The 57,671-nt window shown below is 45.6% G+C and carries 56 protein-coding genes (2 of these 56 running past the window's edge); 34 read left to right on the top strand and 22 right to left on the bottom strand.

The genetic code is table 11. The features are described 5' to 3' along the window. From AC1RJL_RS18820 to AC1RJL_RS18730, 19 genes are all read left to right on the top strand, one after another. A protein-coding gene (locus AC1RJL_RS18820) for a protein-disulfide reductase DsbD family protein (protein WP_492916894.1) crosses the window boundary here: on the top strand, positions 1 to 1,723 show its 3' portion. It extends 479 nt beyond the left edge of the window; only the last 1,723 of its 2,202 coding nucleotides appear in the window; its start codon lies beyond the left edge, outside the window; its stop codon occupies positions 1,721 to 1,723. An 88-nt stretch (positions 1,724 to 1,811) separates the two neighbouring features. Next, positions 1,812 to 2,426 carry a redoxin domain-containing protein gene (locus tag AC1RJL_RS18815; RefSeq protein WP_492916892.1) on the top strand — a complete coding sequence of 205 codons (615 nt, stop codon included), beginning with the start codon at positions 1,812 to 1,814 and terminating at the stop codon, positions 2,424 to 2,426. 432 nt (positions 2,427 to 2,858) lie between these two features. Then, positions 2,859 to 3,167: a hypothetical protein gene (locus AC1RJL_RS18810; RefSeq protein ID WP_492916890.1), complete on the top strand. Its 309-nt coding sequence runs from the start codon at positions 2,859 to 2,861 to the stop codon at positions 3,165 to 3,167. 248 nt (positions 3,168 to 3,415) lie between these two features. Next, entirely contained in the window at positions 3,416 to 4,024 is a 609-nt protein-coding gene (locus AC1RJL_RS18805) for a hypothetical protein (RefSeq protein WP_492916888.1), read from the top strand. A gap of 163 nt (positions 4,025 to 4,187) precedes the next feature. Beyond that, a complete protein-coding gene (locus tag AC1RJL_RS18800; protein ID WP_492916886.1) occupies positions 4,188 to 4,490 on the top strand; it encodes a hypothetical protein in 303 nt (100 codons plus the stop codon). 143 nt (positions 4,491 to 4,633) lie between these two features. Beyond that, a complete protein-coding gene (locus AC1RJL_RS18795; RefSeq protein ID WP_492916884.1) occupies positions 4,634 to 4,876 on the top strand; it encodes a hypothetical protein in 243 nt (80 codons plus the stop codon). A gap of 520 nt (positions 4,877 to 5,396) precedes the next feature. After that, positions 5,397 to 5,720 carry a hypothetical protein gene (locus tag AC1RJL_RS18790; RefSeq protein ID WP_492916882.1) on the top strand — a complete coding sequence of 108 codons (324 nt, stop codon included), beginning with the start codon at positions 5,397 to 5,399 and terminating at the stop codon, positions 5,718 to 5,720. Between the two features lie 97 nt (positions 5,721 to 5,817). Next, entirely contained in the window at positions 5,818 to 6,249 is a 432-nt protein-coding gene (locus AC1RJL_RS18785; RefSeq protein ID WP_492916880.1) for a hypothetical protein, read from the top strand. A 100-nt stretch (positions 6,250 to 6,349) separates the two neighbouring features. After that, entirely contained in the window at positions 6,350 to 6,889 is a 540-nt protein-coding gene (locus AC1RJL_RS18780) for a hypothetical protein (protein ID WP_492916878.1), read from the top strand. Then, a complete protein-coding gene (locus AC1RJL_RS18775; RefSeq protein WP_492916876.1) occupies positions 6,890 to 7,330 on the top strand; it encodes a hypothetical protein in 441 nt (146 codons plus the stop codon). It abuts the gene before it with no gap. Beyond that, positions 7,327 to 7,677, top strand: coding sequence for a hypothetical protein (locus tag AC1RJL_RS18770; protein ID WP_492916975.1), 351 nt, complete (start codon positions 7,327 to 7,329; stop codon positions 7,675 to 7,677). The genes AC1RJL_RS18775 and AC1RJL_RS18770 overlap by 4 nt, the downstream gene beginning before the upstream one ends. Before the next feature lie 178 nt (positions 7,678 to 7,855). Further along, complete coding sequence (locus AC1RJL_RS18765; RefSeq protein WP_492916874.1) at positions 7,856 to 8,485, top strand: lysozyme inhibitor LprI family protein; 630 nt, start codon at positions 7,856 to 7,858, stop codon at positions 8,483 to 8,485. A 136-nt stretch (positions 8,486 to 8,621) separates the two neighbouring features. Next, a complete protein-coding gene (locus tag AC1RJL_RS18760) occupies positions 8,622 to 8,993 on the top strand; it encodes a hypothetical protein (RefSeq protein WP_492916872.1) in 372 nt (123 codons plus the stop codon). A gap of 143 nt (positions 8,994 to 9,136) precedes the next feature. Next, on the top strand, positions 9,137 to 9,739 hold the full coding sequence (locus AC1RJL_RS18755; RefSeq protein WP_492916870.1) for a hypothetical protein: 603 nt from the start codon (positions 9,137 to 9,139) through the stop codon (positions 9,737 to 9,739). Positions 9,740 to 9,924: 185 nt separating this feature from the next. Then, on the top strand, positions 9,925 to 10,323 hold the full coding sequence (locus AC1RJL_RS18750) for a hypothetical protein (protein WP_492916868.1): 399 nt from the start codon (positions 9,925 to 9,927) through the stop codon (positions 10,321 to 10,323). Positions 10,324 to 10,933: 610 nt separating this feature from the next. Beyond that, positions 10,934 to 11,947, top strand: coding sequence for an SMP-30/gluconolactonase/LRE family protein (locus AC1RJL_RS18745; protein WP_492916866.1), 1,014 nt, complete (start codon positions 10,934 to 10,936; stop codon positions 11,945 to 11,947). A gap of 47 nt (positions 11,948 to 11,994) precedes the next feature. Then, entirely contained in the window at positions 11,995 to 12,888 is an 894-nt protein-coding gene (locus tag AC1RJL_RS18740; protein WP_492916864.1) for a dienelactone hydrolase family protein, read from the top strand. Between the two features lie 359 nt (positions 12,889 to 13,247). Beyond that, positions 13,248 to 13,976 carry a hypothetical protein gene (locus AC1RJL_RS18735; RefSeq protein WP_492916862.1) on the top strand — a complete coding sequence of 243 codons (729 nt, stop codon included), beginning with the start codon at positions 13,248 to 13,250 and terminating at the stop codon, positions 13,974 to 13,976. A gap of 234 nt (positions 13,977 to 14,210) precedes the next feature. Beyond that, positions 14,211 to 15,314, top strand: a complete 1,104-nt coding sequence (locus AC1RJL_RS18730) for a DNA topoisomerase IB (RefSeq protein WP_492916860.1) — start codon at positions 14,211 to 14,213, stop codon at positions 15,312 to 15,314. 57 nt (positions 15,315 to 15,371) lie between these two features. Here the strand turns inward: AC1RJL_RS18730 and AC1RJL_RS18725 are convergent, their stop codons facing one another. Further along, on the bottom strand, positions 15,372 to 15,989 hold the full coding sequence (locus tag AC1RJL_RS18725) for a DUF3617 family protein (protein ID WP_492916858.1): 618 nt from the start codon (positions 15,987 to 15,989) through the stop codon (positions 15,372 to 15,374). 280 nt (positions 15,990 to 16,269) lie between these two features. Between AC1RJL_RS18725 and AC1RJL_RS18720 the strand changes: the two genes are divergently transcribed. Next, positions 16,270 to 17,883, top strand: coding sequence for a sulfatase-like hydrolase/transferase (locus AC1RJL_RS18720; RefSeq protein WP_492916856.1), 1,614 nt, complete (start codon positions 16,270 to 16,272; stop codon positions 17,881 to 17,883). Here the strand turns inward: AC1RJL_RS18720 and AC1RJL_RS18715 are convergent. Then, a complete protein-coding gene (locus AC1RJL_RS18715; protein WP_492916854.1) occupies positions 17,880 to 18,683 on the bottom strand; it encodes a class I SAM-dependent methyltransferase in 804 nt (267 codons plus the stop codon). The two genes, AC1RJL_RS18720 and AC1RJL_RS18715, sit on opposite strands and share 4 nt — an antisense overlap. Positions 18,684 to 18,725: 42 nt before the next feature. After that, positions 18,726 to 19,778: a glycosyltransferase family 4 protein gene (locus AC1RJL_RS18710; RefSeq protein ID WP_492916852.1), complete on the bottom strand. Its 1,053-nt coding sequence runs from the start codon at positions 19,776 to 19,778 to the stop codon at positions 18,726 to 18,728. A 314-nt stretch (positions 19,779 to 20,092) separates the two neighbouring features. On the opposite strand from AC1RJL_RS18710, the gene ribA reads away from it, so the two are divergent. The 4 genes from ribA to AC1RJL_RS18690 are packed head-to-tail and all read left to right on the top strand — an operon-like array spanning position 20,093 to position 22,885. Beyond that, positions 20,093 to 20,713, top strand: coding sequence for a GTP cyclohydrolase II (ribA, locus tag AC1RJL_RS18705; RefSeq protein ID WP_492916850.1), 621 nt, complete (start codon positions 20,093 to 20,095; stop codon positions 20,711 to 20,713). Further along, positions 20,694 to 21,428 (top strand): RibD family protein, encoded by a 735-nt coding sequence (locus AC1RJL_RS18700; RefSeq protein ID WP_492916848.1) that lies wholly within the window; start codon positions 20,694 to 20,696, stop codon positions 21,426 to 21,428. The genes ribA and AC1RJL_RS18700 overlap by 20 nt, the downstream gene beginning before the upstream one ends. Continuing rightward, entirely contained in the window at positions 21,425 to 22,480 is a 1,056-nt protein-coding gene (locus tag AC1RJL_RS18695) for a zinc-dependent alcohol dehydrogenase (RefSeq protein WP_492916846.1), read from the top strand. Before AC1RJL_RS18700 ends, AC1RJL_RS18695 begins: the two co-directional genes overlap by 4 nt. Positions 22,481 to 22,507: 27 nt before the next feature. Further along, complete coding sequence (locus AC1RJL_RS18690; RefSeq protein ID WP_492916844.1) at positions 22,508 to 22,885, top strand: 6-pyruvoyl trahydropterin synthase family protein; 378 nt, start codon at positions 22,508 to 22,510, stop codon at positions 22,883 to 22,885. A 257-nt stretch (positions 22,886 to 23,142) separates the two neighbouring features. On the opposite strand, the gene AC1RJL_RS18685 is transcribed toward AC1RJL_RS18690, so the two are convergent. The 5 genes from AC1RJL_RS18685 to AC1RJL_RS18665 all read right to left on the bottom strand — a co-directional run bounded on the left by AC1RJL_RS18685 (position 23,143) and on the right by AC1RJL_RS18665 (position 31,068). Further along, positions 23,143 to 24,351: an efflux RND transporter periplasmic adaptor subunit gene (locus tag AC1RJL_RS18685; RefSeq protein WP_492916842.1), complete on the bottom strand. Its 1,209-nt coding sequence runs from the start codon at positions 24,349 to 24,351 to the stop codon at positions 23,143 to 23,145. A gap of 10 nt (positions 24,352 to 24,361) precedes the next feature. After that, positions 24,362 to 27,571 (bottom strand): efflux RND transporter permease subunit, encoded by a 3,210-nt coding sequence (locus AC1RJL_RS18680; RefSeq protein ID WP_492916840.1) that lies wholly within the window; start codon positions 27,569 to 27,571, stop codon positions 24,362 to 24,364. A 228-nt stretch (positions 27,572 to 27,799) separates the two neighbouring features. Beyond that, a complete protein-coding gene (locus AC1RJL_RS18675) occupies positions 27,800 to 28,807 on the bottom strand; it encodes a lysylphosphatidylglycerol synthase transmembrane domain-containing protein (protein ID WP_492916838.1) in 1,008 nt (335 codons plus the stop codon). After that, a complete protein-coding gene (locus AC1RJL_RS18670) occupies positions 28,804 to 29,940 on the bottom strand; it encodes a CDP-alcohol phosphatidyltransferase family protein (RefSeq protein ID WP_492916836.1) in 1,137 nt (378 codons plus the stop codon). The genes AC1RJL_RS18675 and AC1RJL_RS18670 overlap by 4 nt, the downstream gene beginning before the upstream one ends. 135 nt (positions 29,941 to 30,075) lie before the next feature. Beyond that, entirely contained in the window at positions 30,076 to 31,068 is a 993-nt protein-coding gene (locus AC1RJL_RS18665) for an LLM class flavin-dependent oxidoreductase (RefSeq protein WP_492916834.1), read from the bottom strand. Positions 31,069 to 31,261: 193 nt separating this feature from the next. Between AC1RJL_RS18665 and AC1RJL_RS18660 the strand changes: the two genes are divergently transcribed. After that, positions 31,262 to 33,256: an AsmA family protein gene (locus tag AC1RJL_RS18660; protein ID WP_492916832.1), complete on the top strand. Its 1,995-nt coding sequence runs from the start codon at positions 31,262 to 31,264 to the stop codon at positions 33,254 to 33,256. On the opposite strand, the gene AC1RJL_RS18655 is transcribed toward AC1RJL_RS18660, so the two are convergent. Both AC1RJL_RS18655 and AC1RJL_RS18650 read right to left on the bottom strand, forming a co-directional pair. After that, positions 33,234 to 35,576: an ATP-dependent DNA helicase gene (locus tag AC1RJL_RS18655; protein ID WP_492916830.1), complete on the bottom strand. Its 2,343-nt coding sequence runs from the start codon at positions 35,574 to 35,576 to the stop codon at positions 33,234 to 33,236. The two genes, AC1RJL_RS18660 and AC1RJL_RS18655, sit on opposite strands and share 23 nt — an antisense overlap. Beyond that, positions 35,560 to 37,242 carry a VRR-NUC domain-containing protein gene (locus AC1RJL_RS18650; RefSeq protein ID WP_492916828.1) on the bottom strand — a complete coding sequence of 561 codons (1,683 nt, stop codon included), beginning with the start codon at positions 37,240 to 37,242 and terminating at the stop codon, positions 35,560 to 35,562. Before AC1RJL_RS18650 ends, AC1RJL_RS18655 begins: the two co-directional genes overlap by 17 nt. A gap of 336 nt (positions 37,243 to 37,578) precedes the next feature. On the opposite strand from AC1RJL_RS18650, the gene AC1RJL_RS18645 reads away from it, so the two are divergent. From AC1RJL_RS18645 to AC1RJL_RS18630, 4 genes are all read left to right on the top strand, one after another. Next, positions 37,579 to 38,004: an OsmC family protein gene (locus AC1RJL_RS18645; RefSeq protein WP_492916826.1), complete on the top strand. Its 426-nt coding sequence runs from the start codon at positions 37,579 to 37,581 to the stop codon at positions 38,002 to 38,004. 111 nt (positions 38,005 to 38,115) lie between these two features. After that, the gene (locus tag AC1RJL_RS18640) at positions 38,116 to 38,613 is read left to right on the top strand and encodes a pyridoxamine 5'-phosphate oxidase family protein (protein ID WP_492916824.1); all 498 of its coding nucleotides are present in this window, start codon (positions 38,116 to 38,118) and stop codon (positions 38,611 to 38,613) included. Between the two features lie 110 nt (positions 38,614 to 38,723). Then, positions 38,724 to 39,053 carry a DUF2177 family protein gene (locus AC1RJL_RS18635; RefSeq protein ID WP_492916822.1) on the top strand — a complete coding sequence of 110 codons (330 nt, stop codon included), beginning with the start codon at positions 38,724 to 38,726 and terminating at the stop codon, positions 39,051 to 39,053. A 76-nt stretch (positions 39,054 to 39,129) separates the two neighbouring features. Beyond that, positions 39,130 to 39,390, top strand: coding sequence for a hypothetical protein (locus AC1RJL_RS18630; protein WP_492916820.1), 261 nt, complete (start codon positions 39,130 to 39,132; stop codon positions 39,388 to 39,390). A 53-nt stretch (positions 39,391 to 39,443) separates the two neighbouring features. Here AC1RJL_RS18630 and rnk read toward each other — a convergent pair whose 3' ends face one another. Beyond that, complete coding sequence (rnk, locus tag AC1RJL_RS18625; RefSeq protein WP_492916818.1) at positions 39,444 to 39,842, bottom strand: nucleoside diphosphate kinase regulator; 399 nt, start codon at positions 39,840 to 39,842, stop codon at positions 39,444 to 39,446. A 304-nt stretch (positions 39,843 to 40,146) separates the two neighbouring features. Next, positions 40,147 to 40,692 (bottom strand): glycine zipper 2TM domain-containing protein, encoded by a 546-nt coding sequence (locus AC1RJL_RS18620; RefSeq protein WP_492916816.1) that lies wholly within the window; start codon positions 40,690 to 40,692, stop codon positions 40,147 to 40,149. 302 nt (positions 40,693 to 40,994) lie between these two features. Between AC1RJL_RS18620 and AC1RJL_RS18615 the strand changes: the two genes are divergently transcribed. Beyond that, positions 40,995 to 41,753, top strand: a complete 759-nt coding sequence (locus AC1RJL_RS18615; protein ID WP_492916814.1) for a phytanoyl-CoA dioxygenase family protein — start codon at positions 40,995 to 40,997, stop codon at positions 41,751 to 41,753. 94 nt (positions 41,754 to 41,847) lie between these two features. Here AC1RJL_RS18615 and AC1RJL_RS18610 read toward each other — a convergent pair whose 3' ends face one another. After that, positions 41,848 to 43,155, bottom strand: a complete 1,308-nt coding sequence (locus tag AC1RJL_RS18610; RefSeq protein WP_492916812.1) for an O-acetylhomoserine aminocarboxypropyltransferase/cysteine synthase family protein — start codon at positions 43,153 to 43,155, stop codon at positions 41,848 to 41,850. A gap of 327 nt (positions 43,156 to 43,482) precedes the next feature. On the opposite strand from AC1RJL_RS18610, the gene AC1RJL_RS18605 reads away from it, so the two are divergent. The 3 genes from AC1RJL_RS18605 to AC1RJL_RS18595 all read left to right on the top strand — a co-directional run bounded on the left by AC1RJL_RS18605 (position 43,483) and on the right by AC1RJL_RS18595 (position 46,440). Continuing rightward, positions 43,483 to 44,490: a glycoside hydrolase family 53 protein gene (locus AC1RJL_RS18605; protein WP_492916810.1), complete on the top strand. Its 1,008-nt coding sequence runs from the start codon at positions 43,483 to 43,485 to the stop codon at positions 44,488 to 44,490. A gap of 220 nt (positions 44,491 to 44,710) precedes the next feature. Continuing rightward, entirely contained in the window at positions 44,711 to 45,826 is a 1,116-nt protein-coding gene (locus AC1RJL_RS18600; protein WP_492916808.1) for a PQQ-dependent sugar dehydrogenase, read from the top strand. Between the two features lie 35 nt (positions 45,827 to 45,861). Continuing rightward, positions 45,862 to 46,440: a peroxiredoxin gene (locus AC1RJL_RS18595; RefSeq protein WP_492916806.1), complete on the top strand. Its 579-nt coding sequence runs from the start codon at positions 45,862 to 45,864 to the stop codon at positions 46,438 to 46,440. Between the two features lie 61 nt (positions 46,441 to 46,501). Here the strand turns inward: AC1RJL_RS18595 and AC1RJL_RS18590 are convergent, their stop codons facing one another. Beyond that, entirely contained in the window at positions 46,502 to 46,867 is a 366-nt protein-coding gene (locus AC1RJL_RS18590; RefSeq protein ID WP_492916804.1) for a GlcG/HbpS family heme-binding protein, read from the bottom strand. Positions 46,868 to 47,246: 379 nt separating this feature from the next. On the opposite strand from AC1RJL_RS18590, the gene AC1RJL_RS18585 reads away from it, so the two are divergent. Beyond that, a complete protein-coding gene (locus AC1RJL_RS18585; RefSeq protein WP_492916802.1) occupies positions 47,247 to 47,696 on the top strand; it encodes a rhodanese-like domain-containing protein in 450 nt (149 codons plus the stop codon). Positions 47,697 to 47,782: 86 nt separating this feature from the next. On the opposite strand, the gene AC1RJL_RS18580 is transcribed toward AC1RJL_RS18585, so the two are convergent. The 8 genes from AC1RJL_RS18580 to AC1RJL_RS18545 all read right to left on the bottom strand — a co-directional run. Beyond that, the gene (locus AC1RJL_RS18580) at positions 47,783 to 47,956 is read right to left on the bottom strand and encodes a hypothetical protein (protein WP_492916800.1); all 174 of its coding nucleotides are present in this window, start codon (positions 47,954 to 47,956) and stop codon (positions 47,783 to 47,785) included. A gap of 99 nt (positions 47,957 to 48,055) precedes the next feature. Then, positions 48,056 to 50,869, bottom strand: a complete 2,814-nt coding sequence (locus AC1RJL_RS18575) for a TonB-dependent receptor (protein WP_492916798.1) — start codon at positions 50,867 to 50,869, stop codon at positions 48,056 to 48,058. Positions 50,870 to 51,267: 398 nt separating this feature from the next. Beyond that, complete coding sequence (locus tag AC1RJL_RS18570) at positions 51,268 to 51,867, bottom strand: NAD(P)H-dependent oxidoreductase (protein WP_492916796.1); 600 nt, start codon at positions 51,865 to 51,867, stop codon at positions 51,268 to 51,270. Between the two features lie 86 nt (positions 51,868 to 51,953). Further along, positions 51,954 to 53,312: an LLM class flavin-dependent oxidoreductase gene (locus tag AC1RJL_RS18565; RefSeq protein WP_492916794.1), complete on the bottom strand. Its 1,359-nt coding sequence runs from the start codon at positions 53,310 to 53,312 to the stop codon at positions 51,954 to 51,956. Positions 53,313 to 53,477: 165 nt separating this feature from the next. Next, positions 53,478 to 55,778 (bottom strand): TonB-dependent receptor, encoded by a 2,301-nt coding sequence (locus AC1RJL_RS18560; RefSeq protein WP_492916792.1) that lies wholly within the window; start codon positions 55,776 to 55,778, stop codon positions 53,478 to 53,480. A gap of 111 nt (positions 55,779 to 55,889) precedes the next feature. Then, positions 55,890 to 56,723, bottom strand: a complete 834-nt coding sequence (locus tag AC1RJL_RS18555) for a carbohydrate ABC transporter permease (RefSeq protein ID WP_492916790.1) — start codon at positions 56,721 to 56,723, stop codon at positions 55,890 to 55,892. Further along, positions 56,723 to 57,622, bottom strand: coding sequence for a carbohydrate ABC transporter permease (locus AC1RJL_RS18550; protein WP_492916788.1), 900 nt, complete (start codon positions 57,620 to 57,622; stop codon positions 56,723 to 56,725). The genes AC1RJL_RS18555 and AC1RJL_RS18550 overlap by 1 nt, the downstream gene beginning before the upstream one ends. After that, positions 57,619 to 57,671: the 3' portion of an ABC transporter substrate-binding protein gene (locus AC1RJL_RS18545; protein ID WP_492916786.1), read on the bottom strand. Its footprint extends 1,255 nt past the window's final position; only the last 53 of its 1,308 coding nucleotides appear in the window; its start codon lies beyond the right edge, outside the window — the gene reads right to left on this strand; its stop codon occupies positions 57,619 to 57,621. The genes AC1RJL_RS18550 and AC1RJL_RS18545 overlap by 4 nt, the downstream gene beginning before the upstream one ends.

Below are 57,671 nucleotides of genomic sequence, written 5' to 3'. Positions count from 1 at the left end.
AGAATGTATTCCGCAACAAGTAGAGCTTGCACTCGCACTACCGGTTGTTGCAGCAGGTGAACCTGCTGGCGCGGGTGATCCGCGCATTGATGAAGCTCTCGCACGCTTGCCTGTTGCAAGCCCGTGGGATATCCGTGCGAGCCAGGGCGCGCTTAATGCGGAAACAGGGCAGGGGGAATTAACACTTCATATCGCGCTAACAGAAGCCCAGCTCGCGCAAGTAAAAGATCTTTGGTTTTATCCCTACGATTGGGGTCGCATACAGCAGAGCGGCGAACAACTGCGCAAGCCGGTTAGTGGGGGTATCGAGTTAACGATTAACACCGGTGAAGCACCGCTTAAACAAGGTGATGATTTGACCGGGGTTCTGGTTGTCACCGAGCAATCAGGCGATCAAACCATCGCGCGTGGATTTGAAGTCAAAACGCAAGTTCAACCCGCTGTTGCAAATGCTAATCCGAGCATCGGATTTTTTACTGCAGTGCTGCTGGCGTTAATTGGCGGGGTTATCTTGAACCTGATGCCATGTGTTTTCCCTGTGCTGTCAATCAAGGCTTTATCACTGGTCAGTCATGCCAATCAAAGTGCAACTGAAATTCGTCTGCAAGGGCTTGTCTATACCTTGGGTGTATTGGCGAGCTTTGCCGTTCTCGCCCTGTTACTCCTTTTATTAAAGGCGGGCGGATCGCAAATCGGTTGGGGCTTCCAATTCCAATCGCCACTCTTTGTATTGGCTATGGCCTATCTGATGTTTGCGGTGGGGTTAAGTTTGTCCGGTGTATTTTTTGTGGGAGGTTCAGTCGCAGGAATAGGTTCGTCGCTCACGGAAAAGGCCGGTTATAGCGGCAGTTTTTTTACCGGTGTATTAGCCACTATCGTTGCAACACCCTGCACGGCTCCCTTTATGGCTGCTGCATTGGGTTATGCATTGGCGCAACCTGCAGTGAAATTACTCGCGATTTTCCTAAGCCTGGGTTTGGGGCTGGCGTTACCTTATTTACTGCTCACCAGTTGGCCGCGCTTGCAGCGCTGGTTACCGCGCCCCGGCGTGTGGATGGAGCGCGCAAAACAGTTCCTGGCGTTTCCGATGTATGCGGCCGCTATCTGGTTGGTGTGGGTGTTGGCGCAACAGGCAGGTATAAATTCGATTGTGATTGCGCTCGGCGGCATGTTGTTAATCGCGCTGGCCGCATGGCTGTATGACAGCACCTTGGTATCGTCCAATCACGTCAGGCGTTTGGGCACCTGTTCGGCCTTGGCATTGGTCTTGCTCTCATTGTTTACCGGCTATGTTGGCGTTAATTCCAGTGTCGCAGCTGCTGGGCTTGCAACAGCGGATGCAGCAGTAAACGCTGGAAAATCAGCAGAAAAAAATTGGGAGCCATTCAGTGAAGTGCGTTTGGCGGAATTGTTACATGAGGGGAAGCCCGTTTTCCTCAACTTCACTGCCTCCTGGTGTATCAGTTGTTTGGTGAATGAACGCGTGGCCTTGAGTGATGCCGGAGTAAAAGCAACGTTTAATGATAACGGCATTACCTATCTAAAAGGGGATTGGACCAATCGCGATGTGGAAATCACCAACTTCCTGAAAAAATTCAATCGCAGTGGTGTTCCTTTGTACGTGTTTTATCCAACGGGAAAAGCAGGTGAGCCTGCGGAGTTACCCCAAATCCTTACGCCGGACATTGTTATCTCGGCGGTAACCAATACATCGTCCCATTAATTTTCTAAAGGAGTAACCGACTATTAAAAACCATTTTTTTCGTAACGCTAACCTTTAACTTTAGTCATTACCATTGATAGGAGTCATTATGTCATTCTTAAAAATTGCAGCAGCCAGTCTCGCATTTGCGTTGGTATCTTCACAGGCTATGGCCGAGCCAATTATTGATAAAGCGGCACCTGCTTTTTCCGGTAAAGCGGCTGACGGTACTACTATTAACCTTTCCGATTTCAAAGGAAAGACGGTGGTGCTGGAATGGACCAACCACGATTGCCCTTACGTGGTTAAACATTACGATCAAAGCGGAAATATTCCTGCATTGCAAAAAGCGGCTGTTGCTGATGGCGTAGTATGGTTGCAGGTAATTTCTTCGGCACCGGGCAAGCAAGGTAACGTAGACGGTACCACAGCCCTCAAGCTGAATGAAAAACGCGGTTCAACTCCAACCAATACTATCCTTGATGAAGAAGGTACTATCGGCAAACTCTATAACGCACAAACCAGCCCGCACCTGTTCATTATTAATCCGGAAGGTACCCTGGTTTATAAAGGCGGAATCGACAGTATTAAATCCAGCAAAGCTGCCGATATCCCTAAAGCAACTCCTTACGTGAAAGAAGCATTGGAAGCCTTGGCTGCCGGTAAAAAAGTACCAAACCCAAGTACTGCTCCATATGGTTGCTCGATTAAATATGCGAGCTGATCAATTAGCCTGCATTACTAAAAAACGGGCCGCATCGCGGCCCGTTTTTTTACCCTCTCGATGATCCCTATCCTTTTTATCCCTTCCTCAATGTAATGCGCTGTAATTCCTGCTGGCGCGAATCTCATCAATAGTCTTTAATAGCTACCATAGATAACCGGCTTTCGCCGTATATCAAATGAACGCGCTCAGGTAAATAAGGGCAAAACCATATAAAACAATAGAGTAGAGTACTGTATAGCCTGATCAGCAATTGTTGATATACGGCTGAAGCCGAATTCAATAACTCTGATAATCACAAATTCTAAATTAACTAAATGATTTCTAAAGAAATATTCCGCTTTATGTAATTCATCTAAAAGTGATAACCGGCGGAGTGATATACGGCTGTGGCCGTCTAATAAACTGTTATAAATTTTAGTAGGTGCAAACATGGAATTTGATGTTGTTTATATTCTTACCATATACGGTGAATATCGTAAGAATTTCACTACAGGTTATCGGGATACAAAAATTCCTTTTGCCCCATTTCCAGGCTTGGAAATATTGAATAGCGGCATTGGTTTTGGCGTTATTAAGCGGGTGAGTTGGGATGAAGAATCGAAGCTTTTTAGGTGCTATCTTGAATACGAAGTCAAGCCTTTAGATATAGACGACGATATTGAATTTCAAATTAAAATGGCAAAAAAAGCTGATTTTGATGGCTTCGAAAATATTTATGAAACACCTGACAATCTATAGCAAGTAAAGCCAGTCCCAAGGTGGCGCGGAGTAGAGGCTTTTAAGTGTGCGTACTCACAACATTAGAAACCAACTATTTAGCTAAAGAAAATCATTTATAACAAGTCGCTCAAGCATCGCCACTTCGTGGCTGGACAGTTTTTAAGTCGCGCTTTTGTGGTTTTGCTACGCAAAAGGTTTCCACAAAATCACAACTTAAAAACCACCGCTTATAACGGCGTTAAATTATCTTATAGAAAGGAGATTTTATGAAAAAACTATTATTTTTAATTTTGTGGGCGTTTCAATCTATGGCTTATGGGGAAGTACAAACTTTAGCTGACGCTCAAGATGCAGGGGTTTCAGAGCTTAGTAATTTCGGATTCGGCCCTGCATTTTATTTAATCAACTATAAAGAAAAGATTCTAAGTGATAGTAAAGATGTTAGGGTAAGAGGAGATGGAACTGTTATTGCTTCTGGTTCAAAATTCGGAACCGCAGTGGGGCTTGAGGTTCATTACGATTTCTCGATTTCAGCGAAAAGAAAAGGCTACAAAGACACAAATGGTCAAACTATTTGGACTCATAGCAATGGGATTGTTCTTTCTCCGTTTATAGGTTTGTACGATATTGATAATGGAATAAATGGTCTTGCCGCCGGAGTTCTGTTTGGTTACTGGAAAGGAGATAAGGACTTTCAAAATAGAAAATCTTTAAATTTTGGCCTTGGCTATACCGTGCATAGAGATCGACTTGTGCTTTCTCCTGGTGTAGTTGAAGGTGCGGCTTTACCTCCGTCACTTCAAGTTGAGGATTATACAACCAGAAAAGATGTCGAAGGCTACATTGCAAAGATTTCGGTTTCTATTGACTTCTAATTTAACAAACCGCGCCAAGCTCGCACACTTCGTGTGCTGGACAGTTTTTAAGTCGTAGTTTTGTGGTTTTGCTGCGCAAAAGTATTCCACAAAACCGCAACTTAAAAACTGCCGCTTAGCTCGGCGTTAGGCTTACCAAGTTCAGGCATATCAGAGAAATTACATGAACAATACGGAAACCGAAGTAATTGTAGTGGCTCGGGTAGGATGTGATCTTATTAATTTGGCTGAGAGTAATGGCCCTTTGTCGGCACCATGTGGTGTTTCTGGTCCATCTATAGCTAGAAAAGTTCTTGAAGGTAATGGCCAAGCAAAAATATCAATGGGTATTTTAAAGTTAGCTATTGAGTCGCAACTTGGCGTTGAAGGAATTTTAGACAATTTTGAGCTTTATGACTCAAAAAGTAAGAAACCACTTATTTATTCATTAATCTCTGAATCCTTAAAAAAGAAAACAAAGGCCTAACAAAGTGCTCCAACTCGCGCACTTCGTGCGCTGGACAGTTTGTAAGTCGCAGCTTTGTGGTTTTGCTGCGCAAAAATAATCCACAAAGCCACAACTTACAAACTGCCGTTGAGCACGGCGTTAGGCAAGCTAGGGGAAACTACATGGGAACAATAGACAGTACAATTCATTCTTTGACATGTGGCGACTGCCAAATATCAGAAAGCGTAAAAATATTAGATAAAGGATCGAATTATGGCGGCTCACATTGGCAAACAGGGAAAAATTTTGAAAATTTCAATTCGCAATGGTCAGAAGGCGGCGGCAAAACTGAGCCAAGCTTAATATCAGCTACATGTAAAAAATGTGGAATGTCTGCTCAGCATACAGAAAGGTATGGCGGGTAATACTTTCGCCTAATAACGTTTTAGGCAACAAAATAGCTAATTTTGAAGTTAATTTTTTAAAACCCTGCCAGGGGCATAGCTTATCCGAGTGGTTGCCTTGATTAGGTGCGAACTGAATATCAAAAATCAACTAAAACCCAGGAGAACCCATGTTTACTATAGGAAAATCTTACGACATAGAAATGCTGGACGGAGAAGATCAGGATGGAAATCCATGCATAACCACATACCCAAATAGAACGGTCACTGACTTCAATTTTCCATTAATTAAAATCAACTCTCTTGGAAAGGAAGAAATTATTAATACCCATTCATCTATATTTGTTCACGCAAAGCTTAAGTAATAAAAGTTGCATTGAAAAGTATGCCTAACAAATCGTTCCAGCTTCGCCACTGCGTGGCTGGACAGTTTTTAAGTCGCGGTTTTATGGTTTTGCTGCGCAAAAGTATTTCATAAAACCACAACTTAAAAACTGCCGTTGTACACGGCGTTAGGTTAAAGTCGCTAAGGTTCGAGCTTATGGCATATATCGACGAGGTAGTGTTAGTCGAAATTTTAGAATCGGTTAGATCGCTCGGGTATGACGCTGCTTCTGAAGCTTTGGGGCTTATTAAGAAGTGCGGAATAACAGCTGATGCTTCTCTGCCATATTCGCGGGTGGCTTATGAATATGCAGGCAAGGAGCTTTGCCGGAAATTAAAAGAGCTCGGCTTCTCGGGAAGATTGGATTTTATAGGAAAGTACATTGCTGGCGAGGGTAACTGCTACGCAGTTTATGATTCTGACATATACAATCACAGGCAAGCGTTAGAGTGGCTTGAAAATTTTTATCAAAATGCCTAAAAAGGCCAGGCACGGCGACGGCTTTTCCGTTGCGGCTTCGCCTTCACTACAAAGCCGCACGTGCTGGCAGCGTTAGTGAAAACTACAGGAATCAAAAATGGAGTGTAATTTTTCTGACTATACACCGCTGATTACAGCGTTTTCGGCATTGCTTGGTGTAATATCTGGTGGGTTAATTACTTATTTATCAAGTGCCAAAATTAAAAAAATTGAAATTTCTGGAAAAATTAATTCTGATACAATTAACGAGAGAAAATCCATTTATACTGATTTTCTATGTGCCATAAATGAATCTGCAACAAAAACGATTCAAAACAAAGCAATCGATTTTGATATCATTCATGCACTGTCAAACCATCTAGCAAGGATTGAAATATTGGCAAATGAAGACACCTATGAGGCATCAAAAAAACTTGTCGATTCGGTATTAAAGCTGAATAAAGAAGCAACAGAAAATTCTGAAAGATTACCCGAAAGAAGAAAAGAGTTCGTTCGTAGTGTTAGGACAGAGCTAAAAAATATCACATAACAAACCGCAGCAATCGCTCCCGTTGGTCGCTGGGACAGCCAAAACGCGCCGCTTATTTGTCTGCCCCTGTGCGGGGCGTTAGCCTTAGGATGAGCAAAGAATGAAAACTAGCGTGTATATTGACAACAATGTTTGGGACTTTCTATTTTTTAGAAAAATAGACTTGAGTGTCGAACTTCCTAGTAGTGAATTCTGTTTGTGCATGACAAGAGAGGCAGAGTTTGAAATACCGCCAATACCTAACGAAAAAGCCGATCTCAAAAAATTTATCGATGACACCATAAATAAATGTGTTGTCGAACCACATCGTTACTTCGGCTTTTTCAACCCAAACCATTCAGAGGAAGAGCAAAGAGTTGGAGGCTTTGATGTTGGGCGGTGGGCTAGTACTGAAGAAGTAGCTTTTATGGAACAGCAAAAAACAAAATTAGGTGCAGTAAAGAAGGCCTCTACCAAACTTTACAAGAATGAAGCTGATATATCTGTTGCTGCAAGGGCAATCCATTCAGTAGTAATTACACTTGATAAAAAGAAAGGGCCTATAAACGACGCCTATAAGCAAGGAAGCAAAGTGGTTTTTCTCACTGAATTTGACTCAAGTGGCATAACACTTAAAGAGTTTATATTAAGCAATCTTTAAATGGCTAACAAAGCAATCAACCGGATGGTTTTTAAGTTGCATTTTTGCCATTCCGCTTCGCTTAATTTTATGGCAAAAGTGCAACTTAAAAACCACCGTTTATCGCGGCGTTATGTGAATATAGAAATGAGCATTCCAAGTAAAGGAAGTAGAAAAATTATTGTGGACGGACATGAGTATTCTTGGCTTATAAGGTCAAGCCCCACATATTCGCAGGACTATTTGGGTGGAGAAATTACAGCAGTTGTTGAGTCGGTGGAGTTTAAGGGTTCAATATTAAAAATTACTTTTCCATTTTCGCGCCCGGACGCAGCTCTAAATTCAAAGTCTGGTAGCGTAACTCCGAAAATGGTTGAGAAAAGTATTTGTAATGCTATTTCCCAGGGCTGGAATCCTGGAATTTCAAAAGGTCTCTTTGAATACAGGCATGAAAGCACATAACAAAGCGTAGCAACACGCGCACTTCATGCGCTGCACAGTTTGTAAGTCGCAGTTTTGTGGTTTTGCTGCGCAAAAGTAATCCACAAACAACGGAAGTTATCTACTACAAGCCGTCTGAAGCCCCTTTATCTGTTATTGCTCAGGAGGCCGTAAAGGAATTACTTTTTGTTGCAAATAGTTTTTTGCATAATAAGCACGAATACCTTTTTGGTTCTTGGTCCATCGTTGACGTTGAGTTATCTTTAATATTGCATCGTTTAATTCTCAATGGTGACGTTGTTCCAGAAAATTTAGTGCATTATGCAAAAAAAGCAATGGCTACGCCCATCGGTTCAAAAATGGGTTAATAAAAATCGTTCAGTGTTATAAGGCTAACAAGTCGTTGCAGCACCGTTCCGCTTCGCTGCACTGGACAGTTTTTAAGTCGCAGTTTTATGGTTTGCTGTGCAAAGTGTTCCATAAAACCATAACTTAAAAACTGCCGCTGAACTCGGCGTTATATTTTCTAATCAGGACATGGAGTATATGCTAAAAATAATTATAGTTTTGATGGTCTCTGCTTTTTCAATCTATTCCCATGGTGCTAGTTATGACTGCACCAAAGCAAGGACAGAAGTTGAAAAAATAGTATGTCAGGAAAATGACATATCAAAGCTGGATGAAGAGCTTGCATTAAAGTATGGAATTTTATTAAAAGTTGTAAAAGAAAGAGAGCACCTGAAAGAAGCTCAACTTCAATGGTTAAAAACGAGAAATGCATGCAATGAAAAAACCTGCATTTTAAAAAATTACCAAGAAAGAATTTTTCAACTTTATAAAGTTGAAACTGAATGGCCTATAGACGTAGAAAAAGCATTGAAAATAATGCTAAAGCAGCGAGACATAAACATCGGAATTCCTTATCTTGATTTGATAAATTCGATTAACTCCAGATATCCGGAATATGCTTGTCATGAATATACAGACTGCAAAATTGTTGGCGTGTCGTTAAATATATATCCCGAATGGTGCTCCAAAGAAAGTATACAAAAGCGCACCTCAGAATGCAGAGAGTATCTATTATTTAACTATTGGGTACAGTTTCATCTGAGCTCTTTAAATTATTTAGAGCGAATCATTGTTACACAAAAAATACTGGAATTAACAAGAATATAACAATGCGCTCCAGCATCGCACACTTCGTGCGCTCGACAGCTTGTAAGTTGCGCATTTAGCGAGTTGCTACGCAAAGTTTATCGTAATGCGCTACTTACAAACTGCGGTTGAACACAACGTTATAAGGGGAATTTCGATGAAATGTTTTAAACATCAAAATATTGATTCCGTAGGCCAATGCAAGCATTGTTACAAAGGGTTGTGTGCTGATTGTGCCGCAGATACAGGAAATGGGCTTGCTTGTAAAAATGAACATGAGCAGCAAGTTGAGTTTATCAACTCGCTTATTGAAAACAGCAAAAAAGCCTATTCGCAATCTCCAAAGACTTCAATTCTAAGCAATTTGTTTCTATTGCTCATGGGTATCTTATTTATCGGTTATTCACTTATTAATAAAAACCAAAAATTTCTGTTTTTATTTGGCGTACTTTGTGTGGCTTATTGGGCAATCCTTTTTGTATATAATTCTATATATTTGAAAAAGTTAAGAACTGAGTATACCAAGTGAAGTTACATTATTCATAACAAAGTGCTCCAACATCGCGCACTGCGTGCGCTGGACAGTGGTTTTGTTACGCAAAAGTATTCCAAGCACTACTTACAAACTGCCGTTGTGCTTGGTGCTAGGGCTGCCCGAAAAATGGAGAGGAAATGAGATTTTTTATAGTTATTTTAATTAAAATCGGATTGGTTGGCTGTGCAAGTACCGGAAATATAGTTTCTTTCTCTGGCGCTAAAATCGATTATCAGCAGCCTGTGGAAGGAAATGTAGCCTATCTGCAGCTGGAGACAGCAAAAAAAACCGATGGTTTTGGTCTAGAGCCTTATCCTCATACGGCGATTATTTATGAATTGTGTGAATCTAAAGAAGAAGGGAAGTCTAAGTTTGGGTATGTAGGTGATCTTAAAATATCTAGTAAGTCAAAGTATGGTAATCCAGCACTCGTAAAGGTTAAATCAGGTGCACCGATATTTCTCGTGTTTGGTTTAATCAATCCTATTAATTACTATGAATGCACCACTAAGCATATTTTCACACCAGAGAAAGACATTACATACTCGTTTTTGAACTCAGTTTCTTGGACAGCGTGTCCCACGGAAACGAGTGCAATTTTAAAAAATAATACACCCGCTCCAATTAACGGTATCGAAAATTATGATAATGCTACAGGAGAGCAGCTAATACAGTTGGGTCTTAACCTTTATAGGGAGCCCTGTCGTGGACTAACAAGTCAAGCAAGTGGGACGCCGTAAACGGTGCTTCTTCTTGAGGCGTTAAAGAATAGACGTAAACCAAAATTGTCATAACAAATCGTGCCAAGTTCACACACTTCGTGTTCTGGACGGTTTATAAGTCGCACCTTTGTGGTTTTGCTGCGCAAAAATAACCCAAAAACCACAGCTTACTGCCGTTGAGCACGACGTTATGAATAGAATCTATGAATCGAAAATTTGATTTAATAACTGATTTGGTTTTTGGCGTAATTCCAGCCATTTTGTTTCAACCATTAGTATGGCTTGGAGCAGTGGGGCTGCTTGAAAATACATTTAAAGTATTCAAGTCATTTGAAGATTTCATAGAATATATATTCGTTCTTTTTCTTCTGTCTGTTGCTATATTTGGCACTGCATCTTTAATCTATGGTTTTTATGTAAAATTAAGAAATCCAGTTCGCACTTATAATAGGTTTATAAAATACGGAACATTTTTAGGTACTTTTGTTTGTGCGGGGTTTTTATTGGCGGGCTTGCAACCAGAAATATATTTTTCCGGTATTTTATTGGCTCCGGCAATATGGGTAGGAAGCAAATATTGGTATATATCAAAAAAACCTTAACAATGTCAGTCACGGCTTCGCCTTCACTACAAAGTCACGCATGCTGGCGGCGTTATGCAACAACCATAATTAGAGGCATAAATGGAAATAACCCTTATCAAGCACCTGAGTCAGATGTTTGAATTGAAGGCAACTTTAAGCGTTTTATAGGGTGGAAAATATATTTCTTCTTCATCACAATTATTATTGTATTTACTTACATAAATTCATCACATCTGCTTATTTAACAGCAATCCATAAAATACCCTGTTTGATTTTAACCAGATTTGTGGTTTACATTTTTTTTGCTAAAGACGGTTGGTTAGATCAGCAATAAAAATATCTGCTAAATCAATAACTTATTTTTTATTTGGAAAAATTCCTCAATTTTATAAATCTGGCGCGACTATTGCGATAAGTGCTTGCCGATTAATGACCGGCAAGGCGAGCGATGGTCGCCTATGCCCCGTGACAGCCGGTTGCACTTGTAGCTCGATATGTTGTTTTCGCGGGCACAGGGACGGTAGCGATGCCGAACGCTAATCTTGGCCGGCAAAGGTTCACAACACCTTAGCCGGTCTTTTTTCGGTTTACGCGCATTCACTGATTCTATGTATGAGGAAATACATCAATGAAAAATTCTGTGGCATTTCTGCCGATTAGTTTTATACCTGCCACCCTTGCAAAACTTATGAAGGGTATCGCGTTGGTTGCTATTTCCAGCTCCGCACTTGTTTCATTGCATAGCTCGGCGGCTGATACGCTGGCATCGGCAATTCCCGGTGTTATTGCTGCGGGAACGAAATTGGAATTTATTCGCGAAGGTTTTGAAGGTACAGAAGGGCCAATCGCTGCACCAGATGGCAGTTTTTTGTTTACTGAGACTCGCGCTAACCGCATTACCCGAATTGCACCGGACAATAGTATTTCTACTTTTTTGGAAAACTCCAACGGCTCTAACGGTTTGGCTTTTAATGATAAGGGCGAATTGATTACCGTACAGGTCAACAATAATCAAGTGGGTATTGTTTATCCAAAAGGTAAAGAAAAAGTATTGGTAAAAGAGTATGAAGGTCAAGCTTTCCAGCGCACTAATGACTTGGTGCTCGCTAAAAATGGCGGCATTTATTTTACCGATAGCGGCCCAGGTGCCGATGTGAAAGATGCGCCTCGTACCGGTGTTTACTATATCGATCCAACAGGAAAGACCAAACGTGTAGTGGGTATCAATGAAATCCAACGTCCTAACGGTATTCAATTAAGCCGCGACGAAAAAACCTTGTATGTCGCCAACACCGGTGGTGAATATGTGTTGTCATATCCAATCAAGGCCGACGGCACATTGGGGAAGCGCAAAAATTTTGCGAAGATTCCTAACGGTTTGCAAAAGAATGAGCAGGGTGTGTTATCCAGCGGTGCTGATGGTTTGGCCATTGATGCAGAGGGGCGCCTATATGTAACATCCAATACTGGCATTGATGTGTTTGATGAAAAAGGCAAATTCCTTGGTGGTATCCCTGTGCCGCATAAGCCGCAAAACATCGCATTTGCCGGTAAAGATAAGAAAACCCTCTACATCGTTGGCCGTGGTGCAGCGTATAAAGTAGCGGTATTGACGCCGGGCTTTGCCGGTCGAGTCAAATAATAGCGAATAGGCCGATTCAATTCGGCCTTTTATTTTCAGGAGGTTTTATGACGCGCAAAACTGCTGACGATTTTCACCCGGAAGTGCTGAAACTGTTTGATAAATATGTGCATGGACAGGCATCACGCCGCGATTTTTTAACCGGTGCGGCAAAATATGCGGCGCTTGCTGGCGTTACCGCGACAGGTTTGCTTGCTGCATTGAGCCCCCAATTTGCAGCGGCGCAGCAAGTAAAACCGGACGATTCACGCATCAAAACCAGCTATGTTGAAATCGATTCACCTAATGGTAATGGCAAGATTCGTGGATATTTGGTTAGCCCTGCAAAAGCAGTCGGGAAATTGCCGACAGTGTTAGTCGTACATGAAAATCGTGGATTAAATCCGCATATCGAAGATATTACCCGCCGTCTTGCACTGGATAATTTTATCGCTTTTGCACCTGATGCGTTGTTTACTTTGGGTGGATATCCTGGTGACGAAGAAAAAGCGCGCGAGTTATTCCAACAGCTTGACCAAACCAAAACCCAGGAAGATTTTGTAAATGCAGCGCAGTATCTGCGTAAGCTGCCTGCAGGTAATGGTAAGGTTGGCGTCGTCGGTTTTTGCTACGGTGGTGGGATTTCCAATTTCCTTGCAACACGGTTACCGGATTTAAATGCAGCTGTTCCTTTTTATGGCCGTCAACCGGAAGCGGCAGATGTTCCCAAAATCAAAGCACCTTTGTTGATTCATTATGCCGGTGTTGATGAACGTATCAATGAGGGATGGCCTGCGTATGAATCTGCACTTAAGGCGGCTGGTAAAAAATACGAAGCTTATATTTATGCCAATGCCCAGCATGGATTTAACAACGATACCACTCCACGCTTTGATGAAAAGTCAGCAGCATTAGCCTGGAAACGCACGATTGATTTCTTTAATAAAAACCTGCGTGGATAATGAGTAATGTGTTGGGCTTGAGTCATCAATTAAAGCCTGCTGTTGAAAAGCCCCGGATGAAAATTCATTCGGGGTTTTTTATTGCTGTACCAGACTAAATAGTAATTGTTGAATTAAAAGCAGCTGAGGATTGGTTTTCTGTTGAGATAAAAACAACGTTGGTTTTTACTATATTCCTTCAGTCTAGTGAGTATCGATAAAACTGTTATATATCAACCAGCTAAAACAGGTGGAAGCTATTTTTATATAATTCAATAGGTATTTTTCCACTGGTACGCATATTGCTCTGCAGCAAGCATCCGATGCATTCGGGTGATTATCTTATTGTGGAAAACTCTCTTGTTGAAGGATATTGAATTATGAAATTTGTAAAACCTGCGGCACTTTCAATTGCGTTTGTTGCCGCCTTGGCGAGTGCACCTTTTGTTGCTGCACAAAATAATGCTGCTCCAGCACAGGCACAGCGTCCTGTCATTAGTCCGGAAGAAGCGCTGCAAAAGTTCAGTTTTTTCGTCACTAGCGTAGGTTTGGGTAAAGGTGCTGAGTTGGGCGGTTTGGCGGGTGCGGATGCACATTGCCAATCTTTGGCTAAAGCGGCCGGTGCGGGGAATAAAATCTGGCGCGCTTATTTAAGTACTCAAGCTGCTGGTGGAAAACCCGCGATTAACGCGCGCGACCGTATTGGTAAAGGCCCCTGGTATAACGTGAAAGGTGCATTGATTGCCGATGATGTCGGTCATTTGCACGGCGATACTCTTGAGCAAGCGCGCCTTGGCAGTAACCTCACTCGCAACCAGGCGTTGAGCGAGAAGGGCGAGCGTATTCTGGGTGCGGGTGATACACCAAACCAGCACGATATCCTTACCGGTTCAAAAACAGATGGTACTGCTTTCACCGATGCAGCTGACCATACCTGTAAAAACTATACCAGCACCGCAGCAGATGGATCAGTACAAGTCGGTCACTTTGACCGCACTGGTGGCGGTAACGCCTCATGGAATTCTGCTCACCCAAGCCGTGGTTGCAGCCAGGAAAATCTGGTGAGTACCGGTGGTGCCGGTTTGTTCTATTGCTTCGCTACTAATTGATCATTCTTGATTATTCGCGTTGCCCCCAAGCCAGCCTTCGGGCTGGCTTTTTTATTCCTGTCTTTTAACCTCAGCTATTCCTTCCATTTTTCAGGTCTTTCTCTTGCAAGGTGGATGAGCCGCATAAAGGATTTCAACCAGCCTTGGTGTCTTACCGAACTGTGCCGTCCCTGATAAACCTTTTCTATATGCGAAGAACACAATGAAGCGGCGTCAAATCGGAGAAGGCAACATATGCCGGTTATTGCAGCAGATATTAAACTGTCTAATAAAAAAATAGATGCTATCGCCAATGATGCAGAAAAAGCGGCGAAGGCTATTAACCTTTTATACGTGCAGGATTCTCAACCAGGCATTACCCGTCGGAAGAAGGGCGATAAATTCCATTATTATATCGGTAAGGAAATACTGCGCGATAAAAAGATTCTCGATCGAATTGCCAAATTAGTGATTCCTCCTGCGTGGGAAAATGTATGGATCTGTAACCAGGATAATGGACATTTGCAGGCCACAGGTATTGATGCGAGGAAGAGAAAACAGTACCGGTATCATTCACTGTGGAATAGCCTGCGCAACCAGACTAAATTTTATCGGCTCTATGAGTTCGGTAAAGCCGTTCCCCATATTCGTGAACAGCTGAATAAAGACCTTTCACTGCCGGGGTTGCCGGTAGAGAAGGTGTTGGCATTGGCTGTGTGTTTAATGGATCAAACCAGTATGCGTATTGGTAATTCGGCTTATGAAAAACTGTACGGATCATTTGGCCTGACAACCTTGAAAAACCGACATGTCAAAATTGCCGGCAATAAAATGCAATTTATCTTTAAGGGAAAGAAGGGTGTTTCACAATCCATCAGTATTACCGACAAGCGGTTGGCATGCATAGTAAAGCAGTGCCGCGAAATTCCGGGCATGGAATTGTTTCAATATTATGCTGAAGATGGCAGTCATAAAGGTATAGATTCCGGAATGGTGAATAGCTATATAAAAAGTATTGCAGGACAGGATTTTACTGCGAAGGATTTCCGCACCTGGTCAGGTACGGTTCATGCGTTGGGCGAATTTAAAGAAATTCTGCTGGCGGAGAATACGCAGGACGCCAAGAAAAATATTATTGAGGTCGTTGATAGAGTTGCAGCACATTTGGGTAATACTCGAACCGTTTGCCGAAAATATTATATCCATCCGATTATTTTTGATCTGTATGAAAAAAGTAGTTTGCAAAAGTATTTTGTCAAACTTAAGAATAGCGCTCATGCAAATAAAAATGGTACAGGTTTGCATGGTGAAGAAAAGTTGCTGTTGGCGATTCTGAAGAAGGAATGTTTGGTGTGTTAGGCATTGGAGTATAAGAGGGATCAAAATGCGCTGGATTTTAATCCCTTGGTTTTTGTATTAATAAGCTTCTGGCTTAATGTCACCGCAGTCACTTGATAGCCATGATCCGGATTGTTCGGTGTTATAGCGTTGCGCAGTACCACCTTCCTGATTTACAAAAGATGCTTTGCCTTTATAGGCAGTGGAGGATGTGAATTCAATTTCTCCTTCGCCTTTTGTATTATTTTGATCCTTACAGGCATAAGCCATTTTAAATTTTGTGTTGCTGAGTTTGGTGATTGCAGGATTGCAATCGGCTGTGCTCTCAGGCATGTATCCCTTGTCAATTTGCGCTTGGGTAATGCATTGCTTGACGACTGTACCGTCTTTGCCGATTTGCACTTTGTTATTTTGCATGCTTACGCCTTGATCAGAAAACTTCATGCCCTGTTGGGCCATCATGTCTTCCATCATTTTGCGTTGCTCGGGCGGCATGTTCGCCATTTGTTTTTTGACTTCTTCCATCGCCGTTTGCATTTGCTGCGTTTGTGCTGCCGCTGAATCGCCACCGACCAATTTAATGCGGTGTTCCCAAAGGCCGGGTTTCATATCCACTTTAATGGTGTCTGCTAAAAGGGGAAGGGATGAGGCCATGGTCAATATGCCCACTAACGAAATTACACCTGTTTTTTTCATGTTGTCATGTTCCTTACACGGGGATCGGTTTATTTAAGACTCTGGTACGGGCCGGTTGTTCAGTCGGCTATGCCCATCAAATTGTAATCGATTGATTTTCATGGGTTTTGATGTCAAAAAGTGTTTATACTCAGCTACTTTTTGCGTGCTGGCTGCGTTAATCGAAGGCATCACTCGGACGATATTATCCAATCCGGCCCAGCCCTGAAAGCTTCTTTTTAATCGGGCTTCATTTAACTAAGTCGTTCTTTCCACAAGTAATAAGGCATTGCCCCTAATAATGAATACCCATTTATCCCGCTCTGGTTATTGTCATTCGCTTCTGAATATCACGGCCCTCCTGTTTATTTTTATTGCGTTGGTTGTTCCCAACCAATTGAGTGCATTTAGCGTTGGTGCATTTTTATTTTTTCCGGTAGAAATGTTACTGCTTGGGTTATTGCTATTAGTACCCGGCCGCATCGGCTTGGTATTGCGTTGGTTAACGGCAACATTGCTGGCATTGGGTATTATTTTTAAATGTGCCGACATGGCGACCTTCAAGGTTTTTGCACGACCATTTAATCCGGTTTTCGATATTTATTTATTTGCCAACGGTATGAATTTACTTAATGGCGCGATAGGGAGGGCTGGTGCTTTATTCGTTGCATTGTTATTGATCTTGTCAGTGTTGGCGATTATCGCCGCAGCGTTTTGGGTGTTGGGGCGCGCGCAGGCATTATTGCGTGCATCTACACGTATTGCTACCAGTGTATTGCTTGGTGGGTTGGCAATATGGTTGCTGTTATTTTTTATGGGATGGCCCAAAACATCCATGCGGTTTTACCAGCATGTCCAGGTACATTTAAAACATATGTTGGATACAGTTGCCGATATTAAATCCTTTCGCCTGGTGCTTGAGCGAGATGATGCGCTGGCGCATGCAGATGGGAATCTATTGGCGCACCTGCAAGGTAAAGATGTGCTGGTTGTATTTGTAGAATCATACGGACGCACTGCATTGGATAATCCGGAATTTGCAGCGCAAATCCGTCCCTTACTTGAACGCACAACGAATGCATTGCGCGAAAAAGGTGTTATTGCTCGTTCCGGTTTTTTAACGTCACCCACAGCGGGCGGCTTGAGTTGGTTGGCACATGGGACGGCTATGTCAGGATTGTGGATTGACAACCAGATTCGCTACGACAATTTAATGATGAGTGCGCGCCCAACGTTGAATCGCATTTTCAAGCAAGCGGGTTGGCGAACTGTGGCGGTGATGCCTGCAATTACTATGGCGTGGCCAGAAGGCCAATATTATGGTTACGATCAGATTTACAATGCGCATAACCTTGGCTACAAAGGCAAGCCATTTAATTGGATTACCATGCCCGACCAATATACGCTCGCCGCATTGCAACGACTTGAACTTGATAATAAAGCGCGCGCACCGGTGATGGCGGAAATTGCGCTGATCTCATCGCATGCTCCCTGGACGCCGGTCCCCCACGTGATTGACTGGAATAGTGTTGGTGATGGCACGGTGTTTAATATACAAGCAGCAAGTGGTGATAGTCCGGAAGACGTTTGGAAAGACAATACGCGCATTCGTTTGCAATTTCGTTTGTCGATTGAATATGCGCTGGAAAATATTGCGTCTTATGTGATGAATTACGGTAATGATAATGTAGTGGTGCTGGTATTTGGCGATCATCAACCAGCGCCATTGGTAACGGGTGATACCGCTAATCGCGATGTGCCTATCCATTTAATTGCGCGCGATCCCAAGGTAATCGAAGCGATAGATAATTGGCGTTGGACACCGGGTATGTTACCTGCCGATGATGCCCCAGTGTGGCGCATGGACGAGCTGCGCAATAAATTTATTGATGCGTTTTCGCTGCCGGGAAATTAACCCGGCAATGCAAGTAAATCCCAGTGGCCGATGGTGCAATGTCCATCGGCAGCATGGGCGAGGCGAAATGTTTTCCAGTCATCGAGTTCTTGCGTTGTTAATCCGTAACCTTCACTGATTGCACTTGCAATCCCGCCAATTAATTCGTTTGTCATAGCTTCATCTTTTGCGCCTAGTTCCCACGGGCTGGGTTTAACGCTGACGATGTAACCTTTATTTTCCAGCACCTGCTGCAAGTAGGTTGTACATTGAGGGCCGAGTGCCGGGCCAAATCCTTTATCGCGCAATTGATCCTGATTAAATGCTGTCAGGATTTTTTCATCCAGTGGATGTGTCGGTGTCCATGTAGTGGTGCCATCGTAATTCAATGCAGCGTAAACAGCAGTTTTGCGCGCATCGATTCGATTTATTAAGGCATCGATAAATGCAGGCGACGCGAGATCAAATAATGCGGAGGCCGATACTAGATGTGCACCGGTAAGAGGTAATTCTTCAGTAATTGTGAGATCGGCTTGATAATCTTCTATCAAACATTTTTTACCGTGACGACGTAAGGCCTCATCCAATAATTTTCCATCCAGATCGACCAACCGCCACACAATATTGTTTGCGCCAAGTTTGGTGAGGGCGCGCAATGTCGAGCCTGTACCCGCACCGAGATCAACAATAATGCGGTCAGGTGATACGGGATCACTGGCTTGGCCAAGCCATTCCAATGCACCTGTTGCCAATGTTTTATCGCGTGCGGCAAAGTCTGCGCCTTCGCGTAAATCCAGCCATGAAATTGAAAAGCCACTCATTGGTTATTTACTCTATCGTTTGTGGATATGTTAATTGGTGTATTAATTAATAGGTGCGTTGATGGTATTAATTAATGCAGATACCTTGTTCGCTGTAGTTGCCCAGCCAGGCAGGGCTTGCGCTGCGGATTGCGCACCTGTTTGCAGTTGTTTGTGCAAGCTTGGTGTGGTGAGTAAATTCCGCAATGCATCAGCAAGTGCCGCAGAGTTATCAGGTTGTACCAGAATACCAGCGGTCTCAGGTACTACATCGGGCACGGCACCTGCATGCGTAGCGACAATCGGCAAGCCAAAACTCAGTGCTTCCGCAAACGCCATTCCATAGCCCTCGAATAGCGAGGGCAAGACAAAAATATCGGCAGCGGCATATTCGCTGCTTGCATCGGCAACATTACCGATAAATGCAATTCGCTCTTGCAAGCCGGCGGCGGCGACTTTTTGTTGCAGATGTGCAACCCAGTGCGGATCAAAATGCAAGCCACCGACAAAGCGTGCGGTCCAGGGCAGATGTTGGACATTTGCCAATGCATCAATCAATACATCGTGGGCTTTGCGGCGCGTTAAAGTCGCAAGCGTTAGCAATACCGGTGGATTGCCGTTACACAGCGCAAACTCCTGTTGATCGGTTCCCGGTTCAGCAATAGTGATTTTTGCAGCGGAAATCGCGAATTGTTCGGTCAGTATTTTGCCGGTCATAGCACTGGTCACTATGACTGCTTGCGCTGCATTAAGCGCACGCTGCTCGGAAAGAAATAGTTGTTGTGCTTGCTCGTCTGATAATCCCGCCTCCAGCATTAACGGATGATGGCAAAGCGCAATGATCTTGAGTCGCCCCTGCTGTTGCTCGGCGATATTTTCCATCACCCCGAATGCGAGGCCATCTGCGATAACCAGCGCACCATCGGGCAGCTGCGCGAATTGCTCTGCAGTGTCGGCAAGTGTTCGGCTATCCGGCTGCGGAAATTGGCTGGAGAGGGGCAGATGTATCAGCTTGTGGCCGAGCGAATGCAACTCGGCAAGTAAACGCCGGTCATAGGCATAACCACCGGTGAGGGTATTGATATCACCGGGAATGGCGAAGTAAATATCGGTCATAGAAATCTTCTGCGAGATGTTAATTCCGTCTGCGACAGGATTGGATTTATCCACCAGGATTTTCCTGTTTGCAAGGTGGGCAATTGTCTACCAGTGTTTTGTTTATTGCCAGCAAATTGGCTGGCTTGATTTAAACATTCATGGATAAAAACCATCAGTTTCTTGCCTGAAAAACAACAGGGAAAATAATAACAAGCGCGACAGTCAGCGCTGCAAAAAAGTAATCTGGAACTTGCCTTGCCTAATGTGAGCACGCGCCGTAAGATCGCTGCCGTCACTTACAATTATTGTCTGAAACTAAAGATTTTTTGCGTATGTCTAAACCATCAGTTACCCGTACTGCCGCTGCCCGTATTCCAACACGGCATGGCGACTTTCAATTGTGTTATTACACCAACACCCTCGATAACAAAGAGCATCTCGCTTTCTATATGGGCGATTTGGCGCAGGCAGAGGCAGCCTTGGCCCGCGTCCATTCGGAATGCTTTACCGGCGATGTGCTTGGTTCGCTACGCTGTGATTGCGGCGAGCAACTGGATCGTGCGCTTGAACTGGTTGCACGCGAAGGTTTGGGTGTTGTGGTGTATTTGCGTCAGGAAGGCCGTGGCATCGGGCTCGAACAAAAGCTGCATGCCTACAACCTGCAAGATCAGGGTTACGACACAGTCGATGCAAACCTGATGCTCGGTCACGGTGCCGATGAGCGCAGCTACTCGCTTGCGGCCTGTATCCTTGACGATTTGGGCGTGAAGTCGGTGCGCTTGATGACCAACAATCCAGCCAAGATCAATGCCCTTGAAGCCGAAGGTGTCAATGTCATTGCCCGCGTACCGCTGGAGATTGCGGTCAACGCTGAAAATCAGGGCTATATGCTTACCAAAGCGAAACGCATGGATCACCTCCTGGCCAAACCTTATGCTGCCACTCACCAATAATTCCGCGAGTCTCCATCAGCAAATCACGCATTGGCTGGTTAATCAAAGAACCAGCGCCCGCTTGAACCGGCCATTCGTAACGCTGAGTTACGCCCAGAGTCTGGATGGCAGTATTGCGATCCACTCCGGCGAACCACTCGCATTGAGCGGGCACGAGTCGCTGCGGCTCACCCATCACCTGCGCAGTGTTCATGACGGCATTATGGTGGGCATAGGCACAGTGTTGAGCGATGATCCGCAACTCACTGTGCGTCATTGTTCCGGCCGTAATCCGCAACCCATTGTGCTCGATAGCCAATTGCGTATTCCGGCAACGGCGCGATTGTGTTGTCTGCCTGACAAACGCTGTTGGGTGCTGACGACGCAAGATGGCGTTAGCACACCCATCGACGGACTTGAGATAACCGCGTTACAAGGTGATGCAGAAGGGCGTGTATGTTTGCAGCGCGCGCTGAAATTGCTGTGGAGCAGAGGAATAAAAAGTGTGATGGTTGAGGGCGGGGCAAATGTGATAACTGCATTTGTCAAAGCCCAGCTTGCCGATGCGGTGGTGCTGACCATTACGCCGCGCTTGGTCGGCGGCTACAAAGCGGTAAGTGATTTGGGCATTTCCTCGCGCTGCGCGCTGCCGCAAATTTCACCGTTTTTTTCCGACCGTTTGGATGATGATCTGATTGTGTGGGGTAATTTACATTATGGAGATTCAACTCCATGAGTGCATCGATAGTTGATGCTCCCATCATCGCGCAGCAATTGTGGTTTACTGATACGCATAAGGTTGAGGTTCGCTCTGCACAACTAACGCCACCTGGCGCAGGCGAATTGTTGGTCGCTGTGGCTTGCTCTGCTGTCAGCGCCGGAACAGAAATGCTCGTTTACCGCGGGCAAATTCCAGTTGGCATGGCACTGGATGCCAGCCTGGATTCCCTGCAAGATCACCCCACATTCCCGCTTCAATATGGCTATGCCAGCGTTGGCTGTGTGGTGCGTGTCGGTAAAGATGTTGATCCTGTTTGGTTGGGTAAGCGCGTGTTTGCGTTTCAACCTCATGCCAGCCATTTTATCGCTACGCCTGACGATGTTATTGCAATACCCGAAGATATAACGTCTGAAGCAGCGGTGTTTTTGCCGAACATGGAAACCGCCGTAAATCTGATTCAGGATGGTAATCCTGCACTGGGTGAGCGGGTAGTTGTATTGGGGCAGGGCATTGTTGGTTTATTGGTATCAAGTTTGTTAGCGCAATTTCCATTAGCGCAACTAAATGCGCTGGACGCTATAGCATTGCGTCGTGCACGCGCGTTGCAGCTGGGTGTTGATAAAATAGCTGATCCTTTTTCCGATGCTGATATTGTCGAGTTAAAAAAACAATTATTTTCAGCTGATGAAAATAAAGGCGCTGATTTGATTTATGAAATCAGTGGTGTTCCCGAAGCATTAAATCTCGCGATTGAATTGAGCGGTTTTGCCAGCCGGATTGTAATCGGCAGCTGGTACGGCAATAAAAATGCAATTGTAGCATTGGGTGGCGATGCACATCGCAACCGGCTCAAAATAACGACGAGCCAAGTGAGCAGCCTCGCACCGGAATTAAGTGGCCGCTGGAGTAAAGCCCGTCGCTTTGAACTTACCTGGCAGATGTTGCGCCAGATAAATCCGCAACACCTTATTACGCATCGTGTATCTATTGCCGATGCGCAATCGCTTTACCAACATTTGCATGAATCGCCGGACGATATTCTGCAGGCGATTTTTTACTACCCATAAAACCAGAATCATTAAGCAGGATTTATTATGTATACCGTGGCAGTAACCCGTGAATTTATCGCCAACCACTTTCTCGTCGGCGGCGATTGGGGCTCAGAAAACTTTCCGCATGCACATCACTACGTGGCCGAAATCAGTATTGAAGGTAACCAGTTAGATCAACATGGTTATTTGGTTGATATCGTTGATATCGAAGCCGCACTTGATACCACAGTAAATTATTTCCGTGATTCCCTGCTTAACGACAAACCGGAATTCGCCGGACTAAACCCAAGCATTGAACACTTCAGCCGCATCATCAATGAGCAAATCAGCTCCCGCATCCGGCCATTAGGCAGCGGCTCCCTCATCGTAAAACTCTGGGAAAACGCCACCTGCTGGGCAGCTTACCGGAAGAATTTTTAGCCCTGTCTAGACTTATGATGTTTCACAGATAGATTGATAATTTTTCAATGATTTTAACAACCGGAGTAAGCCTTTGAGACCCGATTTTGGTGCAGCTTTACAGCAACATTACCAATCAGTTCCTGGCTTACTTATGTTTTTCAATTGCAGGATGGGCAGTGGAAAATCGTGCATGATCAAAATACTGCCCTGGATTATCCTGCGTTTATGCGTGCGGCGGGAATTACTGTTTAAATCGTTTGGAATCTAATTAATCTTCATTTCTTCACCGGCCTGGGCGGATTTGCGCCCACTGCTTGCCACTCACGTGTATTCACCAATTCACCTGCGACGATTTGGTCTGAAGGACTGACGACTAAAGTGTCGTTGGTGGTGATACCGGAGAGAATTTCTACATCGCGGCCCAAGTCGCGGCCGAGTTCTACTTCTTTGAAGCTGATGCGGTTGCGTTCACCGACAACGGCGACGCGGCGGGTATGGTCGGTGATGACTAAAACGGCAGCGGGGACTACGAGGGTCTCGATTCCGCTGGTGACTTGGATTCCGACTTCTGCATAAGCGCCGGGTAATAATTTTGCACCGGGATTAGGTAATACTAAATCCACTTGGCGTGCGCGAGTGTTTGGATCTATACCGCCCGCGATGCGATCAATTTTCGCGGTGAGTTTTGCTCCCGGTTGTTCGCGAATAGCGAGGCTCACATCGGTGCCTGGCGCCAAATTATCAGCGTAGGCTTGCGGTACCCAGATTGTCAGACGCAATGGATCGGTTTGGGTGATAGCGAATAATTCTTTGCCGCCGCCCTCAATCAAATCGCCGACTTCAATACTGCGACGCGTGATGATGCCGGTAAAGGGCGCGACTATGCTGCGGAAACCTTCCAATTGTTCCAGGCGTTTTACTTTTGCATTTGCGGCCGCGAGGTCTGCTTGGCCCTGACGGACGAGACTTTGTTTTTCTGCGAGATCCTGTAGCGAGATTGCACTCTCGCGTTCACGTAATGCTTCCCAGCGCGCGAGTGTTTGTTGAGCGAGATCGAGCCGCGCCTGTATTTGTTCGCGTTCGGCGCGTGCTTGTGCAAGTTCTTGCTCCTGTTCCGGTGCATCGATGGTCGCAAGCAGTTCGCCTTTTTTGACCAGATCGCCGATGCCCTTGTGCCAGGCGTCGACATAACCGGAAGTGCGCGCATAAATCACGGATTCGGTATTGCCGCGCAATGTTGTCGGCAGTTTTAATGCTTGTTGCAATTCGCCGGGTTTGGCTTTGGTGATGAGCACAGTGCGCTCGAGTGTTTCGGCGGTGTAATCTTCCAGTGCTTGTGCCGCGCGCATATTCAGTAGCACACGGACGCTGCCGCCGATTAATAACAGCACCAATGCACCGAGCAATACGCGCTTGGTGTACACGGCGCTGCGCTTCACGTCGGTGACGGGCAATTCAAGAGGAAGAGGGTGATAATCGTTCATGTGCCGGGACTCAAAAAGCGCTAGGGTTTGGGATAGTGGCTGAAGGTGAACCAAAACTGCGTTGGTTAAATGGATATTGCGTCAGGCGACGATGTAATCCGGCAAACAGCACAGGTACAAATAACAAGGTGGACACAGTGGCAAAAACCAGTCCGCCGATAACAGCTTTACCGAGCGGTGCGTTTTGTTCGCCGCCCTGGCCTAAACCCAACGCCATCGGCAACATTCCCATAATCATCGCAAACGCCGTCATTAATACCGGGCGTAAACGAGTGGATGCTGCTTCAAGCGCGGCGGCGAGCGGTGCAACGCCTTCTTGCAAACGCGTGCGCGCAAATGACACCAATAAAATACTGTTTGCCGTTGCGACACCCATGGTCATGATCACGCCTGTAAGCGCAGGAACGCTGAGTGTGGTGCCGGTTAAAAATAACATCCATGCAATACCCGCCAATGCGGCAGGTAGTGCACTGATAATAATTAATGGATCAAGCCAGGATTGGAAATTCACCACGACCAATAAATACACCAAGCCAATTGCCACGACGATTCCCGCTGTCAAACCAATAAACGCAGTGTTGAGTGTTTCGATTTGGCCGCGCACTTTTAATTCAACACCGCGTGGTAAATCAGCGCGTGCTTTTTCAATTAATTTATTAATGTCGCGGCTGACTGATCCCAAATCACGCCCCTGGATATTAGCGTGGATGTTAATCATGTTGGTGCTGTTGTAGCGGTTCACTGCCGACGTTTGTACGGTGCGTTCATAGGTCACGACATTGCCCAGCAATTGTTGTTTGCCATCGTTGCCTTTACCGATCGGGATGTGCATGAGTTCATCGATACTGTCCATATCCGACTCAAGGCTGCGCGCACCGATATTGTACGTATTGCCGTTGGCTTCGTTGAGCCAATATGTTGGCGTTGTCTGCATACTGCCGCTTAGTGCGATCATCATATTTTCTGCAACATTGCGTGCGCTTAAACCCAGGTGTTGTAGTTGAGTGCGATTAATTTCAAGTGAGAGCGTTGGTTTACTCCAGCGTTGATAAACATGTGCATCAACAATGCCGGGAATTTTGCGCAATTCATTATTGAGCGCAGCGGCGAGCGGCATTATGTCGGACGGTTTTCCGCCGATAAATTGCACATCAATCGGTGCCGGAATACCGAAATTTAATGTCTGGCTAATTTGGTCTGCCGGCTGGAAAAAGAATTCAACATGGGGGAATTGTTTGGGCAGGCGCACACGCAAATCTTTCATGATATCGGCACTGTTGAGTTTGCCGGGTTTAAAGCTAAACATAATTTCCGAGTCTGACGATTCCGCCGTACCCGAATTGCCGTTGAGTGTATTGATGGTACTGTAAGGTCCGCCGATGATATCGAGGATGTCGCCCATTTGTTCTGCAGGAATTCCTGCGCGAATTTCAGCGTGGATCTGGTCGACCAATTTCGGCATTTGCTCCAGGCGCGTTCCTGAAGGTGCACGAATATGCAGGCGCAATTGACCACTATCAACAGTGGGAAATAAATCTTGCCCGAGGGTTGGATAAAGCCCAAGCGAGAGCACACAAAAGCCAAAAAAAGCCACCGCAAATTGTTTGCGCCGTTGTAACAAACTGGTAAGCACTACCACAAAGTGAGCGCGGAAATGTTCAAATCCATCATTGAATCCATGATGTACACGGGCAAACCCTTGTGCAAAACGATTTTGCGTTGGCTGCTGTTGGCGTTGGTGATGGCCTCTCATCATAAACATCACCAGGGTTGGAATCAGCGTGCGCGAGATGATGTAAGACGCGATCATCGCAAATACTACTGCCTGTGCAAGTGGCACAAACAAATAGCGCGCAATACCATCGAGGAAAAACATGGGTACAAACACGATGCAAATACACATGGTGGATACAAAGGCGGGCACCGCAATTTCCTGGGCGCCATCCAGAATGGCTTGCAGCGGATTTTTACCCAGCGCCATTTGCCGCTCGATATTTTCAATCTCGACTGTTGCATCATCCACCAGGATTCCCACTGCGAGTGCGAGGCCACCGAGCGTCATCAGGTTGATGGTTTGCCCAATCAAATACAGGCAAATCAGCGAGACCATAATCGAGAGTGGAATAGAAACGGCAATGATCAAGGTGCTGCGCCAGTTGCCCAAAAAGAGCAGGATCAATGTAGCCGTGAGTGCGGCGGCAATGAGTCCCTCATGAACCACATTGCTAATCGCTGCTTGCACAAAAATGGATTGATCGAACATCAATTTAATATCGATGCCTTCCGGCATTTTGGCGAGCATTTCGGGAATGGAATTTTTAATATGCTCAACGGCTTCAATAGTGGAAACACCACCAAACGCCAGTACCGAGTTCAACACACTGCGCGACCCGTTTTGGCGGGCAATGGTAGTGCCAGGCGTGAAACCATCGTGCACATTAGCAACATCACTCAATAACAACGTGCGGCCTTTTTCGGTGCGAATCGGAATAGAGCCAATCTCATCAATGGTGGCGATTGCACCGTTGAGTTTGATATCAAACTCACTGTCACCCACTTTCATCACACCGGTTGGTAAAATTAAATTTTGCGCACCCATTGCCGTTACTATTTCAGCGGGTGTGATGTTATTGGCAAGTAGGGCACCTGCATCAAGGTCTACTGCGACTTGACGCGAACGGGAGCCGTAAGGGAAGGTGAGGGACAAGCCTTTTTTGCTGGAAACAATCGGGCGCAGTACTGTGCCTGCCGCATCGCCGATTTCAATATCAGAAAGTGTATCGCTGGATATACTCAGCTGAACCACAGGTAATTCGGATGCAGACCATGCGCGCACCCGGCCGGCTTGAATTCCCTGCGGCATTCCGCGTGCAGCACCATTAGCACTCATTGTCGTTTGCGCGAGTGCAGTATTGATATCGGTGCCGGGCTGGAAAAATACTTTCACAATGCCCAGGCCAGCTACAGAGAAAGATTCTGTGTGTTCAATATTATCGACTGCTTGCCCCAACTCACGCTCGGCCTGATTGGTAATTCGCTCGGACATTTCCTTGGCGGTCAGTCCTTTGTATTCCCATAGTTCCGCAACAACCGGAATTTGGATGATGGGAAAAATATCCGTCGCCATTTTGCTTAATATATAAGGCATGGTTAACAGGATGAGTAGCGCTGCCACAAGGAACGTGTGCGGGCGGCGTAAGGCGAGGTTGACGATCCACATGATTTGGGCTTTTTATAGAAGTAAAAATAATCACGACAGCAATAAGTGCGCCATTTGGTTATTTCAGTAAATACGCGGGATTTGCACGATCCAGGGAGGATGTTGCTGTTTAAAATTAATCACTTTTGTGGGGAAAAGTTGGTTAGCCAACATTGTTGCTGGCGATTTATCGCTTGTGCTTCAAGTGCTTGATTTTTAGTGCAGGACTTATTGTTTGATTAAAGAAAATCAGGCTTGAACAGGTTCGGATGTGGTTTGTAATCCGCGTAAGCAAGCGAGGCCAGCAACCAACACAATCGCATCGCGCAAGCGCATTAATGCAATCAAACCCATCGCTGCGCTGGTCGGTAAATTGAGCGTTTGGAATGACCAGAGCACTGATGCTTCGAGTGTGCCAATACCGCCGGGCACAGGCAGCAATAACGCGAGGCGCATAGCCACAATGATGAGGATAAAACCGGCCAGATCGAGTTGTACATCCATAAACGCCAGAATCAATGCCAATTCACCAAGCAAACCAATCCAACCGGCAATGGATAATAATACGGCCAATACCAAGCGCGGTTTTTGTGTATAAATTGCATCGCGTAAATCGCTGCCCAATGCACTCCAGTGACTTTCAATGCGACTCAGGCGCGGATGTTCTTGCCAGCGTCGTGCAAGGCGTTCAAAGCGAGCAGATAGCCATTGCGGTTGTTGTAGTATCAACCAGCCCAGCAGCGATAACACCATCAATAAAACTAACAGCACGCCGCCCATTTTTTGCCAGGCACTTACATCCAATGCAGGAGAAAAAATTAATAAAAATACGCCGAGCAAAAGCACAGAGAAATTGATCCAGAGCTCGTAGAACCGATCCATTCCCAGTGATAACAATGCTTTGTGTAAGGGCAATCCACAGCGTTTGCACAGCCAGAAAATTTGTAGCGGCTCGCCGCCAAATTGTGGGCCGGGCGTAATAAAACTCACTGTCTGTCCTGCCTGTCGGATCAATACCAGTCGCCACAAATTTACTTGTGCGTTAAGTGCTTTGGCTAATAATTGCCAGCGCCAGGTAAGCATGACGATGATCAGAAGGTTTAATCCTGACCAGAGCATCCATTGTGTTGCACTGAGTGAGCTGATGCTGGTTGCAATTTCATCCAGCGGCAGTTGTGTCAGTGCCCATGCAACTAACCCAAAGGCTAATGACCACAACAGCGAGGTGATAATTTTTATTTTTGTGTAATGACTCATTGGGGTTCCTCACCATCGCGTCGGTTCACCCAATGATCGTCCCATTGCCAGAGGCTAAAGTGACCGGTACCCAAAAGCATCAACCAGGCACCGCTGAAAATAATAATTGTGGTAATGGCATTAATTGGTTGTGCAATTTGTATCAATCCAATTAATACCAGTATCGCAATTGCACCAACGCGACCGGCTGCGCCCAGCAGTATCATTCCACCGAATAAAAACAGGCTGTAACTTAAAATGGTTGGTATAAATATATCGCTATCGTGCGCGAACATCACCAGTAGAATACACAACGCTACCCGCAAAAATGGTTGGAAAATATGATGGCTAAATAAGGCGAGGCGATTAAAAAATTGCTGGGTACTTGCCAATTCAGCGCGAACTCTACCGCTCACTACCAGCCAATCTACTATGAAGCCCAACAGGATAGGCAGTGTAAATGCCACGGCGACAATAACGGTGAAGGGGGCATGGAAACACGGCAATAAAACCAGTGCGACAAGCCCCATTTGGAATCCGGCCAGTGTCCGGCGCAACATGCTCGGCATTAACGGATATACCGGTAAGTGGTGAGTGCGTCGCCAGTACAGACCCCACACGAAAATGTAGTAGGCCGCGCTCACCAGCAAAAAACTCCAATGAATTTTACCGTAGCCTATGGCGAGCAACGGGGCAACTAACAATCCCAGCGCGTCATAAGCTGTATCCAGCTCACTGCCCAATATGCTGGTGCGTTTACTGCGACGTGCGACAAATCCATCCATGCGATCAAGAATAGCGGTGATGGTATACAGCACACCGGGTACCCAACCGGTTAATCCTGCCGCTTGCGGCTGCAATAAAAATCCCCCGGTTAATGCAATCAAGCCGCCGCGCAACAAGGTCAAACTATTTGCCAAACCAAGGTGCCGATAGGGGACTGCATCTACACTTGCGTGATTTAACTCAATTCTTCGCCATAATTCCCACCACACAAAACACCATAAACCACTGGCTATCAGCAACCATTGCAATGCATTCACCGGGGTGGCGATATTGGCAAGGCTAAAAAAGCCGGCAAGCAAAGCGCCGATACCCATCAGGCCGGCTAATAATGCGTCGCGTTTTACAGGTGAGAACATACGGATGGTCATCGTCAAAAATCAAGGGTGCCTATCCTATACGTGAACTCGGATGATTGGCAGAATTAAATAAACTTTAAAAATCGAGTTTATTTAATCTGTTATTAGAATTGATAATCTTGCGGGAATATCTACCTATCAAATAGATCAATTTACTTTCATGGCTGCCAACAACTCCAGTGCGCGCAAGCGTTTTTGCGGATCGTAAACATCAATCGTAAACATAAACTCGTCAATGCCGAGTTCTTCGGCGAGGTTTTCCAGTTTCGCTTTTACTTGCGCGGGATTACCGACGGCGGCGAGGGATAGAAACTCCCGTACGTGCAATTCTTCTTCGATATTCCACAAGCCTTCCATCGATTCAATCGGCGGTTTCAACCACAGGGGATTGCCGCGCAGCAACGCGAGAATACGTTGGTGGCTGGTAGTCGCCAGATGTTTTGCTTCAGTTTCGGAATCCGCAACAATCACCGGCATGCCCAACATCGCGTAGGGCTTTTCAAGCGTTTCAGAGGGCACAAACTGGGTTTTGTAAATGCGTAGCGCCTCGCGCATCAGGCGCGGTGCAAAATGACCGGCGAAGGCATAGGGCAGGCCGCGTTTTGCCGCGAGCTGTGCGCTGAATAAGCTGGAACCCAGCAACCAGATGGGCACTTGTGTTCCCGCTCCCGGAATTGCTTTCAGGCGCTGGCCTTGTTTGAGCGGGGCCAGTAATTGCTGCAACAAATTGACCTCGGTCGGGAATTCATCGGCAGCAGTGTGATCGCGCCGCAACGCGCGGCTGGTAATCGGGTCAGTACCCGGTGCGCGGCCAAGTCCCAAATCGATTCGACCCGGATACAAACAGGCGAGTGTCCCGAATTGTTCGGCAATCACCAGCGGTGGATGGTTGGGCAACATGATGCCCCCCGAGCCCACCCGCAATGTTTTGGTGCCGCCGGCGATATAGCCAATCAACACCGCTGTTGCCGAACTGGCGATTCCTTCCATGTTGTGATGCTCTGCCAGCCAGAAACGATGAAACCCCAGTGTTTCAGCGGCCTGCGCGTAGCACAGCGAGTTTTGCAGGGTTTCATGGATGGTGGAATGTTCGCGGATGGAGGCAAGTTCAAGTAGGGAGAAAGGGATATTGTTCAGCATGATTGATACTCGGCAAAAGCAGTATACGAGGGAGGCACTGGCGCCAATAATGAGGTTAATGGGGACAAGAGTGAAGCGTTCAAGGTGTAAAAGGGGTAAGGAAGAGTAAGGTATGCTTTGGTGTGGCAGGGAACAGAAGACGATTGATATGTCCATTAGGCTCAAGGATGAACCAATTGCGATGGATATTCCTATGACTTTTGAACGTGTCCGCCAACATAAGATAGCTTCCACCATCGGCGTTTTAGTGCTGTTACTGTTGATCGCTGTAGCCGGGGTGATTATTTTTTCTGAAACACTGGTGCGTATGCTGGTCGAGGACAAGGGCAGTAAATCCCTGGGACGCGAGTTGCGTATTGAAGGGCCGCTCAAAATAGATTGGCATTGGGGCTTCACGGAACTCCGCGCGGAAAAAATCCGGTTGGGTAATGCTCCCGGATACAAAGAACCGAATATGGTGACGATAGAATCTCTGGACCTGACCTTCAAACCACTAAAACTATTGATAGGGCAATTGGAGTTCGGTGTTATCACTATTAGCAAACCAGTGATTGTGCTTGAGCGGAAATCACTGGACGATAACAATTGGAGTTTCCCGATGTTTTCTTCGGCAAATGCAGTTGAAGAAACGGTTACTCCCGATGACCGGCACAATATCCCGTTGGTTGAAAGGCTTGAATTAAACGACGGGCAATTTATTTATCGCGATGCGCCCAAGCAAATAAACCTGAATTTAAAACTCAATTCAGTCAGCGGTAGCGGTGGTGAAAAGCAGGAAGGGAAAAATCGGGAGAACGGGTTTACCGTAAAAGGTGACGGTACTTTGCAAGGTAAAAAATTCTCGCTGGATGCTTCCGGTGGATCACTCGAAACCCTGCGCGATTCTACTGCTGATTTTCCGCTGCAATTCAAGCTTATCATGGGCGATACCCAAGTCATTGTGCGTGGAACTTTCAACGATCCGCTTAAATTCAGCGGCGCCGATGCCAGTTTAAAAATTGTTGGCGATAATCTTGCCGATATTTTTTACCTCACCGCAATTCCTTTGCCGCCAACACCGCCGTATACACTTGAAGGTCAATTGACTAAAGATGGTGATGTGTGGGGCTATCAAAAATTCAGCGGTAAAGTCGGCGGTAGCGATTTGTCGGGCAGCTTGTCTTACGATGTTGGTGGCAAGCGTGGCTTTCTTAAAGCAAATTTATTTTCCAATATACTTAACAGTGAGGATCTGGGTGGGTTTATCGGTTTATCCCCGGATGTTGAAAATGCCACACCCGAGCAGAAAGAAGAATCAGCAAAGAAAAAAGCCAGTCCAAAATTAATTCCTGATGTGCCGCTGAAAGTTGAGCGTTTGCGTGCGACGGATTTGGATGTAACACTGATCGCCAAAGAAATTAATGCACCTAATTTACCCTTTAAAGGAATGGAAGTCCGATTCGATTTGAAAGAGGGCTTACTGAAATTAAATCCTTTTAAAGTTGTGTTGGCCGACGGCACGGTGGAAGGGAAAATTGAGGTTGATGCACGTACAGATGTACCGCCTATGAATGTTGATTTGACAATGCACAAGCTCAGTCTTACACAATTTTTTGCCAATACCCGCTTTGAAAGTACAACCAAAGGATTGTTTGGTGGCAAGATTGCCCTTAAAGGTACGGGGGCGTCACTCGCCGATGTGCTTGGCACCAGTAACGGCGATATGGCGATTATCATGGCGGGTGGACAAATAAGTCAGTTATTAATAGAAGCGTCTGATATAGATATCGGACAAGCATTACCATTATTTTTAGGTAAAGATAAATCCACTACGATTCGTTGCGGCGTGATCGATTTTGATGTGAAAGACGGGATGTTGAATTCAAAAACAGTAGTGTTGGATACCAACGATTCACTCCTGGTCGGCAAAGTGGGTGTGGATTTAAAACGCGAAAAAATCAATGCGCGACTCGATGCCAAGCCTAAAGATAACAGCATCCTCTCGGCACGTATTCCTATTACTTTATCGGGTGATTTGAAATCGCCCAGTATCGGGCTTGATGCAAAAAAGGTGGCTACACGTGGTGCTGCTGCGATAGCGCTGGGCACTTTTTTAACACCTTTTGCCGCAATCCTGGCATTTATCGAAACGGGTGATGCGAAGCATGCAGATTGCCGTGCACTTATTACGGAAGCAGGAGGGGGCTAGTGTTATCGCCACCTGAGCAATTATTGGCATGGCTTTGCTCAACACACCACCAGTCCGGTAGCAAGGACACAACCTGTGGTTGTTGGAAACGTTGATCTAGCAACCACAAATAACCTTTATCCGCTGTGGTGCGAATCACGCGTCCCGCTGCTTGGATGACTTTCTGAATTCCCGGATAGGTGTAAGTAAAATCATATCCTTGCGCGAATTTACCTTGCATCACTGCGCGCAAATGTTCACTCACCGGATTCACTTGCGGCAATCCCAGGGTTGCAATAAAAACCCCTTTTAATGCATCGCCCGACAAATCGACTCCCTCGCTGAATGCACCGCCCAATACGGCCAATCCCAATACATTATTATGCTGGCTAAATTGCTCGATAAATTCCTGCCGATCTTCTTCGCTCATACGCCGCGATTGCACTATCAATTGAATATCACTGTTGATCAATCGTGGACGAATAGCGGATTCCACTTTTTGCAAAAATTCATAGCTGGAAAAAAACACCAAAGCGTTGCCTGGTTGGGTGAAAATTTGCTCTTCGATAAGATGGCAGATAGGTTCTATGGCGGCGCTGCGATCTTTGTAGCGAGTAGACAAATCCATTGCGATCCTGACGTGCAATTGTTCGGGTTTGAACGGTGAAGGTACATTGATGTGAACAGTATCCTCAGGTAAACCCAGCAGCGATTGATAATAATGGGCTGGATGCAGTGTGGCCGAAAAGTAACAGGCGCAGTGGGCGAAACTCAAACGCGCAGCCAGCGGTGTTGCAGGTATCAGGTTGCGCAACGTCAGCAACTCTTCTTTGGTGCCCATCCCTTGCATATCAATACAAAAATCTTCATCAAATACTTCCATTACTTTTTGATAGTTTAAGGCGGCAAAGAAAAATTCTTGTGCAATAGTTTCCTGCACCGCATGGTCCGGATTTTTTTGCAGGAACTCAACATAGGTATTGGTAAACTCAGTTAATGCTATGCCCAGTTTTTCAGGTAATACTGGCAGCAGGAGAAATTGATCCGGACTTTCCGGCAGCAGTTTTAACAGCGAAAGCCAGAGTTTATTGATTTTATCCAATGCCTTTTTAATCGGGGCGGGCGATTGTTTTTTTGCGCTGATCAAGTCGCCCCGGTTTAACTCAGCCGAATACATACCGCGTGCGCGATCAATCAGGTTGTGGCTTTCATCTACCAGTAAATAAGGTTTCCAATCGAACTCGCTAGTAAGCCCCAATAACAGCGGTGTTCCGTCAAAATAATAATTGACATCAGCAACCACTATATCGACCCAACGGCTCATTTCCATACTGAGATAAAACGGGCAGATTTCAAATTCGTAAGCGAGTGCAGTGAGCGCTTGTTTATCCAATACGGGTGTTGCATAAGCAGCCTGGCGCGCAGTGTCCAGTTTGGTGTAAAAATCAAAGGCATAAGAGCAGGTGTTACCCATGCATTTTTTGTCGGGTTCGAGGCATGCTTTTTCTTGCGCGGTTAATTCCAACGTGCGCAGTGGGGTGGTTGAGCCAGTTTTATCACTGGTAATCAAATGGATATTTTCCAGCGCCAATTGTTTGCCGGTCGTTTTGGCGGTGAGATAAAAAATTTTATCGACCGGTGTGCGGGTCATGGATTTAATGGCTGGAAATAATCCGGCCAGGGTTTTGCCAGTACCGGTGGGCGCTTCTGCTAATACCACTCGTCCTGTTGCAGCGGCTTTATAAACTGCTTCGGCCATTACCCGTTGTGGGCTGTGCATGTTGCCATAGGGAAATTGCAGCTGTTCGATCCAGGTGTTGAGCCGTTCCAGGCGCTGGTTAATCTGTGCCTGCCACTGACAATATTTTTCCGCGAGGCTTTCGCAATATTCCCTTAACGCCGCTGCGCTCCAGTTTTCTTCCAGGCGGTATTCTTCTTCATCAGTTAAATTGAAATAAATGAGCGCGATATTAATTTCGTCGCAGCCGTGGGTTTCGCAATACATCCAGCCATAACATTTGGCTTGTGCCCAATGCAACACTTGATGGTTTTCCGGAATGCGTCCTGCATCGCCATAAAATGTTTTGATTTCTTCGATGCAATGATCGTTGGGTGCATAACCATCGGCGCGGCCGCGAAAAGTGATATCACCGTAAGTGATACTCAGGCCCACTTCGGTTTGATAATTGGATGAGCGGTTGCTCGCCACTCGTTGATGGCCTTCAATACCTTCTCGTCCGGTAGGTGAGGGCGTAAATCGGCGGTCAAGGCTGCCGCTTTTGGCTGCAAACTCGACCAATGTTTTTACCGCAACCGCTCTGGGTTTATTGCCAGTTAACATACCAAACCTCGGCGGGAATTGCGTTTGCGGCAAAATAATCCAGCCAGCGCTGCTGGTTGTCCTGAATGCGGTCGCCCGGTCCTTTGACTTCAATCATGCGATAGCTACTGGTAGTAGGTGAAGTACTGGCAGGATAAAACTGGATTAAATCGGGCAGGCCACTGCGGTTGCTTTTAATATCAAATAGCAATCGCTTAAAAATGGCTTTTAAATGCGCTGCCGGAATTGTCTGGAGGGCGAGATCAAGCAGTCCCTGTTCTAAAAATTGCCAGTTCACCAAATGATTAGTCACGCCGTTTTTATTGCACCAGAATTCGCGGATATGATCATGGTGTTGGTTGTCATCCAGTAATTGCCACAGTTGCTGGATGCCGGGGCGATTGCTAACAAAATTTTCCTGATACAAATCCAACGGCGCTGCCTGAAACGGATTGGCAAATGCGCCATCAATGCCGCGAAACATTTCCGGCCACAACCACAAACCAAACAAACCGGTCAGCAATAAATTCTCGACATAAAAGCAGGGCGATTCATCAATGTGGGCGAATTGCTTCACTGCTTCCTCAACACGCAGGATATTGTTATTTTCATCGACTGACTGTGGCAGGATTAATTGTTGCACGATAACCGGTGAGGGAGCTCGCTTGATAATAGCTTCACCCACTTTTTTAGCAAGGCGCGGCGCCATGCGCTGGGCAACTTGCAGTTCATGTTCATCGCAAGGTGAAGTCAGGATTTCATCAAGCAGCTGCCATGCGTCGGTAATATCGCCCTGTTTTTCCAGTAAGCGGATTCGGCGTTCGCGCGCGGGCGGCAAATGGCTCTGGCAATAGAGTTGTAGTGCAAGTGTATGTTCGTTAGTGCGCTCCAATTCATAAGCTAATTGATTACACAAACGCGCCCGACGCCGCTGCAATCCTGCATGATTCAACGGCGCGGGAATATGATTGGCAATGCTGGTTAAATGTTCTATTTCTGTGGCGAGTTGCAGTTCATCGCGCAATTGAATTAATTGTTGGTATTGCTCCAATTCTGCGCGATCTTTAAAAATACGGTGCTGGTGATCAATAGTGTAATTTTCATAGCGGTATAGCCCTAGATCCTGCAATACGAATTCGGTTAGGTTTTGATAGGCATTGCCAAAAAATAACAGCAACAAGTTATTGATAATTGATTGGTTATCCAGGTGGTAAATGTCTCCGAATTGATTGCTCGTCCAATCAGCCCAAGTCTTGGATTCCGGGAATAACCCAGTCAGTTGGGTAATCAATTCTTCTTTGCGTGCCTGTTTGGCACCCGGCAAATACTCACCAAAAACACTGAGCAACTCGGTTTTGGTAAGTGCATTGGCCACTTCATGAATGCTGAGTAATTTGTTATTGCTTAGCATGCCAACTGCAATCAGTTCTGACGCTGCCAGTTCGATGGAATCTATCTCGGCATAGTGCAATTTATCGCGGCGAAACAATAGGCCTTTGCGGCTGGATAAACGTACCAATAAGCATTGGCTGGCATGTGGCAGTTGTTGGAAACACGTCAGAAAATGGCATTCATCGGTGCTGAGTAAATCTTCGTAGCGTTGCAACACCCAGCTCACCAAAAAGTGGAAATTGCTGAGGTAATAATCTGCTGCGAGATCGGGCGTACTGACTGGAGATTGGTTCATTACAGGGCAAATCCGGATGTTCGGGTCATATGTTGGACGTGTTGGACATTAAAATAAGACTCCTCTCAGTTGTGCTAGTGCGAGTAGTGCAAATCCTCTGACGCCCATTCGTGATAATGATCAGGGATATGCAATTATACTGTATGTTAATACAGTAATCGAGCCGTGCTTCCATTAATTCTGTATTGGCTCGTGTGATGGCAGTTGGAATCAATGATGGGCTCATTCGCGTTAGTTACCGCACAGACATTTTTGACCGCAATTGCGATGGTTACCACTAACGAAACCAGCTCAGAATGTGGCTGGCATTTAAGTTTATAACCGGGAGAATTCATTATGTTACGCACCGCAGCAGCAGTCTGGACCGGTACTTTAAAAGAGGGCAGAGGCCATATTTCTACCCAGAGTAAGGTACTTTCAAACGCTCAATATGGTTTCAATACCCGCTTTGAAGATGGCCCGGGCACTAACCCTGAAGAGTTGATTGGTGCAGCGCATGCAGGCTGTTTCACTATGGCATTGGCAGCGCGCTTGACAGAAATGAAACTAACCATTGAGCAATTACAAACCAATGCGGAAGTGACGCTGGAACAATCAGGAAAGGAATTCACTATTACAGCAGTACATCTTGATCTACATGCAAAGGTGCCTGGCATTGATAAAGCGGAGTTTGAAAAAATCGCCAACGAAGTAAAGAAAAGTTGTCCGGTTTCCAAAGTCCTGAATGCGGAAATAAGTTTATTTACTGCGCTTGAAAGTTAAATAACGCACAGAGACAGGATTTTATTTTGCCTATTGTCGATACCACCAAGGTGCGAAATGGACGAATTAAGCGCTGTTTATGCCAGTTGTATATAAATAGGGGATTTTCCAGTGTTTGAACTCATTGAAAGCCCAATTAGCAGATTGCGCGAAAAAATTGATCCCATACAGTTTTGTATGATGACAACGATGAGTGCCGACCATAATTTGTTGAGTCGCCCAATGACTCATCAGGCAATTGATGACGATGGCACACTCTGGTTTTTTACCTCTGATGACAGTCAGGTCGCAGAAGATTTGTATCGCCAGCCCGCAATCAATATCAGTTTTTCCAGCCCATCCGACAATATGTATGTAAGCATGTCTGGTGATGCGTTGCTGGTGAAAGATGTTTATAAAGCCAGGCAATTATGGAACCCAATGGTCGAAGCCTGGTTTCCGTTAGGGCCTAATGATCCGCATTTATCACTTATCAAATTCTCAACGTATTCTGCTGAATATTGGGATGCTGATACCAATAAAATGTTGCAACTTTTTGCGATGGCCAAAGCAAAGATTAGCGGTAATCATTTCAAGCCCAAAGGTGAGCATGTGAAGTTCCATTTTTAGGATATTAATGGATAAGTCATCAGGGAAGAGAGCATTTCGTAGTGTTGCTGCTTATCCGGGTGCACTGATTGTATTTTGTGTATTGGCGTATATTTAGTCAACGAACGGTAGTGGCAAAAGATTTTTATCAAATGCAGATGGGTGACCTTATGACCATACAAGTAAAAATGATCCCTGCCGTGATTTTTTATCTTTTGTATTTGGTTGGATTAGTGGTTTTTGCGATTAGTCCTGTTCTGCGCGAACAGAGTTGGATACTTGCAGTTAGCCTTGGGTTGCTAGTGGGGCTAATTGCCTATGCAAGTTACGATTTGACTAATATGGCTACCTTCAAGGATTGGTCTATATCCCTTACATCAGTCGATATTGTATGGGGCGCTGTTGTGACTGCGGTAGCGGCAATAGCAGGTTTTTTGGCTGCACGTTTGGTAGCAAATTGAGACAGGAATTGATGCGTATTCATTTTCTGGAAGTGAATGATTTATTTGTGAGGTAAATGACTTATGGGAGTGATTAATGATGGGAGTAATTCATATGCCTAAAGCATCGGAAAAATTGAGTTTTGCCATGGCGGTAAATGGTAAAATCAATGAACTTATCGCATGGGTGATTGAAAATTCACCTAACAAAGATACACCTTTATGCGATGCAGATTTTGCCGAAGTGCGTGAAAACTTTCGCAAGGTGGCATACGGTATTAACCCACAGAAAACCGAACCTGAGCCGTCAGAAGGTGGCGCACAATATGTAAACGTCACTCCGGCACCTTGGCCATAATTCACGATTGTCCTCACTACTTCTGACTCTCTACCCCTGAATAGATAACTGGTTTAATTAACCAGGTGTTTTTCAGGTTGCACTACTGTCACTACTTTCAAGCGACGCACCTTTCCTTGTACCGGCCAATCGATTTCCCCACCAATTCTTAAGCCAATTAATGCACTTCCTACCGGTGATAAAATGGATATTTTCATTTCATCGACATTCGCATTCGCAGGATAAACCAGGCTGATTGTCTTCTCGTCGTTTGAATCCAGATCAATAAAAGTCACTACCGATTCCATAGTGACAGCATCGTTAGGGAAATCCCTGGCTTTGACAATATCCGCGCGGCTGATTTCTGTATCCAGCAGGTCGGCTGCTGGTGTGTCATTTTGTTCAATTAATTGCAATAGGCGTTGATAATCTGTCTCTAAAATAATGAGCGAATCGGCTTTAGTTCGGGACATATTGTTCTCCAAAAAATAAAAGAATACTCGACAGTCAGGATTAACTGCCGTTAATAATGAGTTGAAGTATTTAGTTGGAACGTATTTTCACGGCGATTAAGAGAGTAAAAACTTAATCGCCAAAAAGCACAAAGGCGCGTAGGCAATTGCATTGCTGCGCGAGAGGGGTTTTGAGAAAAATTGGATTGGGGTAGCTATTCATTGCCCAACCATATCATTTAGCTTGTTTGTCATGCAAGTGGCTTTAAGACGGGTGGTATTTTCCTTTACCACCCTTTACATTCCCTGCTAAATAAAAACTGCGTTATTGCGCGCGATCCGCTGGTGGCGTGGTAACTAATTGACCATTTTCCAATGGGATTTTGTTACCTGGATCATAGGACATTTTTACTTTGGACTCTTTTCCGTTTAATCGATAAGTTACGTCGTAACCGGTAATGTCTTCACGGGTTTCATAAGTCGTTTTGCAGCGTTGTTCAACGGTTGTGTAAGTGTCACCTTTCTGCAGATTATTTTGCACACGGTCACCGGCATAACCACCCGCAACAGCGCCTGCAACAGTCGCTACTTTTTTCCCGTTACCATTACCAACCTGATGGCCCAATACACCACCCAGGGTGGCACCAATCACTTTACCTGCAACGCGATTGGTGTCTTGCACCGGTTTTTGGCGAACGACAGTTTCATCGCGGCATTCTTTATGTGGGATTTTGGTTTCTTTTGTGATAGGTGATGTGCTCACAACCTCAGCATAAGTGGGTTCTTTTAAAAATTGGTAGCTCGCAATCGCACCGCCGGTAGTGGCGATACCCACTCCCAATACAGTGCCAATAATCATTGATTTGTTCATCTTTTACTCCCAGGCCACAGGCCTTGTTGCTTACGTGAAAACAGTTTAAACACGATTTTTCTTAACCATAACTTAACGTATGCAACGGATATCCCGCATTGCGGAATGCTTAACATTTTTAGAGTGATCTATAACAAAAAATGGCCAGAAAAACGGGTGTTATGACGTGAATGGTGAAAAGTAAAGAGGTTGTATATTTTTTGATTAATTAATGCTCATATCCTTGTTGAGCATTAATATCGCAGATTCACTTGCCTGTAATAATCGTGTATTTTGTCGACAAAAATTCCGGACAGGTTGTTGTGATACTAACATCTACACACATTGAAAGCTTCAGAAAAAATGGCTATTTGGTTCTGGCAGGATTTGCGCAACCGGAATATTGCACAAGTGTTGTAGAGCTCGCCAAAAATGAATTGGAACGGCAAGCCATGCCGATTGAATTTGAAGCAGATACACAATATCCCGGTGCCCCTTTATCGCGTGCAGCAGAGGGTGGTGCAACAGCAAGGCGTTTGTTGATGGCGTCTGCCCGCCATCCCATGTTGTTAAATTGGGCTATCGGAGAACCGCTCAGGGGAATCTTGCATCAATTGCTTGGGGCGGACGTATTTTTATCCCAAGCCCATCACAATTGCATTATGACCAAACAACCAGCCTACTCCAGTGTGACGGGTTGGCATCGCGACAGTCGCTATTGGAATTTCCAGCGTGCCGATTTGGTGTCGGCATGGCTGGCGTTAGGCGATGAACTGCCGGAAAATGGTTGTTTACGTGTTATGCCTGGCTCACATCAATGGGATATAGATTCTGATCAGTTGGATGCAAATCAATTCCTCCGAACTGACATTGCCAAAAATAAAAATTTACTCAAATGTGTTATCGATGTGCCTTTGCGCAAAGGTGACCTGCTATTGTTTCACAGCAATTTATTTCATGCGGCCGGGCGCAATACTACTGATAAAACTAAATTTTCGATGGTGTTTACCTATCGTTCGGGAGATAACCCACCAAAGCCCAATTCCCGTTCTGCACTGAAAGAAGAAATTCCCCTGCAATAAATTTTCCACTGTAAATTTTTTACAGTAAAAAAGCGCGTTGCTGATTACATAGCAACGCGTCTTATTTATTGCCGAAAACTATTTTAAGTGATTGTTATAGTGCAGCGAGTGCTTGTTCCAGATCTGCCAATAAATCATCAATATGCTCAATGCCAACAGATAGGCGCACCGTATCCTCGCTGATACCGGATTTAGCCAATTCTTCCGGTGATAGTTGTCGATGAGTTGTCGAGGCTGGATGTGTTGCGAGTGATTTTGCATCGCCAATATTAACGAGACGGGTAAACAGTTGCAGCGTATCCAAAAAGCGTGCACCTGCCGCGCGGCCATCATCTGCCTTTACACCGAAAGTTAATAAACCGGAGGCTTTTCCGCCCAGATATTTGCGCGCGAGTTCATGGTAAGGATTATCGGGCAATCCCGCATAGTTGACCCAATTCACTTTAGGATGTTTTTGCAAATACTGCGCGATTTTTAAGGTATTTTCATTGATACGATCAAGCCTTAGTGCCAGAGTTTCAATTCCCTGCAAAATCAAAAATGCATTGAACGGTGAAAGCGCGGCCCCGGTATTGCGCAACGGAACAACACGTGCGCGACCAATGTAAGCAGCAGGCCCCAAGGCTTCGGTATAGACCACACCGTGGTAACTCACATCTGGCTCATTCAAGCGTTTAAAGCGCGTTTTATGTTGTGCCCAGGGGAATTTTCCTGAGTCCACAATGGCGCCGCCAACGGTAGTGCCATGGCCACCGAGATATTTAGTGAGCGAGTGAACAACGATATCCGCACCGTGTTCAATCGGGCGCAATAAATACGGTGTTGCTACGGTGTTATCAACAATCAGCGGGACACCGTGACGATGCGCAATCTCGGCAACACGCGCAATGTCCGTAACATTGCCTTGCGGGTTGCCGAGTGATTCCACAAAAATCGCCTTGGTACGCTCATCAATTAAAGGTTCAAAACTGTCAGGATGTAAATGATCGGCAAAGCGTGTGGTGATTCCATATTGCGGCAGCGTGTGCGCAAATAAATTATATGTGCCGCCATAAAGCGCCGTTGAAGAAACGATATTGTCTCCAGCCTCGGCAATTGTCTGGATCGCATAAGTGACCGCAGCCTGACCTGATGCCAATGCTAGCGCAGCGATTCCACCTTCCAATGCGGCGATGCGTTTTTCCAGCACATCGTTGGTGGGATTCATAATCCGCGTATAAATATTTCCCGCCACTTTCAAATCAAATAAATCAGCGCCGTGTTGTGCACTATCGAACGCATAAGCCACAGTTTGATAAATGGGTACAGCGACTGATTTGGTTGTTGGATCGGGTGTGTAACCTGCGTGAACTGATTGCGTTTCAAATTTCCAATGGTCCCTAGAGGTGTATTGGTCAGACATGTAAAGCTCCTGTTAATTATTAAGTGGGTTATTGCCGTATTTTTATTGAAATGGTGAGTAAAGGTCGCTGGATCATAGCGACAAAAATCCGGATATAGAAATCGATTAAACGCATAAGCTTATGTCCACACATGGCCTTACTACCAATCTGACTGGCGCCTCGAACCATTGCTTTAAATTAATATTTATAATATAAATAAGGTGTGTGACGAATTTGCTGCACAAACCGTCTGTCTTGTCGCTTTCTGGTGATCCGGTGTAGTAGTTATATAGCGCCGGTGTTAATAGAGAGGTGAGAACTCTTACATAACAATAATGGTGAACATCATGAATCTATCAAAATGGGCGATATCCGCCTTTGTAGGCGCTGTTTTTGTTTTTCCCGTCATTTCCAGTAGTGCCGCTCCTATCAAGGGGGCTGATGTGAGTTGGATGTCTGAAATCGAGGCCAATGGCATCAGTTTTTATAACCGTAGCGGAGTGAAAAAAGACATTCTCGCTATCCTGAAAGAGCAGGGCATGACTGCGGTGCGCTTGCGCGTATGGGTTAATCCCGCTGACGGCTGGTATAGCGGCACACAAGATGTGGTCGCAAAAGCCAAACGCGCCAACGCGGCGGGCTTGAAGGTGATGATCGATTTCCACTACAGCGATAGCTGGGCCGATCCGGGCAAACAAACCAAACCGGCGGCCTGGAAAAATTACACCTTCCAACAGTTGATGGACGCTGTCTGGAATTCCACGATCTACACCTTACAAGCAGTGAAAGATGCCGGTGTTACTGTTGATTGGGTGCAAGTAGGTAATGAAACCAACAACGGCATGTTATGGGATGACGGTAAGGCATCGAGCAATATGAAAAATTATGCCTGGCTCACTACGACGGGTTACAACGCTGCAAAATCTGTTTATCCCAACACAAAAGTGGTGGTGCATTTGGCCAATTGCCACGATAACGCCAATTTCCGTTGGATATTCGATGGTTTGAAAGCCAACGGCGGAAAGTTCGATGTGATCGGGGCGTCTTCTTATCCTACCAACGCCACAGGTTATACCTGGCAAAACGCAAACACTGCTTGCCTGAATAATCTCAACGATATGGTGTCGCGCTATGCGGTGCCGGTAATGATTTCCGAAATTGGTGTGCCTTGGGATCATGCGCAAGCGCAAACAATTGTGAAGGATATGATCACTAAAGTCGGCCAGGTTTCCGGTAGTAAAGGTTTGGCGATTTTCTATTGGGAGCCGGCGGCGCGCCCGGGTTGGAAAGGTTATACCCTTGGTGCTATGGATAATAATGGTAAAGCAACTGCAGTGTGGGATGCATTTAAATAAAGATTGCAGGAGAAATATAAAAGCCGCGCAAGCAAAGGTTTGTGCGGTTTTTAATGATTTTAAAATCGGCACTTGCAATGACAAGTGTTTGGTTTTGTACATTATTCGTTTTAAAACGAACAGTTATTTCTTAAAAAAGAATATTTCGGTTAAAAATTCCCTATTTTAGGACGGCATAAAGATTGCTGTAACGCCGGGTATTCTCCTTCAGGAAATCGTTATGATGTTGACAATTCTAAAACGTATTAAGTGCTTGCTAATATTTCTTTCGCTGTTCGCATTCAATAGTCACGCAGCCCTTCCGATTGAATCCATAAAGTTACCTCCCGGTTTTGAGATCAGTATATTTGCCGAAGGCGTAACCAATGCGCGCTCGCTGGTATTAGGCGATGCGCAAACATTGTTTGTGAGTACGCGCAATGAAGGGAAGGTATTTGCGATCAAACATGATGGAACCAAAGCGCTTAAAGTCATCACGCTTGCGTCGGGTTTGAATCGTCCTAATGGGGTGGCTTTCCGTAAAGGAGCTTTATACGTTGCCGAGGTCAATCGCATTTTGCGCTACGACAATATTGAAGCGCAGTTAGAAAATCCACCGAAACCCGTAGTAGTAACCTCGCAGTATCCAAGTGATGGTGCTCATGGCTGGAAATTTATTCGCTTTGGTCCCGACGGCTTGTTGTACGTTCCTATCGGAGCGCCTTGTAATATTTGTGAGCCTAGTGATCCTTACGCAAGCATTACTCGCATCAACGTTGATAAACCTGAATCAAAGCCGGAAATTTTTGCACGCGGTATTCGCAATACGGTTGGGTTTGATTGGCATCCTCAAACGGGCGAATTGTGGTTTACCGAAAACGGTCGCGATCATTTGGGTGATGACATACCGCCAGAGGAATTGAATCGCGCACCGAAAGCAGGCTTGCATTTTGGTTATCCCTATTGTCACGGTGGTGATATTACCGACCCTGAGTTTGGTAGCAAGCGCCAGTGCAAAGAATTTACACCTCCAGAAGTAAAATTCCAAGCGCACTCAGCTGCGTTGGGCATGCGTTTTTATACCGGCGCTGCTTTTCCTGCTGAATACCGCAACCAAATTTTTGTCGCGCAACACGGCTCATGGAATCGCAGTAAAAAAGTAGGTTACAAACTCGCGACCGTAAATACCGCTGTTAAAGGCGGAAAGCCGGAGTACAAGGTATTTGCTGAAGGTTGGTTGAATGCCGATGACAGTGTGTGGGGTAGGCCGGTGGATTTGCTGCAATTACCTGATGGCTCTCTGTTAGTATCAGATGATTATGCCAATGTTATTTATCGTATTACTTACAAAAAATAATGTGTATAAATGTCCAATATGACCAAGGAAATTATATGAAAGCGTTAGTAGTAGGAACTTTCTTTTCCAGCCTGTTTGCATTACCTGCCATAGCCCAATTAAATGTTGGCGAAGCAGCATTGCAATTTAATACCCAGGCTTCATTGGGCGGCAAGGCCTTTGATTATTCGCTAAAGGAATCTCTAAAAAAGGGACCGGTAGTGGTGTATTTTTACCCTACGGCTTTTGGTGGCGGCTGCAGTATACAGGCACGTGCTTTTGCTGTGGATCATGAAAAATTTACCAAAGCGGGCGCAAGTATAGTCGGTGTGTCTCTGGATGATATTGGCCGCTTGAATGAGTTTTCGGCAGACCCTGAGTTTTGCGCCAGTAAGTTCCCTGTTGCGTCGGATACCGACGGAAAAATTGCCAATAGCTATGGATTAAAAGTCAACGATGCAACCAAAGGAAGAAAGGACATTCGTGGTGTTACGGTAAATCATGGTTCTATTGATCGAACTACTTTTATTATTGGGCAGGATGGAAAAGTGGCAGCAACGATTGGCGGTTTAAGACCTGCTGAAAATGTTGCCCAATCATTAATTGAAATCCAAAAACTAACCCATAACCACTGATTGCTGCTGTCTCATTAGTGGTGAGTTGGAGTAATTATCCAACTCACCAGAGATTATATATTTACTTGGTTTTCAAAATCGCCAAACCAGCTTCCGCAATCTGACCATCTTGCTGTGAAGCTGCACCGCTTATACCAATTGCACCGATAATTTTATTATCCACGATAATCGGTATCCCGCCTTCAATAACTAATGCATCAGGTAAGCTCAGCAAAACAGTGCGTCCACCAATAGCCGCATCTTCCAGTAACTTGGTGGGGCGCTTGAAGTTATTCGCTGTACGAGCTTTGCCTATAGACACATCTACACTTGCCAGTTGGGTGCCATCCAGTTTTTCCAGATAGGTTAGGGTTTGTGCAAATGCGCCTATTGAAATGGAAGCTGCCACTCCCACCAGAATTGTCAATAGTGTTTTTCTAATGTGCATGTTATCTCCTGAATTGTTAATGATTTTCTGCTTAAGATGATTTTTCTGTAACTTGGATGTGGATCAATGAAAATCTATGGTCAATGATAATTAATGAAAGTGTTAAGGCAATTGGTATGCGAGTGCTGTTTGAGTGATGAATGAGTGATTAGGTGTTTATAAATCACCAATAGGGAGTTGCGGTTGTTTATTTATCGTTATTGGATGATTGGATTGGAGCATCGTTATTAAGGTTTTATTCTTATTTTGGTTGATATTTATGCGATTGGCTGATTGGTATGGGCGTTGCAATAATGTTGATACAGCCAACAGATGTGCTGTTAAGAATTCAATTTTGTTAAGCAAAAATCACTTAATCAGGTATCAAGGTAACTTTACTATGAAAAAAATATTTGTCGCACTTTCGTTTATTGCTTTTGTTTTGGTCCCGACTGTATTTGCACAAACCAATGCTGCTAACAAGCCTGCCGTTAAATACAAAACACCTGAATTAACCGTTGCCCAAATCGATCAATGGCTGGCTAAGCCCGATCAGGTTTTGGTACTTGATATTCGTCGTCCCGATGAGCTGATTACCTTCGGGAGTTTTCCGGTTTATTTGAACATTCAGTATGTCGATTTGGAAAAAAACCTGGCTTACATCCCTAAAGACCGCAGCATTATTACCGTATCTAACCACGCCGGTCGCGCTTTTGCCGCAGGTGATTTGTTAACCAGCAAAGGTTACAAAGTGATTGGTGCTGCCGGTTCAGAAAATTATGAGCAGCAAGGCGGTAAAGCGGTTACCAAGATTCAGAAGCCAGCACCAAAGCCAACTGCAGCAAATTAATGAAGTAGATTTCGTTCTGGCTAATTAATCGGTAGTCCGCTAACAAGGTCTTATGTTGTTGCTGCCAATGTTCAAGGGATTGTTCTTTACCAGACAGTCTCTGCTCGATAAAAGCTAGCGACAAGGATTGGGTCGCGGCTTTTATTACCTGATTCTGCGTGTTTAATCCGGGCGATGACGACCGGTAAAAATATTGTCAGTCCTGCCATGAACATCGCGAGTAATTTATAGTCGCTGCCGGTGGCGTTGAATAATTCCAATCTATCTTCCTGCGTCGAGTAAAATCCTGACGCGATACGCAGTTGCTGATACTGATCATTTTAATTGATCAGTATCAGCAATTTTTTACTAGCGTGATATTAGAAGTGACTGCTAAATACCACACCCACCCAGCGGCGATGCAGGAATGGTTGATAACTGGTCCAACCAACTTCATGGGGGCTTTCATCAAAAATATTTTTTACGATCAGACTTAAATCATATTCATTATTTTTGCTGGTCAAACCGATAGAAAAATCGGTGATGACATAGGAGGGCAAATCACCGTATTTTGAATAGGTATCACCAATATTATACGTGCTGATATAGGCTGCATTGAGGCTGGAGCGAACGTTTGCCCAATTTAATGGATAGGTATATTCAGCACCGGCATTCACTGTCCATTCGGAGGCACCGGGAATTGTTTGGCCGGAACGATCTATATAGGGATCGGGCAAATAGGCAAGTTCATCCGGCTTGGGTACATTTTTAAAATCCACGTAATGTGCATCGTTATAGGCGCCGCTGATACGCAGGGTTAAATTTTCTATGCCATTGTAATTTGCATCAAACTCCACGCCTTGTGTACGAATTTCCGGAACATTACCTTGTGCGGTCACGTAAACAACAGCGGCATTTTTTTCGGCGTCAGTGGCTGTTGCGGGTAAATCACCAATCGCAACCTCAGTTGCAAATTCATCAACGAGGCGTACGGATTGTTGATAGTTGGTGAGATCTGCCACGTAAATATCCGCATTGAATGTCAGTGTTTCATCAAATAAAAAAGTTTTTACTCCAATTTCAAATGCGTTGGTTTTTTCCGGTTTTACTCCAGTTGGAACGCCATTGATATTAAATGCGGTCCCCGATTTTTCACCGTGTTGCCAGGTAACATAACCGGTTACTTGATCGTTGAACTTATAATTTTGGCTTATATTCGCTGTGTATAACGTATCATCGTAATAACTGATGACATTGCGATATACTTGGCCAAGTTGTGTAGCCCGTATACCTTTTGCAGCGCCCACTTGTGCTTTTTGTGCTGCGCTGAGGCTGTTATAAGCTTCACCGGGAATTGCAGTAATGGTTGCACCGTAATATTTATTGGCAACTTTATCCGCTACCCCAAGCTGTTCCGGAGTGTTGTTATTTACACTACTAGTAGTGCCATCTGGATTTTTGATTTGTTTGCCGAGAGTACCGTTGTTGGTGGACGCAAAGCCACCCAGATTAAGACCGCGTACTACATCGGGATTAAGCAAGCCACCGGAACCATTACTCGCCAGTGGAACATCATCTTCGGTGGAACGATCTTCTGTACCCACGCGTAAACCCGCTGAAAATGTTGCGGCTTCGTTCCAGTGCCAATCGGCTTGCCCGAATACAGCATTACTTTTTGCAGTAACCCAGGTGTTGCCATCTTTAAATAAATCATTGAGTGAATCTTTCAATAACGCGAGACCTGCGCCACGATTAATACCGGCATTGCGCTCAAGCAAATTATATTGTGCGTTAGTGGCAAACCAGGCACCGGCATCGCTACCCCAACCGGTGCGGCTATCAATTTCTGTTTCTGATTCATATAAAAAAATACCGGCTTTGTAATCAAGCTCTCCACCTTTTATCGAACTGATGGAAAATTCCTGGCTGTATTGTTTGAACTGGATTCCGCCACCACCGTGTTTGCTGATATCAAACGGCGTTCCTTCATCGTTATGTGCATTAAAATAAAAAAAGCGATAGCCAGTCAGTGATTTGACAATGTGATCAGCCACTTCCCAGTCAATATCTGCAGAGCTACCACCGGTCGAATTGTATTGCCCCTGGAATTCATTAAACGCCACGCGACCACCGGTACCTTCTTCCACCAGATAATCACCGTAGTAACTGTAATTTGCATTGCCGGTTTCGGGGCTGGGGCGTTCGGCAAACCAACTGCGTGCACCGGTCCACGTGCCTGCATTGTTAGTAAAGCCATAAAGTTTTGCGCGCGCTGTGGTGCCGTTGGGGTCTGTCAGAGTTCCATTGTCATAATGCTCCGGTTGATCGTGGCGGAACGTTAAACCATTTTCCAATTGGTTGCCTTTAGGCTGGCGGTCATAGCTAAGGCGAATGTTCAAATCATCGGATGGCGTAAATAAAAGTTGCACGCGACCGGCAGCGCGATCTTTATTATAGAAAGTGCGGTTATCATCAAAACCATATTGGTTGCGATAGTAGCCCTGGCCTTTACTCACTAATAATGCGCCGCGCCATGCAATTAAATCGTCAACCAGCGGTCCGCCGGTAGCAACGCGCGCAACCATATTGTCCGATTGCCCGAAGCCGATGGAAAAATCCGTGCTGGGCGTAAATGAAGGGCGACGTGTTGTGAAAGAAACTTGCCCGGCGCTGCCGCCTTTTCCACCTTGTGTACCTGTTGGTCCGCGAAAAGCCTCTACAGCTTCGATATCATAAAATTCAAAATTGCCCAGCGAAATAAGTCCAAAACTAATTCCATCGAGTGATACCAACACACTCGGGTCTTGTACCTCTGCTGAACCGCGCTTGCCGATGCCGCGAATGGATAATGTTGCACTGCGCGTGTTTGCCTGGTTAAAACTCACATTAGCAAGGCGTTTGGTAATTGCGTTGTAATCTGCTGCTAATTCGCGTTCCAATTCTTTGCCGGTGACAACTGATACAGAAACCGGTTCATTGTGCACACGTTGCAGATTTTTTGCATCGCGAATTGCTGTCAGTGTAACTTCACCCACTGCTGTGGGTTCAGTTTCAATTAGTTCATCCACTTGATCAGCTTGTAGGCTCGTATCGCTATGATTAGCATCATTTTCCGTTGTGGCTGATTGCGCAAAACTATGCGGCGTGGCACAAACCAGACTTGTTAATGCCAATACAAGTAGATTCGGTTTCAATTTTTTTCGCTTTAGAAGTAATGGTCTCATCGGTTGCTCCAGATAAATAATGAGCCATGCCTTTTGCAATTACCGAACCAGCTAAAAGGTATTTTATGCGTGCTTTATTTCAAGCAGTTAACAAGATAAGTATTTTTGGGTGGCGCTTAAATTAAAAAAATATGTTGGTGATATAGCATGAATGTTTGTAAATCAAAAATACAAAAAATACTTTATTGATTTTCAACAGTAATGTTTAAACGAAGATTTAATTATTCTTTACAGGGCCTGTAGGAATAGCCACAGAAGTGTTGAAAATTGAAAGATTGTTAGAGATGTTCGCAATATCCTCAATCACGAGGTGTGAGCAACTGTGCGACCGATTAGATATAGTTCCTTCACGTGCTACGAGCTAATTCTCAAATTTGTGAGATGGTGGATGGTTGGGTGACAGATCTGCTTGAGGCACAGATCAGATTTTTGCTGATGAGCAGCGATTCAACCACGGCATCTTTTATCCGTGCAATAGTTGTGTCTTTGGTAAGAACATAGTGAATGAAGTCATTGGTTTCGCTATAAATGCCAGTAGGGACTACAAACGCTCCAAGACTGCTAAATAATGGCCGTAAGTGGCTCTCCATTACCAGGGCATGATGGGCGCTGGCGCCATTGGCGGCGATGATCACCGTTTTATGTTCAAGGCCTTTGCGTTTTATCAAATCAAAAAAGTGCTTGAATAAACCAGGATAAGCTGCGTTATAAATAGGCGACGCAATTACCAAAATATCGGCATTTTCTACTAATTCCAATAATGACAGCGCTTTACTGGATAATTGTTCGCGCGTAAGTGCTGCGCCAAATTGATTCGCAACTGGTGCAAAGTCGATCAGGGTTTTCTGCGCGTTCGCCGCTGCAGGATTTTCTTTTATCACTGCATCGAATCCCTTTAAGATTGCCTCTACCAGTGCGAGAGTGCGCGATGGTGTGCTTAGGCCACCGGAAAAGCCAACTATATGCATAACATAATTCCAAATAATCGAACCCCGCTGTTAATGAGGTTCGATCAAATAGTTAACAAGGAAATTATCTACCAGTAGCTGAGAGATTATTCGTAACGACTGGTTGGTCGAATCAAACCAAGGCGATCGCGCAGCGTTGACCCTTCATATTCGGTTCTAAACAGTCCGCGTTTTTGTAACTCCGGCACTACCAAATCGGCAAAATCGTTCAGACCACTTGGCAACATAGGCGAGAGCACATTAAAGCCATCGGCGGCACCTTGTTCAAACCATTCCTGCATGACATCGGCAACAGTTTCGGCAGTGCCAATCACTACGTTGTGACCGCGGCCACCCGCAATACGGGTGTAAAGCTGGCGAATGGTGAGGTTGCCATCTTTTGCTAAACTGGTGAGCAGTGCTTGACGGCTGCGCTGGCCGGTTTCGGTGAGGGGCAATTCGGGTAGCGGTTCGTCGAGTGGATAACCGCTTAAATCGAAATTGCCGATCATGCGGCCGAGTAATGCCAAACCGGCTTCGGGGTCGATGAGTTGTTGCAACTGTTCGAATTTTTCTTGCGCTTCCCGTTCGGTCTTACCAACAACGACATAAATACCGGGCATAATTTTTATTGAATCAGGATCGCGTCCGAATTGCGCCGCGCGGTTTTTAATATCGCGATAAAAATCCTGCGCGGGTGCGAGCGCCGGATGTGCGGTAAAGACTACATCCGCAGTGCGCGCAGCGAGTGTGCGACCAGCTTCAGATGAACCTGCTTGTACAATTACCGGACGGCCTTGTACAGGACGTGCAACATTGAGTGGGCCACTGACAGAAAAATGTTTACCGGTGTGATTTAACACATGCAGTTTTTGCGGATCATAATACTGGCCGGTGGTTTTGTTGCGAATAAAGGCATCGTCATCCCAGCTATCCCACAAACCACTGACAACTTCAAAAAATTCTTCCGCGCGCTCGTAACGCTCTGCGTGAGCAAAATGTTCGGCGCGGCCAAAATTGGTAGCTTCGGCAGCGGCATCGGAGGTAACCAGATTCCAACCTACGCGGCCATTACTTAAATAATCGAGCGACGCAAATTTGCGGGCGATGTGGTAGGGCTCATTAAAGCTGGTGGTTTGTGTACAAATCAAACCTATATGTTCTGTCACGGCAGAGAGCGCTGCCATAAGCGTGAGTGGTTCAAAATAATCAGCGCGTGCAACTTTGTCGGCGCCTTTACCCAGGGTAACGGCAACGTTATCGGCAACAAATACTGCATCAAATAAAGCGCGTTCTGCTGTTTGGGCGAGATGTTTGTAATGCGCGAAATTCAGGCCGCTATCCGCCGGTACATCAGGGTGACGCCATGCGCCGACGTGATGGCCAGTGGGAATTAAAAATGCACCCAATTTAATCTGGCGCGGTGTGGCTTGTTCTGCGGTTGTTGACGTGATTGAAGAGGTCATAGCAATCCCGATTGGTTAAGAAGATTATTTGTAAAATAGTTATTCACAAAAAACCTTGTAGTGATGGATGCCCCGTGGCTTTATCCGCAAGCGGAGTGAAAACAGAATTTACCTCGCGATGAATTCTGTTTTCTTGCTTAAAGTCAATTGTTAGACATTGGTTGTTTAAAAATCCCAGCGCGCATTTACGCCGAAGTAACGCTCGTCATCGCGCGGTACTGCGCGGTAGAGGCCACCGTTAGCTTGTTGCAAGAAGGATGCGTAAGATTCGTCGGCAAGGTTTTTACCGAGCAATGCAACACGCCAGCCTTTATCCGGATCAGACAATGCAATACTTGCGTTCCAGATGCCGTAGGAATCCTGGATGGTATCCGGCGTTTGGCTCAGGTCGTATTGCACTTCACTTTGCCAGTTGTAATCGGTGCCCAAATCAATAATCAAACCGTTGCCAAGTTCGATGGCGTAATTGGCTTGCACACTGCCTTTTACATCCGGCGAGAAAGGCAGCGGTTTGCCATTTACATTGGCTGCTGCGATTTGTGCCGGTGTTAAACCTGACGGGATTTTGAATTCATCAATGCGCGCATCGATTTTGGCGATTGCACCGGACAACGTAAATTGCGGAGTGACTTTGGCTTCAAAGTCAATTTCCACACCTTTTGATGAAACTTCACCGGCGTTGATTAAACGAGTAACTACTGTGCCTGCTACTAGATCGCGAAAGTTAGCCTGGTAGTTGTCATATTTGGTATCAAATACTGCTGCATTAAAACGCAGGCGATTATCAAACAAGGTCGATTTCAAACCCAATTCAAATGAATCGGATGTCTCGGGTGCGAGTGGCAAATGATCACCATTTACAGCCGCTGCGTTGAAGAACACGTTGTACGCGGGGCCTTTGTAACCTTGTGAATAAGTGAAGTAAGTGAGAATGTCTTCGGTTAAATCAAATTCAACACCGGCACGACCGGATACTTCATCTTCACTGGTACTGCCTGAACCTGATTCACTCGGGCGAATTCCAGGTTGGGATACCGTGGAGGTGGAAACGCGTATGTGATTAAATTCGATATCGTCATTGGTCCAACGCAAACCGATGAGGCTGCGGAAGCGATTAGTGAAATTAAATGTGGTTTCACCAAATACCGAGTAGCTGGTGGTATCGACATTGTAATCCGCTACGCCGGTGTGCGGTGCACCGGTAACAGTGATGATATCGCGGCGATAACGTTGATCATCCTCCGTGGTCAGGTAATACAAGCCGGCAACGTATTCAACAAAATTTCCTTTCGACGATGCCAAACGTAATTCTTGTGAAAGCTGTGTGAAGTCCACATCGCCGCGGTCGTGTGATTGCGCTTGTACATTTGGAATTACCGCAGGCAAACGATCACCGTCCTGAATTTGGGTATTTTCCCAGGTGCGATACGCCGTGATGGAAGTCAATGTGTGCTCGCCAAAATTCCAATCCAGTTGTGCAGACAAGCCCTGGTTTTCATCTTCCACATGGGTTTTCAAATTGTGATTAATGGTGCGATTTTCTTCACTGGCAACAACAGGCGAGCCACCGGCAACAATGGCAGGATTGGTTGGGGTCACTACACCGGTTGGATAAGCTGCGGTGCTATTGCGATAGAGCACACCGACCGGAATAGTGTCATCGGATTTGAGATGATCAGCAGCCAGTGTTATTTGTAAATCATTGGTAGGGGTTAATACCAGTTTTCCGCGAACGCCTTTTTTACTGTAACCATTGATTTTATCGCCGTTGAAAACGTTAGTGACGTTGCCATCATAATCACCCCACAACACGGCTAATGAGCCGCGCGCATTATCATTTAATGAACCGGAAATGCCGGCGCTGATACGTTTTTCATCGCCGCCGCCAAAATAAGACGTGTCGATAAAACCGGTGGTATCGGTAGTGGGTTCTTTGGTCACAATATTGAGCACACCGGCGGATGCATTTTTACCGAAGAGTGTACCTTGTGGTCCGCGCAATACTTCAATGCGTTCGATATTGAATAAATCCAACGTCGCTTGACCTGCGCGCGCATACACCACGCCGTCGATAACGGTAGATACAGTTGGTTCAACACCGGGTGATGTGGAAATAGTGCCGACGCCGCGCACAAACAGCGATGCATCTTTATTCGATGCATTGGTGCGGAAGTTTAATGTGGGTACAACGGCAGCGATGGTGGCGACACTATTGCGATTGGTTTTCGCCAGCTCATCACCTTTTAATACTGATACTGCAACCGGTACGGCTTGCAGTGATTCAGCGCGACGGGTTGCAGTCACTGTCACTGTTTCCAGTTTGGTGTTATCGACAACAGTGCTGGATGAGTTGCCGGTTTGTGCAAATGCGATGCCCGGAAGTGTTGCGGCAATCGCAGTAGCCAGTGCTAAAGGGCGCAAGCGGAAATGAATAGTTCTTTGCGATGAAAAGTTGCGATGACTCATGATATCTCCCAAAGCGTTAACGCTCTTGCTAACGCATAACTAGTGGTGAATGCAAAACTGATCGCCATGGTGTGGCCGTTATATTTCCTGTATAGCGAGGCTTTAGTGTGGTTAGCCTTTCATACCGCCAGCGGTGAGATTGCCGACCAGCCGTTGCTGGGAGAAAGCAATCAACACCACCAGGGGCACAATGCCCACGATCAGTGCTGCTGAAATAAGTGGCCAGGGAAAAGTAAATTCGCCCTGGTAGAACAAAATTCCCACAGGTAGGGTTCGGTTTTCAGGCGCGGCGTTAAGTACCAGCGCGAACAAAAATTCATCCCAGGCATTCACAAAGGCCAGGGTGCCGGCGGTAATCACACCGGGTAAGGAAAGCGGGAGCACAATGCGCCAAAGCGCGCCGAGGCGACTGCAGCCGTCGAGCATGGCGGCCTGTTCAAGGCTTTCGGGCAAGCTTTTGAAAAACGCCACCAACACTAAAATGCACACTGGCAAACTCAATACTGCGTTGGGCAAAATCAATGCGAGCCAGGTATTTAATAAGCCGAGTGCGCGCATCATTTCAAAGAGCGGTACTTGTAATGTTGCGGGCGGGCACATGGCGAGTGCGATCAATCCCATTAACAATAATCCCGCTTTGGGTAAAGCGAGACGTGCAAACGCATAAGCAGCACCGATGGAAATAACAAGTGCTAACAATGCCGATAACAACGCAATCGCCAAACTGTTGCCGAGAAATAACAACAAGGGTTGTTGACTAAACGCTTGTTGATAATTTGCCAGTGATGCCTGTTCCGGTAGCCAGGTGATTGGTGTTGCCGCCAGTTCTACTTCGGTTTTTAGCGAGGTGAGAAAAATCCAGATCACTGGAAATAATCCGTTGACCAGTACAATCGCTAATATCAACCACAGCAACAAATGTGAAGAGAATTTTCTTGTGTTCATCACACGCTCCTCCGCAAATGTTTCAGGTAGGGCAGGCTGATAATCAGCGACATTAAAAACAGCAGCACAGCTAATGATGAGCCGTAACCGACATCCAGATATTCCATGCTCACGGTATTCACCAGCATCGCCAATGTCTGCGTTGCCTGACCGGGACCGCCTTGTGTCATTGCATAAGGAATATCAAACGTTTGTACAGCGCTCAGGGTGCGGAAAATCAGTGCAACCACAATGGCCGGCATCAACAACGGCAGAGTGATATGGCAGAAGCGCTGCCAGCGACTCGCACCTTCCAGATCTGCCGCTTCATATAAACTCTGTGGAATAGTTTGCAAGCCGGGTAATAAAATCAGCGCTACAAATGATGAGGTTTTCCAGGTGACAGCAACGACGACGGTAAAAAATGCCCAGCCTGGTGAAAGCAAAAATGCAACAGGCTGGTAACCAAAGCGACGTAACAGATCATTCACCACACCGTAATCGCTGTGAAAGAACCACGCGAAAATCATTCCGGTAAAACTCATCGGCAATACCCAGGGCAAGAGCAGGGCCAAACGAATTGGCCAGCGCCAGCGAAAATTAATATTGCCGGCGAGTGCCAACAACAATCCCAACACCAGGGCGCCGGGAACCGTAATTAATGTAATCGCGAGAGTGACGAGTATTGCGAGGCGCACATCGCGGTCTTCCAATGCGTAGAGATAATTTTCCAAACCGATAAATAATCCCGGTGCTTGATCGGTGAGACGCAGGGCAAAAAAGCTATCATGAAAAATTCGCCCTAATGGATAAGCCACCAGTGAGAGCAATAAAATAACAGCCGGTGTCACCAGCGCCAGCCCGAGCCAGCGATCACTGCAGCTTAATGAAGTTAAATTGACGAGGCGTGTACTGATCATGGCTGTACAACCCCCGTTGTAGTTGAGGATGTAGGTGCGCTACGCAGAA

The sequence above is a fragment of the Cellvibrio sp. GW822-FHT04B05 genome (genome assembly GCF_058800985.1).
This window is presented reverse-complemented; position numbering and strand designations above follow the sequence as displayed.

Coding starts and splice junctions, on each gene's coding strand:
- AC1RJL_RS18815 (WP_492916892.1), top strand. CDS start 1,812: ATGTCATTCTTAAAAATTGCAGCAGCCAGTCTCGCATTTGCGTTGGTA.
- AC1RJL_RS18810 (WP_492916890.1), top strand. CDS start 2,859: ATGGAATTTGATGTTGTTTATATTCTTACCATATACGGTGAATATCGT.
- AC1RJL_RS18805 (WP_492916888.1), top strand. CDS start 3,416: ATGAAAAAACTATTATTTTTAATTTTGTGGGCGTTTCAATCTATGGCT.
- AC1RJL_RS18800 (WP_492916886.1), top strand. CDS start 4,188: ATGAACAATACGGAAACCGAAGTAATTGTAGTGGCTCGGGTAGGATGT.
- AC1RJL_RS18795 (WP_492916884.1), top strand. CDS start 4,634: ATGGGAACAATAGACAGTACAATTCATTCTTTGACATGTGGCGACTGC.
- AC1RJL_RS18790 (WP_492916882.1), top strand. CDS start 5,397: ATGGCATATATCGACGAGGTAGTGTTAGTCGAAATTTTAGAATCGGTT.
- AC1RJL_RS18785 (WP_492916880.1), top strand. CDS start 5,818: ATGGAGTGTAATTTTTCTGACTATACACCGCTGATTACAGCGTTTTCG.
- AC1RJL_RS18780 (WP_492916878.1), top strand. CDS start 6,350: ATGAAAACTAGCGTGTATATTGACAACAATGTTTGGGACTTTCTATTT.
- AC1RJL_RS18775 (WP_492916876.1), top strand. CDS start 6,890: ATGGCTAACAAAGCAATCAACCGGATGGTTTTTAAGTTGCATTTTTGC.
- AC1RJL_RS18765 (WP_492916874.1), top strand. CDS start 7,856: ATGCTAAAAATAATTATAGTTTTGATGGTCTCTGCTTTTTCAATCTAT.
- AC1RJL_RS18760 (WP_492916872.1), top strand. CDS start 8,622: ATGAAATGTTTTAAACATCAAAATATTGATTCCGTAGGCCAATGCAAG.
- AC1RJL_RS18755 (WP_492916870.1), top strand. CDS start 9,137: ATGAGATTTTTTATAGTTATTTTAATTAAAATCGGATTGGTTGGCTGT.
- AC1RJL_RS18750 (WP_492916868.1), top strand. CDS start 9,925: ATGAATCGAAAATTTGATTTAATAACTGATTTGGTTTTTGGCGTAATT.
- AC1RJL_RS18745 (WP_492916866.1), top strand. CDS start 10,934: ATGAAAAATTCTGTGGCATTTCTGCCGATTAGTTTTATACCTGCCACC.
- AC1RJL_RS18740 (WP_492916864.1), top strand. CDS start 11,995: ATGACGCGCAAAACTGCTGACGATTTTCACCCGGAAGTGCTGAAACTG.
- AC1RJL_RS18735 (WP_492916862.1), top strand. CDS start 13,248: ATGAAATTTGTAAAACCTGCGGCACTTTCAATTGCGTTTGTTGCCGCC.
- AC1RJL_RS18730 (WP_492916860.1), top strand. CDS start 14,211: ATGCCGGTTATTGCAGCAGATATTAAACTGTCTAATAAAAAAATAGAT.
- AC1RJL_RS18725 (WP_492916858.1), bottom strand. CDS start 15,989: ATGAAAAAAACAGGTGTAATTTCGTTAGTGGGCATATTGACCATGGCC.
- AC1RJL_RS18720 (WP_492916856.1), top strand. CDS start 16,270: ATGAATACCCATTTATCCCGCTCTGGTTATTGTCATTCGCTTCTGAAT.
- AC1RJL_RS18715 (WP_492916854.1), bottom strand. CDS start 18,683: ATGAGTGGCTTTTCAATTTCATGGCTGGATTTACGCGAAGGCGCAGAC.
- AC1RJL_RS18710 (WP_492916852.1), bottom strand. CDS start 19,778: ATGACCGATATTTACTTCGCCATTCCCGGTGATATCAATACCCTCACC.
- ribA (WP_492916850.1), top strand. CDS start 20,093: ATGTCTAAACCATCAGTTACCCGTACTGCCGCTGCCCGTATTCCAACA.
- AC1RJL_RS18700 (WP_492916848.1), top strand. CDS start 20,694: ATGCTGCCACTCACCAATAATTCCGCGAGTCTCCATCAGCAAATCACG.
- AC1RJL_RS18695 (WP_492916846.1), top strand. CDS start 21,425: ATGAGTGCATCGATAGTTGATGCTCCCATCATCGCGCAGCAATTGTGG.
- AC1RJL_RS18690 (WP_492916844.1), top strand. CDS start 22,508: ATGTATACCGTGGCAGTAACCCGTGAATTTATCGCCAACCACTTTCTC.
- AC1RJL_RS18685 (WP_492916842.1), bottom strand. CDS start 24,351: ATGAACGATTATCACCCTCTTCCTCTTGAATTGCCCGTCACCGACGTG.
- AC1RJL_RS18680 (WP_492916840.1), bottom strand. CDS start 27,571: ATGTGGATCGTCAACCTCGCCTTACGCCGCCCGCACACGTTCCTTGTG.
- AC1RJL_RS18675 (WP_492916838.1), bottom strand. CDS start 28,807: ATGAGTCATTACACAAAAATAAAAATTATCACCTCGCTGTTGTGGTCA.
- AC1RJL_RS18670 (WP_492916836.1), bottom strand. CDS start 29,940: ATGACCATCCGTATGTTCTCACCTGTAAAACGCGACGCATTATTAGCC.
- AC1RJL_RS18665 (WP_492916834.1), bottom strand. CDS start 31,068: ATGCTGAACAATATCCCTTTCTCCCTACTTGAACTTGCCTCCATCCGC.
- AC1RJL_RS18660 (WP_492916832.1), top strand. CDS start 31,262: ATGACTTTTGAACGTGTCCGCCAACATAAGATAGCTTCCACCATCGGC.
- AC1RJL_RS18655 (WP_492916830.1), bottom strand. CDS start 35,576: ATGTTAACTGGCAATAAACCCAGAGCGGTTGCGGTAAAAACATTGGTC.
- AC1RJL_RS18650 (WP_492916828.1), bottom strand. CDS start 37,242: ATGAACCAATCTCCAGTCAGTACGCCCGATCTCGCAGCAGATTATTAC.
- AC1RJL_RS18645 (WP_492916826.1), top strand. CDS start 37,579: ATGTTACGCACCGCAGCAGCAGTCTGGACCGGTACTTTAAAAGAGGGC.
- AC1RJL_RS18630 (WP_492916820.1), top strand. CDS start 39,130: ATGATGGGAGTAATTCATATGCCTAAAGCATCGGAAAAATTGAGTTTT.
- rnk (WP_492916818.1), bottom strand. CDS start 39,842: ATGTCCCGAACTAAAGCCGATTCGCTCATTATTTTAGAGACAGATTAT.
- AC1RJL_RS18620 (WP_492916816.1), bottom strand. CDS start 40,692: ATGAACAAATCAATGATTATTGGCACTGTATTGGGAGTGGGTATCGCC.
- AC1RJL_RS18610 (WP_492916812.1), bottom strand. CDS start 43,155: ATGTCTGACCAATACACCTCTAGGGACCATTGGAAATTTGAAACGCAA.
- AC1RJL_RS18605 (WP_492916810.1), top strand. CDS start 43,483: ATGAATCTATCAAAATGGGCGATATCCGCCTTTGTAGGCGCTGTTTTT.
- AC1RJL_RS18600 (WP_492916808.1), top strand. CDS start 44,711: ATGATGTTGACAATTCTAAAACGTATTAAGTGCTTGCTAATATTTCTT.
- AC1RJL_RS18595 (WP_492916806.1), top strand. CDS start 45,862: ATGAAAGCGTTAGTAGTAGGAACTTTCTTTTCCAGCCTGTTTGCATTA.
- AC1RJL_RS18590 (WP_492916804.1), bottom strand. CDS start 46,867: ATGCACATTAGAAAAACACTATTGACAATTCTGGTGGGAGTGGCAGCT.
- AC1RJL_RS18585 (WP_492916802.1), top strand. CDS start 47,247: ATGAAAAAAATATTTGTCGCACTTTCGTTTATTGCTTTTGTTTTGGTC.
- AC1RJL_RS18570 (WP_492916796.1), bottom strand. CDS start 51,867: ATGCATATAGTTGGCTTTTCCGGTGGCCTAAGCACACCATCGCGCACT.
- AC1RJL_RS18565 (WP_492916794.1), bottom strand. CDS start 53,312: ATGACCTCTTCAATCACGTCAACAACCGCAGAACAAGCCACACCGCGC.
- AC1RJL_RS18560 (WP_492916792.1), bottom strand. CDS start 55,778: ATGAGTCATCGCAACTTTTCATCGCAAAGAACTATTCATTTCCGCTTG.
- AC1RJL_RS18555 (WP_492916790.1), bottom strand. CDS start 56,723: ATGAACACAAGAAAATTCTCTTCACATTTGTTGCTGTGGTTGATATTA.
- AC1RJL_RS18550 (WP_492916788.1), bottom strand. CDS start 57,622: ATGATCAGTACACGCCTCGTCAATTTAACTTCATTAAGCTGCAGTGAT.